This is a genomic window from Ferrimonas futtsuensis DSM 18154 (genome assembly GCF_000422645.1).
Lineage (GTDB): Bacteria > Pseudomonadota > Gammaproteobacteria > Enterobacterales > Shewanellaceae > Ferrimonas > Ferrimonas futtsuensis.
The window spans coordinates 1-57,671 of sequence record NZ_AUGL01000011.1 but is presented as its reverse complement, the minus strand read 5'-3'; the positions used below and the strand labels follow the sequence as shown (position 1 = coordinate 57,671).

51 protein-coding genes and 1 pseudogene (1 of these 52 running past the window's edge) are annotated in these 57,671 nt (G+C 60.3%); 26 read left to right on the top strand and 26 right to left on the bottom strand.

Features of this window, described 5'->3' with window-relative positions:
- From glnA to glnG, 4 genes are all read left to right on the top strand, one after another.
- Positions 1-1,274, top strand: the 3' portion of a protein-coding gene (gene glnA, locus G505_RS0109355; RefSeq protein WP_028109313.1) for a glutamate--ammonia ligase. 136 nt of this gene lie to the left of the window's left edge; only the last 1,274 of its 1,410 coding nucleotides appear in the window; its start codon lies off the left edge, out of view; its stop codon occupies positions 1,272-1,274.
- Between the two features lie 87 nt (positions 1,275-1,361).
- Positions 1,362-1,889, top strand: a complete 528-nt coding sequence (locus tag G505_RS0109350) for a DUF4124 domain-containing protein (RefSeq protein ID WP_028109312.1) — start codon at positions 1,362-1,364, stop codon at positions 1,887-1,889.
- 259 nt (positions 1,890-2,148) lie between these two features.
- A complete protein-coding gene (gene glnL / locus G505_RS0109345) occupies positions 2,149-3,195 on the top strand; it encodes a nitrogen regulation protein NR(II) (protein WP_211219961.1) in 1,047 nt (348 codons plus the stop codon).
- The gene (gene glnG, locus G505_RS0109340) at positions 3,192-4,586 is read left to right on the top strand and encodes a nitrogen regulation protein NR(I) (RefSeq protein WP_028109310.1); all 1,395 of its coding nucleotides are present in this window, start codon (positions 3,192-3,194) and stop codon (positions 4,584-4,586) included. Before glnL ends, glnG begins: the two co-directional genes overlap by 4 nt.
- On the opposite strand, the gene fieF is transcribed toward glnG, so the two are convergent.
- Together fieF and G505_RS0109330 are read right to left on the bottom strand one after the other, a co-directional pair.
- Entirely contained in the window at positions 4,575-5,492 is a 918-nt protein-coding gene (gene fieF, locus G505_RS21165) for a cation efflux pump FieF (protein WP_035385261.1), read from the bottom strand. The two genes, glnG and fieF, sit on opposite strands and share 12 nt — an antisense overlap.
- Positions 5,493-5,603: 111 nt before the next feature.
- On the bottom strand, positions 5,604-6,089 hold the full coding sequence (locus G505_RS0109330) for a Spy/CpxP family protein refolding chaperone (RefSeq protein WP_028109309.1): 486 nt from the start codon (positions 6,087-6,089) through the stop codon (positions 5,604-5,606).
- Between the two features lie 169 nt (positions 6,090-6,258).
- Between G505_RS0109330 and G505_RS0109325 the strand changes: the two genes are divergently transcribed.
- The 4 genes from G505_RS0109325 (at position 6,259) to G505_RS0109310 (ending at position 11,211) form a co-directional block, all read left to right on the top strand.
- Positions 6,259-6,933 carry a response regulator gene (locus G505_RS0109325; protein WP_028109308.1) on the top strand — a complete coding sequence of 225 codons (675 nt, stop codon included), beginning with the start codon at positions 6,259-6,261 and terminating at the stop codon, positions 6,931-6,933.
- A complete protein-coding gene (locus G505_RS0109320; RefSeq protein ID WP_028109307.1) occupies positions 6,921-8,345 on the top strand; it encodes an ATP-binding protein in 1,425 nt (474 codons plus the stop codon). The genes G505_RS0109325 and G505_RS0109320 overlap by 13 nt, the downstream gene beginning before the upstream one ends.
- A 63-nt stretch (positions 8,346-8,408) precedes the next feature.
- Positions 8,409-8,873: a tRNA (uridine(34)/cytosine(34)/5-carboxymethylaminomethyluridine(34)-2'-O)-methyltransferase TrmL gene (trmL, locus tag G505_RS0109315; protein WP_028109306.1), complete on the top strand. Its 465-nt coding sequence runs from the start codon at positions 8,409-8,411 to the stop codon at positions 8,871-8,873.
- A 199-nt stretch (positions 8,874-9,072) separates the two neighbouring features.
- Entirely contained in the window at positions 9,073-11,211 is a 2,139-nt protein-coding gene (locus G505_RS0109310) for a hypothetical protein (RefSeq protein WP_028109305.1), read from the top strand.
- Between the two features lie 46 nt (positions 11,212-11,257).
- On the opposite strand, the gene yjjG is transcribed toward G505_RS0109310, so the two are convergent.
- Complete coding sequence (gene yjjG, locus G505_RS0109305) at positions 11,258-11,932, bottom strand: pyrimidine 5'-nucleotidase (protein WP_028109304.1); 675 nt, start codon at positions 11,930-11,932, stop codon at positions 11,258-11,260.
- A 444-nt stretch (positions 11,933-12,376) separates the two neighbouring features.
- Here yjjG and fusA point away from each other — a divergent pair, with 444 nt between their 5' ends.
- Both fusA and G505_RS0109295 read left to right on the top strand, forming a co-directional pair.
- Positions 12,377-14,401: an elongation factor G gene (gene fusA / locus G505_RS0109300; protein WP_028109303.1), complete on the top strand. Its 2,025-nt coding sequence runs from the start codon at positions 12,377-12,379 to the stop codon at positions 14,399-14,401.
- 141 nt (positions 14,402-14,542) lie between these two features.
- Complete coding sequence (locus G505_RS0109295; protein ID WP_084643932.1) at positions 14,543-15,574, top strand: P1 family peptidase; 1,032 nt, start codon at positions 14,543-14,545, stop codon at positions 15,572-15,574.
- Between the two features lie 77 nt (positions 15,575-15,651).
- On the opposite strand, the gene G505_RS0109290 is transcribed toward G505_RS0109295, so the two are convergent.
- From G505_RS0109290 to G505_RS21155, 8 genes are all read right to left on the bottom strand, one after another.
- Complete coding sequence (locus G505_RS0109290) at positions 15,652-16,650, bottom strand: DUF4382 domain-containing protein (protein ID WP_028109301.1); 999 nt, start codon at positions 16,648-16,650, stop codon at positions 15,652-15,654.
- A 137-nt stretch (positions 16,651-16,787) separates the two neighbouring features.
- Positions 16,788-18,251, bottom strand: coding sequence for a M16 family metallopeptidase (locus tag G505_RS0109285; RefSeq protein WP_028109300.1), 1,464 nt, complete (start codon positions 18,249-18,251; stop codon positions 16,788-16,790).
- Positions 18,251-19,579, bottom strand: a complete 1,329-nt coding sequence (locus G505_RS0109280; protein ID WP_028109299.1) for a M16 family metallopeptidase — start codon at positions 19,577-19,579, stop codon at positions 18,251-18,253. The genes G505_RS0109285 and G505_RS0109280 overlap by 1 nt, the downstream gene beginning before the upstream one ends.
- 233 nt (positions 19,580-19,812) lie before the next feature.
- Positions 19,813-21,246: a DUF4145 domain-containing protein gene (locus tag G505_RS21160; RefSeq protein WP_051216033.1), complete on the bottom strand. Its 1,434-nt coding sequence runs from the start codon at positions 21,244-21,246 to the stop codon at positions 19,813-19,815.
- 8 nt (positions 21,247-21,254) lie between these two features.
- Entirely contained in the window at positions 21,255-22,568 is a 1,314-nt protein-coding gene (locus G505_RS0109270) for an MFS transporter (protein ID WP_028109298.1), read from the bottom strand.
- Positions 22,569-22,635: 67 nt separating this feature from the next.
- Entirely contained in the window at positions 22,636-23,169 is a 534-nt protein-coding gene (gene ftnA / locus G505_RS0109265; protein ID WP_028109297.1) for a non-heme ferritin, read from the bottom strand.
- Positions 23,170-23,230: 61 nt separating this feature from the next.
- Positions 23,231-24,865 carry a diguanylate cyclase gene (locus G505_RS0109260; RefSeq protein WP_028109296.1) on the bottom strand — a complete coding sequence of 545 codons (1,635 nt, stop codon included), beginning with the start codon at positions 24,863-24,865 and terminating at the stop codon, positions 23,231-23,233.
- 172 nt (positions 24,866-25,037) lie between these two features.
- The gene (locus G505_RS21155; protein WP_169628208.1) at positions 25,038-25,451 is read right to left on the bottom strand and encodes a GNAT family N-acetyltransferase; all 414 of its coding nucleotides are present in this window, start codon (positions 25,449-25,451) and stop codon (positions 25,038-25,040) included.
- Between the two features lie 81 nt (positions 25,452-25,532).
- Here G505_RS21155 and G505_RS23045 point away from each other — a divergent pair, with 81 nt between their 5' ends.
- A complete protein-coding gene (locus tag G505_RS23045) occupies positions 25,533-25,682 on the top strand; it encodes a hypothetical protein (protein ID WP_157509149.1) in 150 nt (49 codons plus the stop codon).
- 8 nt (positions 25,683-25,690) lie between these two features.
- Here G505_RS23045 and G505_RS0109245 read toward each other — a convergent pair whose 3' ends face one another.
- Both G505_RS0109245 and G505_RS0109240 read right to left on the bottom strand, forming a co-directional pair.
- A complete protein-coding gene (locus G505_RS0109245) occupies positions 25,691-26,446 on the bottom strand; it encodes a class I SAM-dependent methyltransferase (RefSeq protein WP_028109295.1) in 756 nt (251 codons plus the stop codon).
- A 101-nt stretch (positions 26,447-26,547) separates the two neighbouring features.
- A complete protein-coding gene (locus G505_RS0109240; protein WP_028109294.1) occupies positions 26,548-27,264 on the bottom strand; it encodes a TetR/AcrR family transcriptional regulator in 717 nt (238 codons plus the stop codon).
- Between the two features lie 390 nt (positions 27,265-27,654).
- Here G505_RS0109240 and G505_RS0109235 point away from each other — a divergent pair, with 390 nt between their 5' ends.
- Positions 27,655-28,269 (top strand): hypothetical protein, encoded by a 615-nt coding sequence (locus G505_RS0109235; protein ID WP_028109293.1) that lies wholly within the window; start codon positions 27,655-27,657, stop codon positions 28,267-28,269.
- Between the two features lie 43 nt (positions 28,270-28,312).
- On the opposite strand, the gene prlC is transcribed toward G505_RS0109235, so the two are convergent.
- Positions 28,313-30,352, bottom strand: a complete 2,040-nt coding sequence (gene prlC, locus G505_RS0109230) for an oligopeptidase A (RefSeq protein WP_028109292.1) — start codon at positions 30,350-30,352, stop codon at positions 28,313-28,315.
- Positions 30,353-30,749: 397 nt separating this feature from the next.
- Between prlC and G505_RS21150 the strand changes: the two genes are divergently transcribed.
- The 4 genes from G505_RS21150 (at position 30,750) to gorA (ending at position 34,445) form a co-directional block, all read left to right on the top strand.
- On the top strand, positions 30,750-31,442 hold the full coding sequence (locus tag G505_RS21150; protein ID WP_051216031.1) for a porin family protein: 693 nt from the start codon (positions 30,750-30,752) through the stop codon (positions 31,440-31,442).
- A 121-nt stretch (positions 31,443-31,563) separates the two neighbouring features.
- Complete coding sequence (sigZ, locus tag G505_RS21145) at positions 31,564-32,091, top strand: RNA polymerase sigma factor SigZ (protein ID WP_342662886.1); 528 nt, start codon at positions 31,564-31,566, stop codon at positions 32,089-32,091.
- Between the two features lie 75 nt (positions 32,092-32,166).
- Positions 32,167-32,949 carry a glutathione S-transferase family protein gene (locus G505_RS21140; protein ID WP_051216030.1) on the top strand — a complete coding sequence of 261 codons (783 nt, stop codon included), beginning with the start codon at positions 32,167-32,169 and terminating at the stop codon, positions 32,947-32,949.
- A 140-nt stretch (positions 32,950-33,089) separates the two neighbouring features.
- On the top strand, positions 33,090-34,445 hold the full coding sequence (gene gorA / locus G505_RS0109210; protein ID WP_028109291.1) for a glutathione-disulfide reductase: 1,356 nt from the start codon (positions 33,090-33,092) through the stop codon (positions 34,443-34,445).
- A 62-nt stretch (positions 34,446-34,507) separates the two neighbouring features.
- On the opposite strand, the gene G505_RS21135 is transcribed toward gorA, so the two are convergent.
- The 4 genes from G505_RS21135 to G505_RS0109190 all read right to left on the bottom strand — a co-directional run bounded on the left by G505_RS21135 (position 34,508) and on the right by G505_RS0109190 (position 37,947).
- Positions 34,508-35,449: a helix-turn-helix domain-containing protein gene (locus tag G505_RS21135; RefSeq protein ID WP_051216029.1), complete on the bottom strand. Its 942-nt coding sequence runs from the start codon at positions 35,447-35,449 to the stop codon at positions 34,508-34,510.
- A 63-nt stretch (positions 35,450-35,512) separates the two neighbouring features.
- Positions 35,513-36,403 carry an ABC transporter six-transmembrane domain-containing protein gene (locus G505_RS0109200; RefSeq protein ID WP_028109290.1) on the bottom strand — a complete coding sequence of 297 codons (891 nt, stop codon included), beginning with the start codon at positions 36,401-36,403 and terminating at the stop codon, positions 35,513-35,515.
- 8 nt (positions 36,404-36,411) lie between these two features.
- Positions 36,412-37,656 carry a B12-binding domain-containing radical SAM protein gene (locus G505_RS0109195; RefSeq protein WP_028109289.1) on the bottom strand — a complete coding sequence of 415 codons (1,245 nt, stop codon included), beginning with the start codon at positions 37,654-37,656 and terminating at the stop codon, positions 36,412-36,414.
- A gap of 93 nt (positions 37,657-37,749) precedes the next feature.
- Entirely contained in the window at positions 37,750-37,947 is a 198-nt protein-coding gene (locus G505_RS0109190) for a hypothetical protein (protein WP_028109288.1), read from the bottom strand.
- Between the two features lie 364 nt (positions 37,948-38,311).
- On the opposite strand from G505_RS0109190, the gene G505_RS0109180 reads away from it, so the two are divergent.
- Positions 38,312-39,229, top strand: a complete 918-nt coding sequence (locus tag G505_RS0109180) for a SphA family protein (protein WP_245568355.1) — start codon at positions 38,312-38,314, stop codon at positions 39,227-39,229.
- Positions 39,230-39,405: 176 nt separating this feature from the next.
- On the opposite strand, the pseudogene G505_RS21130 reads toward G505_RS0109180, so the two are convergent.
- From G505_RS21130 to G505_RS0109165, 3 genes and pseudogenes are all read right to left on the bottom strand, one after another.
- Positions 39,406-40,659, bottom strand: a pseudogene (locus G505_RS21130) (MFS transporter); the annotation flags it as partial.
- A 53-nt stretch (positions 40,660-40,712) separates the two neighbouring features.
- On the bottom strand, positions 40,713-41,051 hold the full coding sequence (locus tag G505_RS0109170) for a cytochrome c3 family protein (RefSeq protein WP_028109285.1): 339 nt from the start codon (positions 41,049-41,051) through the stop codon (positions 40,713-40,715).
- A gap of 58 nt (positions 41,052-41,109) precedes the next feature.
- On the bottom strand, positions 41,110-42,639 hold the full coding sequence (locus G505_RS0109165; RefSeq protein ID WP_028109284.1) for an FAD-dependent oxidoreductase: 1,530 nt from the start codon (positions 42,637-42,639) through the stop codon (positions 41,110-41,112).
- A gap of 314 nt (positions 42,640-42,953) precedes the next feature.
- On the opposite strand from G505_RS0109165, the gene G505_RS0109160 reads away from it, so the two are divergent.
- Positions 42,954-44,573, top strand: a complete 1,620-nt coding sequence (locus G505_RS0109160) for a sigma-54-dependent Fis family transcriptional regulator (protein ID WP_028109283.1) — start codon at positions 42,954-42,956, stop codon at positions 44,571-44,573.
- On the opposite strand, the gene G505_RS21125 is transcribed toward G505_RS0109160, so the two are convergent.
- The 3 genes from G505_RS21125 to G505_RS0109145 form a co-directional block, all read right to left on the bottom strand.
- The gene (locus G505_RS21125) at positions 44,566-44,901 is read right to left on the bottom strand and encodes a glutaredoxin family protein (protein WP_051216027.1); all 336 of its coding nucleotides are present in this window, start codon (positions 44,899-44,901) and stop codon (positions 44,566-44,568) included. The two genes, G505_RS0109160 and G505_RS21125, sit on opposite strands and share 8 nt — an antisense overlap.
- Positions 44,902-44,991: 90 nt before the next feature.
- Positions 44,992-47,241: a ferrous iron transport protein B gene (feoB, locus tag G505_RS0109150; RefSeq protein WP_028109282.1), complete on the bottom strand. Its 2,250-nt coding sequence runs from the start codon at positions 47,239-47,241 to the stop codon at positions 44,992-44,994.
- Positions 47,242-47,244: 3 nt separating this feature from the next.
- Complete coding sequence (locus G505_RS0109145) at positions 47,245-47,475, bottom strand: FeoA family protein (RefSeq protein ID WP_028109281.1); 231 nt, start codon at positions 47,473-47,475, stop codon at positions 47,245-47,247.
- A 286-nt stretch (positions 47,476-47,761) separates the two neighbouring features.
- On the opposite strand from G505_RS0109145, the gene G505_RS0109140 reads away from it, so the two are divergent.
- A complete protein-coding gene (locus tag G505_RS0109140; protein ID WP_028109280.1) occupies positions 47,762-47,971 on the top strand; it encodes a dodecin in 210 nt (69 codons plus the stop codon).
- Between the two features lie 43 nt (positions 47,972-48,014).
- On the opposite strand, the gene G505_RS0109135 is transcribed toward G505_RS0109140, so the two are convergent.
- Positions 48,015-48,263: an HP1242/YdcH family protein gene (locus tag G505_RS0109135; RefSeq protein ID WP_028109279.1), complete on the bottom strand. Its 249-nt coding sequence runs from the start codon at positions 48,261-48,263 to the stop codon at positions 48,015-48,017.
- 164 nt (positions 48,264-48,427) lie between these two features.
- Positions 48,428-48,607, bottom strand: a complete 180-nt coding sequence (locus tag G505_RS0109130; RefSeq protein WP_028109278.1) for a DUF3081 family protein — start codon at positions 48,605-48,607, stop codon at positions 48,428-48,430.
- Between the two features lie 150 nt (positions 48,608-48,757).
- Here G505_RS0109130 and glpK point away from each other — a divergent pair, with 150 nt between their 5' ends.
- The 7 genes from glpK (at position 48,758) to menE (ending at position 57,165) form a co-directional block, all read left to right on the top strand.
- Positions 48,758-50,263 carry a glycerol kinase GlpK gene (glpK, locus tag G505_RS0109125; RefSeq protein ID WP_028109277.1) on the top strand — a complete coding sequence of 502 codons (1,506 nt, stop codon included), beginning with the start codon at positions 48,758-48,760 and terminating at the stop codon, positions 50,261-50,263.
- Between the two features lie 179 nt (positions 50,264-50,442).
- The gene (locus tag G505_RS0109115; protein ID WP_028109276.1) at positions 50,443-50,883 is read left to right on the top strand and encodes a hypothetical protein; all 441 of its coding nucleotides are present in this window, start codon (positions 50,443-50,445) and stop codon (positions 50,881-50,883) included.
- 138 nt (positions 50,884-51,021) lie between these two features.
- On the top strand, positions 51,022-52,374 hold the full coding sequence (locus tag G505_RS0109110; RefSeq protein ID WP_028109275.1) for an isochorismate synthase: 1,353 nt from the start codon (positions 51,022-51,024) through the stop codon (positions 52,372-52,374).
- Positions 52,371-54,089, top strand: coding sequence for a 2-succinyl-5-enolpyruvyl-6-hydroxy-3-cyclohexene-1-carboxylic-acid synthase (gene menD, locus G505_RS0109105; protein WP_028109274.1), 1,719 nt, complete (start codon positions 52,371-52,373; stop codon positions 54,087-54,089). Before G505_RS0109110 ends, menD begins: the two co-directional genes overlap by 4 nt.
- On the top strand, positions 54,073-54,822 hold the full coding sequence (gene menH / locus G505_RS0109100) for a 2-succinyl-6-hydroxy-2,4-cyclohexadiene-1-carboxylate synthase (RefSeq protein WP_028109273.1): 750 nt from the start codon (positions 54,073-54,075) through the stop codon (positions 54,820-54,822). Before menD ends, menH begins: the two co-directional genes overlap by 17 nt.
- A gap of 7 nt (positions 54,823-54,829) precedes the next feature.
- Positions 54,830-55,786, top strand: coding sequence for an o-succinylbenzoate synthase (menC, locus tag G505_RS21120; protein ID WP_035385259.1), 957 nt, complete (start codon positions 54,830-54,832; stop codon positions 55,784-55,786).
- Complete coding sequence (gene menE / locus G505_RS21115; protein WP_051216026.1) at positions 55,774-57,165, top strand: o-succinylbenzoate--CoA ligase; 1,392 nt, start codon at positions 55,774-55,776, stop codon at positions 57,163-57,165. The genes menC and menE overlap by 13 nt, the downstream gene beginning before the upstream one ends.
- Positions 57,166-57,671 lie beyond the last annotated feature (506 nt).

The following is a 57,671-nucleotide window of genomic DNA, read 5'->3' as shown; positions in this document are numbered from 1 at the left end:
AGGGTAAAATGTTCGACGGCTCCTCCATCGCCGGTTGGAAAGGGATCAACGAGTCCGACATGGTCCTGATGCCCGACCCGGCCACCGCGATTCTGGACCCCTTCACCGAAGAAGCGACCCTGAACATCCGCTGCGACATCATCGAGCCCACCACCATGCAGGGCTACGACCGCGACCCCCGCTCCATCGCCAAGCGTGCCGAAGGCTACATGCGCAGCGCCGGTTTCGCCGACGAGGTGTTCTTCGGTCCCGAGCCCGAGTTCTTCCTGTTTGACGACGTGAAGTTCCACACCGACATGGCCGGCTCCATGTACCGCATCGACGCCGAAGAGGCCAGCTGGAACTCCGCCAAAGATTACGAAGGCGGCAACATGGGTCACCGTCCCGGCGTTAAGGGCGGCTACTTCCCAGTGGCCCCCGTAGACTCCTCTCAGGACCTGCGCTCCGCCATGTGTCTGGTCATGGAAGAGATGGGCCTGACGGTCGAGGCTCACCACCACGAAGTGGCCACCGCCGGCCAGAACGAGATCGCCACCAAGTTCAACACCATCGTTGAAAAGGCTGACGAAATTCAGATCTACAAGTATGTAGTGCACAACGTGGCCCACGCCTACGGCAAATCCGCTACCTTCATGCCCAAGCCTGTGGTTGGCGACAACGGTTCCGGCATGCACTGCCACCAGTCTCTGCTGAAAGATGGCGTCAACCTGTTCGCTGGCGACAAGTACGGCGGCCTGTCTGAGACCGCCCTGTACTACATCGGCGGCATCATCAAGCACGCCCGTGCCATCAACGCCTTTGCCAACGCGTCCACCAACTCCTACAAGCGTCTGGTTCCCGGCTTCGAAGCCCCGGTCATGCTGGCCTACTCCGCCCGTAACCGCTCCGCGTCCATCCGCATCCCTGTGGTACCCAGCCCGAAAGGCCGTCGTATCGAGGTGCGCTTCCCCGATCCTACCGCCAACCCCTACCTGGCCTTTGCGGCCATGCTGATGGCTGGCCTGGACGGCATCAAGAACAAGATCCACCCCGGCGAAGCCATGGACAAGGATCTGTACGACCTGCCTGCCGAGGAAGCCGCGGAGATCCCAACCGTTGCCGCCTCCTTCGCCCAGGCCCTGGAGTGCCTGGACGCAGACCGCGAATTCCTGACTGCCGGTGGCGTATTCTCCGATGACTACATCGACTCCTACCTGGAGCTGAAGCGCGCCGAAGTCGAGCGCCTGGACATGACCACTCACCCTGTTGAGTTCGAAATGTACTACAGCTGCTAAACCCAGCGGTCTGAGAAAGCCCACCTGTTCAGGTGGGCTTTTTTGTGGCTGCTACACTGAGAAGCAGGCTCTCGAGGAGGAGAAAGGATGCGAACCCTCTTGCTGTTACTGCTGTTGGGCGCCTCTGCCCAGGCTGCCGTCTACCGGTGGGTGGACGCCAATGGGGTGGCCCACTACAGCGACCTCCCCCCCAATGATCAGGCCCGCCCAGTCCCGATCCCCCCTGGCAGCCGCGTCCCTCTGCGCGCCTCCTCCATCCCGGACCAAGGACAACGCTCTGCCGAGGCGGCAGCCCCAAGCTACAGCCTGGCCATTCTCAGCCCGCAGCAAGACGCCACGGTACGCAGCAACGTGGGCAAGCTGACCATCAGGGTGGCCGCCGACCCCAAACCCGCACCGGACCACAACCTGCACCTGCTGGTCGACGGCCAGGCGCACCCGGTCCAGGGCCAGAGCCTCACCCTGAACAACCTGGACAGGGGCACCCACCAATTGCAGGCGGTGGTGGTGGATCACCGGGGGGCAATGTTGGCTCAAAGCCCACCGGTCACCATCCACCTGCACCGCCAGTCCAAACTCTTTGGCAAACCTCGCCATCAACAGCCGCTGCCCTAGAGCGAAATTGTCTCGATTTAGGGCCCCCTCCGCTTCTCGCTGTTGATGTTTGTTAATCTGCCCGGTGCCCTGGACTGAATGGATAATTGGCAGGGCTCTTGCAACACCTCTGACCATCAGTGCAAAGCCACGCCACCCGGGGCCCTGAACAGGCAGGTTCCCCAATTTGGGGCAGACACCACCCCAGGGTTTGCACCAGATTGGTGCAATGGTATCTTAGCCTAAGGATGCCCAAGGAGTTTCACCGAAAATGGCCGATATTCAGGAAGCAAACCTGCTCAATCACCTTAACACCGCCCTGCTGGTGGTGAACCGCACCCTGGGCGTGGAGTACGCCAACCAGGCCAGCGAGCAGCTGTTCGGCCTCAGCCAGCGACGCCTCGGCGAACTGACCCTGGGTGAATGCGTGTCCCACCTGGGGGTGAAAGCCGCTCAGCTCAAAGAGAACCTGGCCGACAATCAGGCTGCCGCCTTCTACGCCATGAGCCTGGCGACCCTGGAGGGGCACCACCATACGGTGGACCTGTTTCTGACGCCCCTCTCACCCGGCAAAGGGTTGCTGGAGATCCGGGTGATCGACCAGCAGCAACGCATCAGCCAGGAGCTGCACCAGTACGCCCAGCACCACGCCGCCCAGTTGCTGGTTCGGGGACTGGCCCATGAAATCAAGAACCCCCTCGGGGGCCTGCGGGGCGCCGCCCAGCTACTGGAACGGCAGCTCGAGGAGGCCAGGCTCAAGGAGTTCACCGGCATCATCATCGAACAGGCGGACCGGCTGCGCGGCCTGGTGGACAAATTGTTGGGCCCGCAGAAGCCCGGTCAGAGAGAGCAGGGCAACATCCATCGAATACTGGAGCAGGTGGCCCGCCTCTGTGCCCTGGAGTTTTCCGACCAGCTGAAGTTTGTCCGGGATTACGATCCCTCAATCCCGGATTTCGACATGGACAGGGACCTGCTGCAGCAGGCGGTATTCAACATCGTCCGCAACGCCGCCCAGGCCCTGGAGGGTCGAGGCACCATCACCCTGAAGACCCGCACCTGCAGTCAGATCACCATCGCTGGCAAGCGCCACCGCATGGCGGTCGCGGTGAGCATCATCGACGACGGCCCGGGTATCGACGAAAAACTGAAAGACACCCTGTTCTACCCCATGGTCACCGGGCGCACAGAGGGCTCGGGGCTGGGACTCTCCATTGCCCAAAATGCCGTGGCCCAGCACCAGGGACGAATTGATCTTGATAGCTGGCCAGGTCACACCGCCTTTACCCTGGTCCTGCCGCTGATTACTGCCAAGGAGGAGAAATGACCGAGCAACTGTGGATTCTGGACGACGACAGCTCCATCCGCTGGGTGGTCGAACAGGCGATGATGGCCGAAGGGATCAGCTGTGCCAGCTTCGCCAGTGCCGACTCCCTGTGGGAGGCGTTGGGCGAGTCTCAGCCCAGCGCCATCATCAGCGATATTCGTATGCCGGGCACCGACGGTCTGACTCTGCTGGAAAAGGTTCAGCGGCAATACCCGGATCTGCCGGTGATCATCATGACCGCCCACTCGGATCTGGACAGTGCCGTCGGCGCCTATCAGGCCGGTGCCTTCGAATACCTGCCCAAACCGTTCGACATCGACGAGGCGGTCACCCTGGTACAGCGTGCCCTGGAGCAGGCCGCAAGCCACAAACCCACGGTGGCCGAAGAGACGGTGCCCGTTCCTGAGATTATTGGCGAAGCGCCGGCGATGCAGGAGGTGTTTCGCGCCATCGGTCGTTTGTCCCGCTCCACCATCAGCGTACTGATCAACGGCCAGTCCGGTACCGGTAAGGAGCTGGTGGCCCATGCCCTGCACAAACACAGCCCCCGGGCCAGCCGTCCCTTCATCGCCCTGAATATGGCCGCCATCCCCAAGGATCTCATCGAGTCTGAGCTGTTCGGCCATGAGAAAGGGGCCTTCACCGGCGCCGCCGGGGTCCGTCAGGGACGGTTCGAGCAGGCGGACGGCGGCACCCTGTTCCTGGATGAGATCGGCGACATGCCGCTGGATGTGCAGACCCGGCTGTTGCGGGTGCTGGCAGACGGTCAGTTCTATCGGGTCGGCGGTCACCAGCCCGTGAAGGTGGATGTGCGCATCATCGCCGCCACCCACCAGGATCTGGAGAGCCGGGTCACCGCCGGCGAGTTTCGGGAGGATCTGTTTCACCGGCTCAACGTCATCCGGGTCCATCTGCCAGCCCTCAGAGACCGACGCGAAGACATTCCGGCCCTGTGTCGTCACTTCCTCGCCCGGGCGGCATCCGAGCTGGGGGTGGAGCCCAAGCGTCTGCACCCGGATACCGTCGAAAGAATGGTGGCGCTGCCCTGGCCCGGCAACGTGCGTCAGCTGGAGAACAGCTGCCGCTGGCTGACGGTGATGGCGTCGGGTCAGGAAGTGTTGCCGGCAGACCTGCCGCCGGAACTCCATCCCGGCGGCGAGGCGGCCCCCATGCCTGTGGGGGCAGACTGGCAGAGTGGCTTGGCCAACTGGGCCCGAGACGCCCTGGCGTCGGGCCAGCGGGAGCTGCTGACCACCGCCTTGCCTCAGTTTGAGAAGGTGATGCTGGAAACCGCCCTGGCGCACAGCGGCGGCCACAAGCAGGAGGCGGCCAAGCTGCTGGGGTGGGGGCGCAACACCCTCACCCGCAAGCTGAAGGAGTTAGGACTCTAGTCCCGACCCGGGCTGAAACCCGGGCACCACCTCCTGGGGATCCTGGTGGACGATGACATCGCTGTCGGGGAAGTGATCGCGAATGCGATCCTCCACCGACTCGGCGATGTCATGGGCCTCCCTCAGGGAGAGGTCGCTGTTCAGTTCGATGTGCAGCTGGACAAACAGCATATGGCCGGAGCGACGGGTACGCATGTCATGCAGCCCCAGCACCCGCTCATCCTCGCGGGCCAGCTCCTCAACCTTCTGACGCACCTCTGGCTCCGCTTCACTGTCCAGCAACAGCTGGACCGCTTCGTACCCCAGGGTCACCGCGCCATAGCCGATATACAGGGCGATCAGCACGGAGAACACCCCGTCCGCCCACAACATCCCCTGACCGGCAAGCATCAGGGCCACCAGTACTGCCAGGTTGAGCAGCAGGTCCGAGCGGTAATGCAGGGCATCGGCGGCAATGGCGGTGGAACCGGTCACCTTCACCGCATGACGCTGCACCGCCAGCAGGGCCAGGGTCAGGACAATGGCAAATACCGACACCCCGATGCCCACATTGCCATGGGTGAGGGCCGCCGGCTTCAGGATGCGATCCACCCCATGGAACACCAGCAGGAAGCTGGATCCCAGAATGAAGCCAGCCTGGGCCAGAGTCGCCAGGGGCTCCGCCTTACCATGACCAAACCTGTGCTTGTCATCGGCGGGCTGAATCGCCAACCTCAGCGCCATCAGGTTGATCAGCGAGGCCGCCGCATCCATCAGGGAGTCGGTCAGAGAGGCCAGCATGCTGGCAGAACCGGAGTAGAACCAGGCGATCAGCTTGGCCAGAATAAGCACCGAGGCGGTCGCCACCGAGGCACGGCTGGCCCAGGTGACCCAAAACTTGTAATTGTCACTGACAGGTTGTGGCATGGTCTGTCCATAAAACGAGGGGTGAACTGTGGCAAGTGTACCAGTTGCCGCGGAGACCCCAATGAAAAAAGGGTGGCAATTGCCACCCTTTTTGTTGATTAACAATGAAAACTAAAAACGGTCTTCGAAGCGCTTCATGCGCTCGGCGCGACGCTCCTCCAGTTTCTGCTTCTGCTCGGCGGTGAGCAGCTGCATGATCTGATGTTTCACCTTCATCTGTTTAAGCTGCACCTCTGCCATCTTAGCCTGGCGAACGGCGATCATCTCCCTGGCGGCCTGCTCGTCAAACTCCGCCGCCAGCATCAGCTGATGGTGACGTTCCATCTGCGCCTTGATGGTGTCGGGGTCGCGCTCTGGGCGGTCTGCCTTGGCTTTGTCCAGGATATCCTTCACCTGCTGCTTCTGTTCATCGGTCAGGTCCAGGCCACGCAGCATCCGCTTCATGTGCTTGCCGCCAGCTCGACCATGGTGGAATTCTCCCCCCTGCTCCTGATGGTAGCCCTGGCCATGGTTCTTGGCTGAGGCAGAAGAGATAGCGGTCATGGAGAGCACCAGACCCGCTACGGCGGCCAGGGTCAATGTCTTAGTCAATTTCATGAGTCTGTCCTTCTGTTCATCTGGGTGTCTGGTCGTCTTGGTACGCTTTCAGTCTATTCCTCCGGAGGTCAGGCAACTGCAGTCGTGAGTAAAACTGTGTAAAGTAGAGTCAAACGGACTCTCAGGCCGCGTTAGGCTTACGGCTTCAAGGGTTTTTTGGAGGGCAAAAATGGGCAAGATTCTTCTTGTAGAAGACGATCTGGATCTGTGTGAACTGCTGACCGAATTGCTGCAGATGGAGGGGTATCAACCCACCTGCTGCCAAAACGGCCGGGAGGGACTGGAACTGGCAATGAGCGGCAATTTTGATCTGCTGTTGCTGGACGTCATGCTGCCAGAGATGAATGGCTTCGAAATCCTGAAGGAGCTGAGGAAACACAGCCGCATGCCGGTGCTGATGCTGACCGCCCGCGGTGACGACATCGATCGGGTTGTGGGGCTGGAGATCGGCGCCGACGACTACCTGCCCAAGCCCTTTAATGATCGGGAGCTGGTGGCCCGCATCCGTGCCATCCTGCGCCGCACCCAGGAGTGGGATCCTTCCGACCACATTACCGACAACGATCTGGTGGTCAGCCCCGGCCGTCAGGAGGTGTGGTACCGTGAAGAGCTGCTTCCCCTGACCTCCACCGAGTTCTCCCTGCTTCAGGCCCTGCTCAACCATACCGGCGAAGTGGTGGCCAAGGAGGATCTCAGTGTCAGCGTGCTGGGCAAGAAACTGATGCCCTTCGACCGCAGCCTGGACATGCACCTGTCCAATTTGAGGCGTAAGCTGCCCGAGCGCCAGGATGGCCGTCCCCGCATCAAGACCGTCAGGGGCAAAGGCTATATATGGCTCGAGTAGAGGTCGCCCTTCCCAACCGACTCTTCCTTAAGCTGCTACTGGCATTCTGGATCACCACCAGCCTGATCGTTGGATCGGTGATCCTGCTGCCCAAAATTCTGCAACCCCAGGAGCTGCAGCCCCTAAAAACCTGGCAGCAGGAGTTTCTACTCAAGTCGGCCCGCCGCATTGAAGCCCTGCCCATTAGAGACCTGAACCGCTTTGCCGACATGATGCGCCACCGCATCCACCCCAAGGAGGGGCGAGAGCGTCGGCCACCCGGGCCCGGGGCTGGTCCCCTGCGCGACGAACGCTTCCGCTTCCACCTGCTGACCCTGGATGGCCGCCCATTGGGCCACGAAGCCAAGCGCCTGCCGAGGGCGGCACGGCGTTTCCTGCTGGAAAACGACACCCTCTCCCCCATGGCGTTCTACAGTGTTCGCTCGGTGATCTTTGGCCCGGAGCCGCTGACCCTGGCCGGGCAACCCACCCTGCTGCTGGTGGAGATGAAAGCCTCCCATCCGCGCAGCTGGATCATCTACCTGCAGGAGAACCCCTTCGTGTTCGTACTGATGGTGGCTCTGGTGTCCGGGGTGATCTTTGGCTTGGTGGCCTGGCACTTCGGCAGACCACTCAACGCCTTGCGGCTGACCGCACTGCAGCTGGGACAGGGCGATCTGGACGCCCGGGTGGAGCCTAAGATCCTCTCCCGACGAGATGAAGTTGGCCAGTTGGCCCGCAGCTTCGACACCATGGCGCACTCGGTGAGTACCCTGGTGCGCGAGCAACAGCGACTGATCTCCGACATCTCCCATGAACTGCGCACCCCGCTGACCCGGATCCAGTTGGCGTTGGCGCTGGCCAAGCGCAAGGGTCAAGAGAGTAATGAGCTGACCCGACTGGAGCAGCAGGCGTCGCAGATGGAGGGGATGATCCAGGAGTTGCTGCAACTCTCCCGGCTCAACAGCCAGGTCACCGACACCAAGAAATGGCTGAACCTGGAAAAGACCCTGGAACGGGTGGTGGATGGCGCCGCCTTCGAAGCGGAGCAGGCAGGCAAATGCCTCGAGGTGGACCTGCCTGAGGGGCTGACGCTCAACGGCAGTGACACCCTGCTGCAGCGCGCGGTAGAGAATCTGCTGCGCAATGCCATCCGCTACGGCAATGAACGGGTCAGGCTGAGCGCCTGGCGCTGGGGAGAGAATGTCTGCCTGCGGGTCGAAGATGATGGCCCCGGCGTGCCCGACGACCAACTGGATGACATCTTCAAGCCCTTCCACCGGGTCTCCAAGGCCAGGGATCGCCAGAGCGGCGGCTGGGGGCTGGGCCTGGCCATCGTTCAGGGGGCGGTTACCGCCCACCAGGGCCTGATCAAGGCAGAGATTGGTCCACTCGGTGGCCTCTGTGTCACCCTGACCCTGCCCACAGAGTGAGACTTGCGGGCCCCTGGGACCGCTGTCATACTGGCCCGCCCTGACCATCAGCCTGTGAAAACCATGTTTGAGATCGCCCTGTATGAACCGGAGATCGCCCCCAATACCGGCAACATCATCCGCCTCTGTGCCAACAATGGCTGCCACCTGCACCTGATTGAACCCCTGGGGTTCGATCTGGAGGAGAAGAAGCTGCGCCGGGCTGGCCTGGATTATGGGGATCTCACCCGGGTCACCCGTCACGCAGACTACCCCAGCTTCCTGAAGGCGATGACCGGCAGGCGCATCTTCGCCCTGACCACCAAGGGCAGCCGCCCCCACATCGAGCCCCAGTACCAGCCCGGTGACGTGCTGCTGTTTGGCCCGGAAACCCGCGGTCTGCCGGAAGCGGTGCGCAATGCCATCCCCGAGTCCCAGCGGATCCGCATCCCCATGCAGGGCACCAGCCGCAGCCTGAATCTCTCCAACGCCGTGGCCGTCGTCAGCTACGAAGCCTGGCGCCAGCAGGGGTTTGCAGGCGCCCTGTGATCTGAAGAGCATTCTTTCGTAATTTCAACGTTGTATCGTTGACGGTATATGGGCTTGCTGATAATTTGACCAACCAGAATCTGACCCATCGTCTGTCGCCCCGTTGTATCCGGCACTGACTCAGAGCAATGTCGGAAGGTTAAGGTCAGCCTCAAACACACCGGAAGATTACGGACAATCTTCAGCAAGGAGCAAAAGGATGCGCTTCAAGACATCCAGCCTGGTCGCCTTCTCTCTATTTGGTCTCATCGCATGTGGTGGCGGCGGGGGCGGCAGTGAGCCCACACCTCCGACGCCCCCCACGCCCGAACCACCTGCCACAGTCAAAGAGCACTTCACCATCGAGGGCGAAACCCTGGGCACTCCCCTGGCCAACGCCCTGGTGACCGCCACCTTAGGCGATGACAGCTTTACCGCCAACACCGATGATAGCGGCCACTTCAGCCTGGCCATGGAATATGACGCCGGAACCCTGGCGGACAGCGACATGGTCCAGCTCACCGCCAAAGGCCAGGGCAGTCAGTCTCACATTGAGTTGGCCGCCATTTTGGGCTCATTCGGTACCATCAAGAATCAGGCTGGCGAGGATCTGGTGCTCAGCACCGATGAATCCCATCGCAGTCAACTGAGCCACCTGGGCACCGCCACCCTTTTGTGGGCCAAGAACAGCGCAACGGACTTGGACAGTGATGCAGCACTGACTCGCGCGGAAGCACACCTGTCCAGTCAACGAGTCTGGGACCTGGCGGCCACCATCAGAACCCTGGCGGAAAACCCGGACTTTACGCCGGCAGAGGGCACCACCCTGTCCCTGTTCAGCGCCGCACCCCAATCACTCAACTCGCAGATAGAACGAAGCCTGGTGAACCTGGGCTGGATGGGCAACGCGGGCAATATCGACCCGGAGTTCAAAAAAGCCCGGGAAACCGCACGCTGGACCCTGCTGGATGACGATGGCATTCAAGCAAGTTTTACCAACGATTCTCTGGTGGGCACCTCCCTGTTCTCCTTTACGCCGGCCGAAGGCTGGGTAGCCAATATGGGCTATGTCGCCCAGCTGTCTGAAGATGGCAAGGCAATGCTCAACTACAACGGTGGCACTCCTCGTTTTATCGAAGAAGATGTCAGTGGTACATGGCGACTTGATGAAAAAGGCACGCTGGAGATCGCAGTGGCCCAAGAGCCTGAGACACTCTTTTCCCGCCTCAACTACGAACAGGTGGTTGAACGTTGGGGCCAAGCCGTCGCCGACGCCCTGCCCGAAGGACAGGCGAGCTATTCACTGACCACCAAAATCACCCAGGAGCCGCTGAGGATCTCCAGGCTGACAGGCAGTGATGAAGTGGCGGTCCTTCGAGGCCGTAAAGTCACCCTGGAGCTGGACACTGAAAGTGTCCCCTGGGAGGGCGAACTGCCCAGCTACGTCGACAGCGAGCAGAGCTTTATGATCTGGCAGACCCTGCCTGAACAGCCCAGCCTATGGACCTCATCCCCCAGCGGCGCCTGGGCCCTGTCCATACCGGACGACGTTCCCATGCTCACCTCCGACCCCAGTGGGTTGGTGGAGCAGGTGGTCACTCGCGTTGTGGCTCTTTCAGCCAACAGCCAACTCCTGGACAGCCAGGGGAAGAGCATCGGCCAGTGGGAGTTCGAGAACGGATCATTGAAGCTTAACCTGGACTCCGGCTGGGAGATGACCTACACGCCGGTGGCAGAGAACTCTGGCCTCTACAGCGTCATGCACATCGCGTCTAAGGCGGGCCATCGTCAGAGTAACCTGAGCTGGATGGCTCAGTTCACTCCCGAGCAAGCAGAGTTGGAAAAGAGCCTTATTCAGACGCTGCCCATGGTTGTGGGCTCCTTCTCGCGCGATTGGTCTCAATACTGGGGTGGACACACCCAGGCTCACATAGAGTCGATCAGCGGCTACTTGCTGGAAGCCGGCGGTCGTACCCATACCATCAAATCCAAAGACCTGGATGACAACCATGACCGCACCAGAGAATGGTACTTCTCTGCTTCCAACTGGTCAGAGGGTTGGCAAAAGCTGGAAGCGCTCGGTGAGCACAGTTATGGTTTTGGTCAATCCACCAACCAGAGCTGGGGAACCCAGCTGCTTCAAGGGCAGTGGACCTCGATTCGCAAACTCGAGGATGGGCGCCAGGTGGTGATTGAACAGGCCATGGTCTATCGCGACTACTCTTACGAGGCGAACCAAGACATCTCTTACCTGAGTATTCCCCCCCGCATGGCGGTCCTGGCACCTTTGGACCTGTCTCAATTCGAGGAAGCCTACAAGCGATCCATGCAGCAGGGCACACTGGACGGCCTGAACTAACCACAACTGCACGTTTCAACGCCCGCCTCTGCGGGCGTTACTATTTTCAGGCCAGCAGCAGTGCCTGCAGCTCTCTCAGGTGGCGCACCTGGTAGTGGGGGGTGATCCCCTCAGGACAGGCATCGTCGTGATGATTGAGCCAGCAGGTATGGAAACCGGCGCGGTTGCCACCGAGGATGTCGGAGTGAGGGTTATCCCCCACCATCAGCACCCGATCGGCATCCGGGTGGGCCATCCGGGCTTTGGCATGATCGAAGATTCTCGGATCCGGCTTGGCGGCTCCCACCTCCTCGGAGATCACCACCAGGGAAAACAGCCCCTCCAGGCCATTTCTTTCCAGCCTCACCTGCTGAAGATCAGTAAAGCCATTGGTGATGATTCCCAGCTTGGCGCGGCTCTCCAGGGCCATCAGCAGTTCTCTCGCGCCAGGCAGGGGGCGACACACCTCCGCCATGGCCCCAAGGAAGGCGGCATTGATCTCGGCGGCGCTCATGGCCAGCCGTGCCTGCCAGGGTTCGAAGCGGACCTGCTGCACTTCCCGGGCGCCAATCTCCCCATTCTGATAGGCCACCCACAGGGGACGGTTGCGCTGCTGATAGGCCAGATACTCCTCCTTCGCGAAGGGCTGGCCTCGCTCGGCAAACAGGCGGGACAACCCGGCAAAGTCGTCGAAATGGAACAGGGTGTCGTCGGCGTCAAACAGGATCCAGTCGTAGTTCAATTCGGTGCTCCGCTATGGCTGATGATGGCCACTCTACACAAGCCAGCCTGACGATAGTAGCGCCGATGACAAAACAGAAGCTCCGGTATGGAACGGACAGGCACAGAGACCAACAACTCTTGGCGGCTCCCCGCCACGACACAGGGCTTAGACCCAGCCCCCTGGATGTTGGGAGAACCCACTTCATTTTTGCCGCTTCCGCAGGAGTCACCGGGTGGGGAGACGCCTGCTGGAGAGCGGGCGTTTCAACCCGAAATCCCAGAAGGATCCTCCTCGTGGTTACAGAATCGCAACAGGTTAATCCTTGGTGATTGCAAAACTCAGACGGGTTATTCCGAACAATTGTCGACCGCAAAAACCGTGACCTTGGTCAATAATTACCACCTATTTGCTACCTATACTCGGAAGGGACTGCCGGATTCAACAAAGATAAAGGAGGCGACTATGCCTGAGTATCGCACCGCGCAGATAAGGAACCTGGCCCTGATGGGCCATACCGGAAGTGGTAAATCCTCGTTGATTGAGGCCCTATTGTTCCGAGCTCATGCCATCGATGATCGTGGCAGGGTCGACAAGGGCACAAATCACGCCGATTTCACTGCCCAAGAACAAGCCCATCACCACAGCCTGGAACCCTCCTTCCTCTCCCTGGACTATCAGAAACACCACATCCACCTTATCGACACCCCCGGACTGGCCGACTTCTTTGGCCGTGCCCTGCTGCCGCTGCCCGCGGTAGAGTCGGTGATGCTGGTGGTTCACGCCGAGCGTGGCATCGAAGCGGTTACCCAACGCGCCTTCGAAGCCGCCCGCCATCAGGGCAAGGCGATCATCATAGTGATCAACCACATCGATGATCATCTGGACAAGCTTGAATCCCTGGTAGACCAGATCCAGACCCGTTTTGGTCATGGCTGCCTGCCCATCAACCTCCCCAACGCCGACGGCAACGGCGTGGTGGATTGCTATTTCGATCCTCAGGACACCCCAACTCTGTTCAACGACGCCGCATCAGTCCACGACGAACTGGTGGACACGGTGCTGGAGGAGGACGAGGCCCTGATGGAGCTCTATCTGGAGCAGGGGGAATCGGTCAACCCCGATCAGCTCCACGAACCACTGGAAACCGCCCTTCGGCAAGGTCACCTGGTGCCCATCTGCTTCACCAGTGCGGAGAAGGACATCGGCCTGTCCGCCCTGCTCAAGGTGCTGTGTGAAGTGATGCCCAACCCTAAGGAAGCCACACCACCGGCCTTCCTCAAGGGCTGGGGCGACGAGGAGCAACCGGTCACCATCACCCAGGATGCCAAGGATCATGTGTTGGCCCATGTGTTCCGGGTAGGCATCGACCCCTTCGTCGGCCGCATGGGCGTTCTGCGCCTGCATCAGGGCACCCTGAAGCCCGGTATGCGCCTGCTCATCGGCGATGGTCGCAAACCGTTCAAGGTAAACCATCTGTTTAAACTGCAGGGTGCCAAGCAACTCGAAGTGGAGGAAGCGGTCCCCGGCGACATCCTGGCCCTGGCCAAGGTGGACGGCCTGGAGGTGGACGCCATTCTCCACGACAGCCACGACGAAGACCTCTACCACATGCCCAAGCTGGATCTGCCTCAGCCCATCTTTGGACTGGCAGTGAAACCCAAGAAGCGCGGGGATGAGCAGAAGCTCGCCGAAGTGCTGCACAAGCTGGTGGCGGAAGACCCCAGCCTGCACATCGATCATCAGGAGAACCAGAACGAGACGGTCCTGCAGGGCCTGGGCGATCTCCACGTACAGATCGCCCTGGAGAAGGCCAATGAGGTGTTCAATGTGGATATGGATACCGCCAAGCCCTCTGTGGCCTACCGGGAAACCATCACCACAGATGCAGAGGGGATGCACAGACACAAGAAACAGACCGGTGGTGCCGGCCAGTTCGGTGAGGTGTCCCTGCGCGTCGAGCCCATGGAGCGTGGTGCCGGCTTCCACTTCGAAAGCCAGGTGGTGGGCGGCGCCATTCCGGGCCAGTTCATCCCGGCCGTAGAGAAGGGAGTGCGTGAGGCGATGAGTCAGGGCTTCCTGGCGGGTTACCCCATGCAGGACATCAAGGTGGTCGTGCTGGACGGCAAACACCACTCGGTGGACTCCAAGGAGATCGCCTTTATCGCCGCCGGCAAGAAGGCCTTCCTCGAAGCGGTCTCCAAGGCGGGGCCGGTGATCCTCGAACCCCTGGTGGACATGCATGTACAGGTTCCCCAGGAAAAAATGGGTGACATCACCGGGGACCTCAGCGCCCTGAGGGCCATGGTGTGCGGCACCGAAGCCCTGGACAACGCCCAGGTGGACATCAACGTAGAGGCGCCCCTGGCGGCGCTGGATGATTACGCCACCCGGCTCAAAGCGATGACCGGAGGCGAAGGCCAATACTCCATGACCTTCAGCCGCTATGAGATCGCCCCGCCCAATGTGCAGCAGTCGCTGACACCTTGATCCCGCTCACACCCCCTAAGGCGCCTGCGGGCGCCTTTTCTTTTGCCCGGCCGCCTCTGCTAAGCTGCACTCAGAGATTCCACAAGCTACCCGGCTGATCTCTAAGACGTTGTGCCGGGACACTTCCACAGAGAGACCATCATGAAACACTGGGCAATTGCGGCGCTGTGGGCGCTGCTGGGAGGCACCGCCATGGCAGGCGAATACCAGACCGACGCCATCTTCGGCATCAAGCAACTGGCCATAGGCCAGGCATCGGACAGCAAGGGACTGACTGGGGTGACCGTCCTGCGCTTTGACCAGGGCGCCACCGCCGGGGTGGATGTCCGCGGCGCCGCACCCGGGACCCGGGAAACCGACCTGCTTCGTCCCGAAAACCTGGTGGATAAGGTGCACGCCATCGTCCTTTCCGGCGGCAGTGCCTTCGGCCTGGACAGCATGAGCGGGGTGGCGCGCTACCTGGAAGAGCAGCAGGTCGGCTTCGACACCGGTGTGGCCCATGTGCCCATCGTCACCGGCGCGGTGCTGTTTGATCTGGCCCTGGGGGACGCCAAGGCCCGTCCCAATGCCGAGATGGGCTACCAGGCGGCCAAGGCCGCCCACCGCAAAGGGTTCGAGGAGGGCAGCGTCGGCGCCGGCACCGGAGCCAGTGTCGGTAAGATTGCCGGCATGCCCCGGGCCACCAAAAGCGGCATCGGCAGCTACAGCATCACCCTGGACAACGGGCTGATCGTCGGTGCCGTGGTGGCGGTGAACGCCTGGGGGGACGTACTGGAGGGCAATCAACTGCTGGCCGCCACCCGAAACCAGGCCGGCGATGCCTTTGTCTCCGGCACAGAACTGATCCTCGCCGGCGCCAACGCCCAAGGGTTTGCCGGACGCAACACCACCATTGGCGCCATCGTCACCAACGCCAGGCTCAGCAAGTCCCAGGCCCTGAAACTGGCACAAATGGGCCATGACGGTTACGCCAGAGCGATTCGTCCGGTGCACTCCATGTACGATGGCGACACCCTGTTCGCCGCCGGCACCGGAGAGATTCAGGTCCAGGACATCAATGCCGTCGGGGTGATTGCCGCCGAAGTGGTCGAAGAGGCGATCCACCGGGCAGTCAAAGCCGCCACCGCCGCCGGAGGCCTGCCCGCCAGTCGAGACCTGCTTCCCAGCCAGTAGCCCCCCCAAAAAAAACGGAGCCTGAGGGCTCCGTTTCTCTGTTACGGCAATTCAATGCCGAAAGCGATCACCAGGCTCTAACCGCGGCCGCCATGCCCATGGCCCGGGCCACCGCCCCCCTCACCGCCACAACGGTGTTCATTGCGGTATCCACCGTTATCGCCCGCTTCGATGGTCACAGTCCCGCCATCGCCATAGAAGGAGAAACCGGACTCGGCGTCCTCGTTGGTCTCAGGCTGGTCCAGGTGACCCAGACAGCTGTAACCTACCCGGTACTCCCCCTCGGGCAGGAAGCCCATACCAAATCCCCAGCTGCCGTCCGGCAGTTGATGAACATAGGCTGTGGCGATGGGCAGCACTTTGCCTGACTCCGCCTCCAGAGCCATATCATCCATCGCCTCAAAGCCGGTGTCAGCCGGGTAGAGATAGGCGGTGTGATAGAACACCCCTCCGTCGGCGGCCTTCGCGGCGTTGTCCGCTTCACAGGCCTCTATCCAGGCCTCGTCCACGCTGCCCATCAGGTGCCCCATGGTCTGGTTGTCCACCCAGCGCCAACCATGATGACCATAGCCATAGCCCTGATCCGGATCATGATAGAGCCCCTGACGCAGATCCATCTCCAGGGTAAAGCCGTGATGCTGGCCAGAGCCCAGCTCCATCTCCCCCAGGTCGATGTGACCCTGCTCCATGTGCAGGGCATGGCGCCCCTGGTGGTCATCCACGTAGGATCCCTGATCGCCACTGCCCGGCAGCATCTCCAACCTCAGGTGGTAGCGTCCCGCTGGCACAGGATGGTCCTCAAACAGCCAGTGCGCCCTGTCCTGCTGGTAGTCGAGCATGTTCACTCTGTGCTGGGACAGATCGATGCTGTGCACCTGCCCACCATTGACCGGAGTCAGCACCATGCGATGAAACGCCATCACTACGGACTCGGCGCCATCCAGAGGGGCATCAGACACCGCCACACTCAAGCTGGCCTGGGGCAACCCGGGATCTTGTGGTGCCGGTGAGGAGTCACTGCCACCGCAGCCATAAAGCAGTGGCAGCACTAAAAAGTATCTCGGATTCATGTTCATTCATCCCTGCTACATTAGGCGACGCTACAATGTACAAAAAAACACCAGAGATTGTTTTGATTCAGTCCGGCTAAACAGGCGAAAAAAGATCAAAAAAAGGGCCCACTAAAGGCCCTTTCTTTGCTAGGGAGTCAGAGTTAGAAACGGAAACCTTCGCCCTGAATGCTCACCTCGGTCACCTGACCATACTGACCGGCCACACCACGGATATCCTCCGCCTTGCCAATCATCACGAATTGCAGGTTCTCCTTGGGGAAGGCCTTGGCCACCAGGGTCTGAGCCTTCTCCAGAGTCAGGCTGTCCACCTGCTGCTGGAAGCCGTCGATGAACTCAGGGCCGAAGCCATAGAGATATATCTGACCCAACAGGGACGCCAACTGACCCGAGGTCTCGTACTTGGGTGGGAACTGCCCCTTCACATAGGCCTTGGCGGAGTCCAGGGTCGCCTGGTCCAGCCCCTGCTCCCACAGGCGGGCATAGGTCTTCAGCGCCAGATCCACCGCCGCCTGGGTGTTCTTGGTGGCGGTAAAAGTACTGATGACAAAGCTGCCGCTTTCTGAGTAGGTGGTAAAACGTGAGCGGGCACCGTAGGTCAGGCCGGCATTGACCCGCAGTTCATCGTTGAGCCAGGAGGTAAAGCGACCACCAAGGATGGTGTTGATCACCTGCAGGGACACGTAGTCAGGATCGTCACGGGAGATGCCTGGGCCACCGATGATGAAGGTGGTCTCGATGGCGTCCGGCTTGTCCACCAGCAGCACCTGCGCCTTGGACGGCTCAGGCAGCGCCTTGGTCAGCGCCGGCATGGTCGGGGTATCGGCACCGCGCCAGTCATCAAACAGGCCTTCCAGGCGCTGCTTCATCTGAGCGGCGTCGAAATCCCCCACCAGGGTGATCGCCATGTTCTGGGGCTGATACCAGCTGCCGTGGAAAATCTTCAGGTCATAGTTGTCCATCCCCTCGATGGCCGCGGCTTCACCGGCGGCGGCATTGGAGTAGGGATGCTCACCATAGAGCAGGCTGTCAAAGTAGGCGCCCACCACCTGGCGGGGGCTCTCTTTGCGCTGCTTCAACTGAGCGGCGTAACGGGCTTTGGCCTTATCCACCTCTTGTGCAGGGAAGCTGGGCTTGCGCAGCAGTTCAGCCAGCAGAGGCAGCATCACTTCGGCGTCCTTGCTCATGAAGCGCATGGAGACCGACGTCCCCTCTTTGCCGGCATAGGCGCCCAGCTCGGCACCCAGGCTGTCCACCAGGGCTTCCAGTTGCTGCTTGGTACGACGCTCGGTACCCAGCAGCAGGCCGTCGGCGGTCATGGTGGCCAGGCCGGGCACACTGTCGTTCACTGCCCCGGCACGGACGGTGACGTCGGCGGTGATCAGCGGGACACTGCGCTTCTCCATCAGCTGCAGAGTCAGGCCGTTCTTCAGGGTGACCGTCTCATAGGCGGGCAGGGTGAAGGGCTTGGTCTCGGCCATCTTGAAGCTGGGCGCGTTCACGGTTTCCACGGGTTTGACTTCCGCCTTGGGGGTGGTCTGGCTGCAACCGGTGGCCATCAGGGCGGCCAGGGACACGGCGAGCAGGGATTGAGTCAGGGTTTTCATCAGTCTTTATCCTCCTCGGCCGCCAGCACGCCCACGGTGCGGTTGGACTTCTTCAGGTAGGTCTGGGCCACCCGCTGCACATCTTCGCGGGTGATCTTGGCGTAGGCCTCGGGGGCGGTGTACATCTTCTTCCAATCTCCCTGGAACAGCTCGTAGGTCCCCAGGGTGTTGGCACGGCCGTTGATGGTCTCCAGGGTGTCGTAGAAGCCCATCAGCTTGCTGTTCTTCACCTTATCCAGCTCCTCCTGGGTCACCCCCTCCTGGGCCACCTTGCTGATCTCGGCGATCAGCGACTGCTCCAGGGTGGCAGCGGCGACACCGGGCTTGGCTACGGCAAACAGGTAGAGCAGGTTGGGATCAAAGCTCTGGGGCACGTAACCGTCCACGCCCAGGGCGATCTGCTGCTCATCCACCAGCGCCTTGTTCAGGCGGGAACTGTTGCCATCGATCAACAGAGACATCAGCACATCCAGGGCGTAGCTGTCCTGATGAGAGGTCTGAGGCACGTGGTAGGCAAACATCAGGTTGGGGCTGGTAACGGACTCCTTGCGTACATAGACCCGGCGTTCACCCTTCTGCTCCGGCTCTACAGTACGCACTTCGGCAGGGGGCGTCTGGGCTGGGATGGCTCCGAAGTAATGCTCGGACATCTGTTTCACCTGGTCGTAATCCACCGCACCGGCGATCACCACCACCGCATTGTTGGGGGCGTAGTAGGTCTTGTGATACTGCTTCAGGTCATCCAGGGTCCAGGCATAGATGTCGGACTCATGACCGATGACGCTCCAGCTGTAGGGGTGGGCACGGAAGGCGGTGGCTTTCACCTCCTCCTGCAAAGCGCGCCAATTAGAGTTCTCCAGGCCGGTAGTGCGCTCGGAGGCCACCACGTTGCGCTCACTTTCCACCATATTGGCATCGATGTTCAGATGGGCGATGCGATCCGATTCCAGCTTGAAGATGGTCTCCAGGGCTTCCGCCGGGAACCAGTCTGTGTACACGGTGACGTTCTCGGTGGTGTAGGCGTTATTGGCGCCACCGGCAGCCTCCATGGTGCGGTCAAACATCTTGGGGCCGTAGTTCTTGGAGCCGTTGAACATCATGTGCTCGAAGAAGTGGGACAGGCCGGTGATACCGGGCACCTCATTGCGGGACCCCACTTTCCAGAACAGGTACATGTTGGCATTGGGAATGGCGTCGTCTTCCAACACCAACACCTTCATGCCGTTATCCAGGGTAAAGCTCTTCACCTCGGACGGATCCGCCGCCTGTGTTACCACAGGGGCCACCGCCAGGGAGAGCGCCAAAGCCGGCGTGAGTAACTGTTTCACCGAACCGCTCCTTGTGACAGAAAAAAGTAGTGATGCATCATGCCAGCCACTGGCCAACAGAGCAAAAAAATTAACGGATTCACAACATCTTAGATAGGGCACACCCGAGAAGTGTTCAGGTATGTCTCTTTGGTTAGGGGGCTGCAGGCCACAAAAGTTCGCCGGCAGACCAACCCAGCCACCACGCTACTGGATGACCTGCGTGGGGACAAGGCTGGATAAGTTACGCTTTGTTAACGGCTTTCAAAGGGCAGAGGCAGCCCATGTTCATCGAAACGGCGCCGGGCCAACTGCAGCCTCTCCTGCCGGTCAGCACTGCCGGCTCCCGATTCCAGGGCGGCCACCAGGGTAGGGCTAAGCTGCTCTATCGCCTCCCGGAGCTCCCGGCTCCCGGCATAGTGATAGGCCGCCTGCAGCAGGGCCGCCCCCTCCACAGGATCGGCATCGGGCACCTCGTTATCGAAGATCGCCAGGCTGAATTCAAACATCGCTTCGGGCAGACCGGCATACCGGATCGCCTTGCGGTACAGGGCGCTGGCGCGAGCGGGGTCCGGGGTCAGCCTCTCACCATCGAGCAGGTGCCTGGCCAGGGCCGCCATGGCATCGGGATAATTCTGCTCCGCCGCCTGCTGCAGCCACTCCATGGCAGCGTCTGGCTCCTTGTGCTGCTCCAGCATCAGTGCCAGGTGGTACTGGGCCACCGGATAACCCGCCTGTGCCGCCTGCCGGGTATAACTGAGCGCCTTGTCCGCATCGCGCAGGTGGTGGTGATAGAGCACCCCAAGGTTGGCCATCGCTTCCGCCTGGTCCTGTTCCGCCGCCAGCAGAAGGTAATGCTGCGCCTTGGACAGGTCGCGATCGAAGGCGGTACTGGAGGAGAGGTAGAAGTAACCCAGCAGCGCCTGAGCCTCCGCCAAGCCAGATTCCGCGGCCTGTTGCACCAGGGTTTCCCCAAGGGCGGGATCGTCTTGGCCGCCATAGCCGTGGATCAGGGCGACCCCATACTCGAAGCGTGCCCCGGCATGATTGTCGCTGGCACGCTCAAACCAGTCTCCCGCCTGAGACAGGCGGCGCTGGGAGGCCTCGGTGTTGATGTCGGCACTGTCATTGGCCATGGCGAAGGAGAGCTCCCGCTCCCGCTGCATCAGCCCCTTGGCCTTGAGGGAGATCCCCACCAGGTACTGAGCCTCGGGGTCCTCCTCCATCACCGCCCGGTAACAGAGTTCGCGCCCCGCCACCTGGTCCAGGGGTTCAAACGCCCAGTCAGGGCAGGGGGCCGCCTTGAGGGTATGGTAGGACTCGGCCAGTACCGCGGCCGTCAGCTCCACCGACCGTTTCGCCAGATCCACCAACTGTTCCTGGGACAGGCGGTACTTCTCAGGGTGGGCGCCCTTGTTGCCCCCCTCTCGCAGCTTGTGCAGCTTGCGCGCCAGGCGCACATCGATGGCCCGGGCACGGTTGAGCACCTCAACCCGGTCGTAGAGATTCTTGCTCTTGAATTTGATCTCCACACAGCTGGCCAGAATCTCCACCAGTTTGTAGGCCACTGAGCGCAGGTGCACCAGGGCGTGGGTCGGCACATCCAGGCAGTAATTTCGCGCCAGCCGATAATCCTCCAGCAGGGCGGGATCCACTCGGCGAACCAGCTCCAGATCGTTTATGGCCACGTTGTCTCCTAACTATTTTGTGCCGTCATTGTAGCGCCCAACGCCGAGTGGGTCTTGCGATCCAGCGGATAACGCCAGGCCAGCACTGCCATGGGAGCCAGCAGCAGGCAGGGCCAACCGGCGAAGGCCAGCTTAAGCCCGGTAACCGCAGAATCACTCAATGCGCCCTGAGCACTGAAGCCAAACCAGGCGGGAATGCTCAGGCCGATGGCGCCCCCCACCCCCTGATTGAGCTTGAACACCAGGGCCTGAAAGGCGAAGAGGATTCCCGCCCTGTCCCGGCCATTGAGCGCCAGATCCGCGTCCACCAGATCCCCCAACATCGAGGGCAATACCAGAGACGCCAGACCCAACATTGAACCGAACAGGATCATCGCCAGGGTCATGGGCATCAAGGCTTGAGGACCGGGCTCAATGTTGACGATCACCAGCAGCAGCACCATCATCCCCGGCGCCGACAACGCCCACAGCCTGTGCTTGTCCATCCGCCTGAGCAGTTGCAGCCACAGCGGCATGGAGAGGGCCATGGTCAGGGAAAAGGGCACCGCAATACGGGAGATGGAATCCCCCAGCTCCAGGTACTGACTGGCGTAGATGACAAACAGCGCGGAGACGGCGCCGGTGGCCAGGCCAAACAGCACCTGGGTCAGCAGGAAGTGGCGCAGCCAGGGCAGAGTTCTGAACACCTGCAGCATGTCACCGGGACGGATTCTGTGCTGACCATGCACCCTGGGCTCAGGCACCCGCCAGCACATCCACACCAGGGTAACCGGCAGTGCCATGGCTACGAAGGCGGCCAGTGCCGCCATCACCTCTGGCGTGAAAGACTTGCCCTGACCCAACAGCATGGGAGACGCCATAAACAGCACGCCGCCGGCGAAGCCAAGGATCTGCCGCCACATGGAGATGCGATTACGCTGCTGATAGTCACGGCTCAGTTCCGCCGCCATGGCCGAATGCGGGATCTCCACCAGGGTCCAGCCCAGAGCCAGCAACAGATACCAGCCCAGCAGGTAGCTCAGGCCCGCCTCCGGAGCCGGCCTGAACAGCTGCCAGACAGCCAGGGCACACACCAGGGCCCCAACTAGCATCAGCGGCTTGCGGGAGCCCAGCCGGTCAGACAACAGTCCGATCACCGGATCGGTGACGCCATCAAACAACCGCGACACCAGGGTTACCGTGGCCATCATGCCCAGGGTCACCGCGGTGTGGTCGATATAGAAGTTCGGCAAGATCGCCGCCGTAGGCGACATCAGCATGGAGAGAGGGAGGTTAACCAGCCCGAACAGAATCAGGGTCCGGGCGGGAAGAGACTGTGGCATGGTGGCTCCATGAGAGTGAACTCAGGGCATTGCACCACAGTCTGGAGGAAATGTCTGTGAATTAGGCTTAGGCACCGCCTTCGGCGTCGTGCATGATGCTGGCGCCCTCTTGTTGGGCCAGCTGTGCCAGCTCCTTGTCGATCATGTACAGGCCCTGGCCGCTGTCACCCACCAGGGTCAGCTTATCCAGAACGGACTTGAACAGCTTCTCCTCTTCATGCTGCTCGGCCACATACCACTGCAGGAAATTGAAGGTGGAGTAATCCTGCGTGGAGAAGGCGGTGTGGGCCAGATCATTGATGCTGCGGGTCACCAGCTGCTCATGCTCGTAGGTTTTGGCAAAGATGTCTGCCAGAGACTCGAAGTTGTGGTCTGGCGCTTCAATTTGACCGATCAGGGGCAGGCCGCCAGCCTCGCTGACGTAGGTGAACAGGCGACGCATGTGCTGCATCTCCTCGTCGGCGTGATCCCTCAGGAACTCAGCGGCTCCCTCAAAACCCTTGTCCTCACACCAGGCACTCATCTGCAGGTAGAGGTTGGAGGAGAAAAACTCCAGGTTAATCTGCTCATTGAGCTTGTCGATCATGGTCTTCGATAGCATGGGTGGGACTCTCCGGTTTCAACTACAACTGGTGACATTGTTCTTAGTTACGCATCAAATATCAACCGGGTTCAGTGGTTTGAGCCGGGAAATTCAGGGAAGCCAGCACTTGGGGCAACACCCCCTCCGCCACCTCCACCCGATTGCGTCCCTTCTGCTTGGCGCTGTAGAGCGCCTCATCCGCCATCTTCATCAACAGCTCCAGGGTAACCGGGTTGCCCGAGGTGCAACTGACGCCGGCGGACAGGGTGACCCGACCCAGCGCCTGACCATTGTGATTCAACTCCAACGCCGCGATCGCCGTGATCAGTTTGTTGGCCAGATCCAGGGCCCCGGTGGCATCGGTGTCTGGGCAGATCACCGCCAGCTCCTCACCGCCATAGCGACACACCAGATCCGACTTGCGCACCTGCTCAGTCAACTCCTTGGCCACCCGCTGTATCACAAAGTCACCGGAGTCATGGCCAAAGGTATCGTTAAACTTCTTGAAGTGGTCTATGTCCAGCATCAGCATCGACAACGGCTCCTGACGCCGCTCGCTGAGAGCCAGTTGCGTCTCAAGAAACTCCATCATATGCCGCCGGTTGAACAGGCCGGAGAGAGGATCTCGAATGGCCTGGTCCTTGAGGTTGTCTCTCAGGCGAATGTTAGCCAGAGCCAAACCCACCTGTTCAGCCATCGATTCCGCCACCGCCCTGCCCGCCAGCATCTGAACTTCATCGGTAAACATCAGGCTAAGCACCCCGAGGGCCTCCCCCTGAGCCAGCAGCGGGATGCAGAGCTGACTGCCCGGCTGAGTCTGATGTTCGCAAAGGATCTCTATCCCCTCATCACAGCTCAGGTGGGTGTTGCCCTTAAGCAGCGCCCAACACTCCTCAGAGCCAAACTCACGGGGCCCGGGCCACCCTCCTCCCCAATGGGTTACCATCTTCAGTCCACGAGCCGACCGGATCAGGGCGATGCTGCCGCGCGCCCCCGGAAGCAACTGCTCGGCGATGGGTTCCATCACCCTGCAGGCGGCATCCACAGTGGTACAGGCGGACATCAGGCTGCCGAGGCGCTGCAACATCGCCAGATCCCGGGTTCGTGCCACCACCTGCACCTCCTGACTGGCGGCCGCATCCCGGCGGCCGTTCTCCAGGGTCAGCCGCAACCAACGCCAAAAGGTCAGCACCACGAACAACCCCAGCATCCAGGTCAGTAGCACCCAGAATCTGAGGGTCATCAGGGCCCCGGTAAGAACGGCGTTGGGTTCAGAGACGCGCACCAGGCGGATCTGATCGCCCTGGCTCAGGGACAGCGCCAGGAAATACACCTCACCCAGGGAGGCTTCGTGGCGCAAAGCTGCGCCGATGCCACTGGCCATGGCCTGCCTCAGCTCAGGAGAAGAGGCCGCAACCCGCCCTCCTCTCTCGCCCCGGGAGTCCACCAGAATACGGCCTGTCTCGTCCAGAATCTGCAGCCGGGCCTGGCTTCCTTCCAGCAACTGGGCCAGCGCACCAGACCGGAGGCCGGTTTCAGAGGATTCAGCATGAAGCACCAGACCGGCCCCAAGCTGAGCCAGTTGCTGCAGCCTCGCCTGGTGCATCTGCCGAATCTGAGACTCGAAAACCAGGGTAAGGAACACCATCAGCAGGCTTAGGAGCACCACCATCAGCACCAGGGGCTGCCAGAGACGAATAGGGGATTTGAGCATGACTCATCCATGTGGGTCGCGACCATCCATGGCCAACTTATTGTAAGTATAGAGAGTTTTCCGAAGAGTGCCGATGTAACACCGTGGCCATTGGACCAGGGTAAACAACATTGGCCCATCCACAGGACAAATCATCAATAAAAACAAAGATTCAGCGGCAACCCCTCGAGGATCAGGGGTGGCACAAGGCCTGAAGTGAAGGGTGGCTGCGTCGATAAGCCGCCAGCATGGCGGCCTGATTCTCTGGAAGGGCCGCAGCCAATTGAAAACCCAGGGACAGGTACCAGGCCACCAGCTCAGGCTGGGCGAAGCACCACACAGGCTCGCCAGCCGCAGCCACCACCTGGCGTACCAGGGCAGCCCCAATGCCGGATCGGCGATGTTGGGGCGCCACCCACACCCCTCTCAGCTGCAGCGCTCCGCCTTGGGGACTGAGGCGGGCTGCCGCCACAGGACGCCCCGCCAGCCGACCAAACCACACCCTGTCATGACGCCGGCAGCGATCCTTCTCACCCTGATCGCGATAGAAGCGGTCCGCCAGGGGCAGTGCCTGTACCGGCAAGGCTTCGATACTCAATGCCGCCAATAGGGTCTCTCCGGGTTGTATGCCAGGTAAAAGCGTCTATATCTATAGATAGGGTACTCAGGCTCGGGTCGTGGAGGAGCCATGAACAGCTATCCGTTTGACCGGCGCCGGGAGGACCGGCGCCAAAGTCAGGATCGCCGCACTCAGCCCAGGGACGGCGAAGAGAGCAGCGACCGCCGTCAGATATTCGGACGCCGAAAGTACGACCGGCTGCCCACCAGTCCTCGCTAGCCCCAGTGTTACGACAAGGCCGCTTTGACGTAAACGTCGAAGCGGTTTTTCTTGGTTTCGATGGCCATGGTGGGCTCGCGGCCATCCAGGTGCTCGGCGTAATCGGGCCGTTTCACTACCACCCGTCTCTGGGCCAGCTTGAGCGCTGGCACCAGCAGGGCATCGGCATCCTCATCGCTGCCCACCAGCTGCTGAAACACCCGCATCTCCTTCTTCACCAGGGCGGACTTGGCTCTGTGAGGGTACATGGGATCCAGATAGACCACCTCCACCTCCTGCTCAATCGCCCCCAGGGAGTCGATGCTGTTCCCCGGGGCCAGGCTGAGCCGTTCAGTGACCCAGCGGCCGATCTCGCTGTCCTCACAGGCTCGGCGCAGACCATCTTCCAACAGGGCCGCCACCACAGGGTGACGCTCCACCATGATCACCCGGCAGCCGAGACTGGCCAGCACGAAGCTGTCCCGCCCCAAACCGGCCGTGCCATCCACCACCAGGGGAGTGACGCCCCCCTTGAGGCCCACCGCCTTGGCGATCGCCTGCCCGCGGCCACCACCAAACTTGCGCCTGTGTGCGGCCGCACCGGACGCCAGATCCACACTGATGGCGCCTGTTTTGGGCTCATCCCTGAGTCTCAGGCTGAGCTGCCCCTGCTCAAAGCCCAGTGAAAACGGGGAAGTCTCGCTATGCTCCAGCTGCCAACGTCGGGCGATGTCGGGCAATCGCTGGGCGTCATCGCCCTGTGAGTCCAGATAAAGGGAGTACATGATCAGTCCGGGGAGTATCGATGGCGGAAGTATACCCATGGCCAGACACAGGCACAAAAAAAGCGCGCCATCTGGGCGCGCTTTGACGACTATGCCGGGGTTCAGGCAGCGACCTGACCCAGCACAGGTTGTGCAATCATTTCACGACCCAGTTCCAGGGCGCTCTGGCACTTACCCAGCCACTCATTGCCATCCAGAACAGGACCATTACCGCAGCGAACGATGTCCGCCAGCACATTGAAGAACTCACCTTCACCGGCCATGACACCGCAGGGCATCAGGGTCTGGCGAGAGGTTTGCAGTTGACTGCCCAGCACCGCAGCACGGCCACGGGCGGTCAGGCGGGCACGCTGCTCTTCGTTGAGGCGATACCCCTCTTTCTCAGCGACCACCAATGCCTCATCCAGCTGGCGGTCAAACTCTTCGGAGGCATCTCTCAGGGCAGCCACACGCTTGTCGGCGGCACGACGCCACAGATCGCTGTAGCAGACCAGCAGTTCCAGTTGGGCCAGGATATCGTCATGGGCCAGACGCTGTTGCTCCAGCACCAGCAGGCTGACGAATCGTTCCATACCGCTCAGTTCCAGCGAGGACAGACGCTTGGCGAATTCGGTACGGCGAGTCAAACCCACCTGCACCAATGCGGCCATCATATCTTCTTTGCTGATGAAGTGACCGTAGAGGGTTCCGACAGAGCACTCGGCGGCGCGAGCAACATCGGCCATACGAAAGTCGAGAGCACCTTTGCTGCTCGCGGTATTCAGGGCAGCCAACAGAATGCGGGTTTCCCTAACCTTGTATAAATCTGATTTACTCATCGTCCTTTTACTCCTGTTTGCCAAGGGCGCGGCACGCTACCGGCACAATGCGGATATATAACCAGATTCCAGATACCCCTTCCGAGATATAGATCGCACTTACAGAAGCATTCCCATTAGAAACAAAGGGTTGCGAAACTTTCTCGGGAAAAACTGACACAGGTCAAAATATCATTCGAACTGCACCTTTCGCCCTGCCAGCAGAAGAAGCAAAAAACAAGCGAGACAGCTTGTGCCATAAGGGTTACATCGACGTTAACCGGAGATAACTTAAATTGGGGTGGCAAAAGTTTGACCAGGATCGAAGATTATTCACCCGGCATCAAACTGTCCTTTTATCTTCGGTCAGGATCAGGTACTCAATGGGTCACACAATCAGAGGAGTCCACTGTGATCCGTGCCACCCCGCTCTTAATTGCACTGCTTCCTGCACCTGGCTTCGCCATGTGCGGCGACCTGTGTCAGTGGCTGGATAACTGGTTTGACGACTACCTCACCCCGGTGGACTACAACTACGCCCATGCGGCACTGGCGAAGATCCACGCCACCGACGACAGCGGCATGCAACTCTCTGCCGGTGCACTGGCCCAGTTGAATCAGCGTTGGTTGCTCGACATCAATGCGGAGATGAACTGGCAGGAGGAGGGGCAACAGTATCAGAGCGCCGCCCTCAACCGATTCCAGGCCCGGCTCGACTACCGGATTGCCGGGGACGAACACTGGGATTTCCTGGTTGGGGTGGGCACCAGCCTGGCCAGTTGGAGCCAGGGGGATCTGAAGGAGTACTCCATCTCTCCGGTGGTGGCCTTCCAGATTCGGGGCAAACTCACCAGCCAGCTGGACCTGGAGATTCGCCACCAGGTGGCCAAGGAGTTCGATAAACAGTGGAACCACTCCAGCGTCGGCCTGGTGTTCTACCCCACGCCTCAAATCGCCCTCAATCTGAGGGCCGAGCACAACGAGGTCGCCAATAGCCTGTTGCTGGAAACCCGCTTCTACTTCTAGGCATTCTCCCAAAAAAAGAGGCCCGAATGGGCCTCGTTTCTGTTTAGGCGGCGATGCCGCTGTGACGCAGCAGGGCGTCAATCTCCGGCTCGCGGCCACGGAATCGCTTGAACAGCTCCATGGGCTCCTCGCTGCCACCACGCTCCAGGATGCAATCCAGGAAATCGGCGCCCACCTGCGGGCTGAAGATCCCCTCCTCCTCGAAACGGCTGAAGGCATCGGCGGACAGCACCTCGGCCCACTTGTAGCTGTAGTAGCCAGCCGCATAGCCCCCGGCGAAGATGTGGCTGAAACCGTGCTGGAAGCGGTTAAACTCAGGCGCCTTGATCACCGAGACCTGGTCGCGTACCTGGTTCAGGGTCTGTTGAATCCGGTCACCGAGCTCAGGCTGGTATTCCAGGTGAAGACGGAAGTCGAACAGGGAAAACTCCAGCTGGCGCACCATCATCATGGCGCTCTGGTAGTTCTTGGCCGCCATCATCTTCTCCAACATCTGATGGGGCAGAGGCTCGCCACTCTCATAGTGGCCGGAGATGAAGGCCAGCGCCTCCTCCTGCCAGCACCAGTTCTCCAGGAACTGGCTGGGCAGCTCCACCGCATCCCAGGGTACCCCATTGATGCCGGCGACACTGCTGGCCTCCACCTTGGTCAGCATATGGTGGATGCCGTGGCCAAACTCGTGGAACAGGGTCACCACCTCATCGTGGGTGAACAGGGCGGGCTTGTCTCCCACCGGGCCGTTGAAGTTGCAGGTCAGGTAGGCCACCGGGCTCTGCAAACCGGCAATGCGCAGACGGCGGCCGCGGCAGTCGTCCATCCAGGCGCCGCCACGCTTGTTCTGACGGGCAAACAGATCCAGGTAGAAGCTGCCGCGCAACTCTCCTTGGGCATCATGGATGTCGAAATAGCGCACATCCTCATGCCAGACATCCACTCCCTGCACTTCGGAGACGGTCACACCGAACAGCTTCTCGACGGTGGAGAACAGGCCGCTGAGCACCTGCTCCTGAGGGAAGTAGGGGCGCAGCTGTTCATCGGAGATGCTGTACAGGTGCTGCTTCTGCTTCTCGGAGAAATAAGCGATGTCCCAGGCGTTCAGCTCCCCGGCACCATGGTGCTCTCTGGCATAGGCCGTCAGCTGTTTCAGCTCCTGCTGGGCCTGAGGACGGGAGCGCAGGGCCAGTTCATTGAGGAAGGAGATCACCTGGGCCGGCTCCTCCGCCATCTTGGTGGCCAGGGACATATCGGCGTAGCTGTCGAATCCCAGCAGCCCCGCCAGCTCATGCTTGAGGGAGAGCATCTCCGCCATCAGGGGGGAGTTATCAAACTCGCCGGCGTTGGGGCCCTGATCCGAGGCGCGGGTGCAGTAGGCGGTGTACACCTCCCGGCGCAGCTCGGCATCATCGGCGTAGGTCATCACCGCGATGTAGGAGGGAAACTCCAGGGTCAGCAGGTAACCCTCGTGGCCGCGCTGTTCGGCGGTCTGACGCGCGGCGGCGATGGCGCTCTCCGGCAGGCCAGCCAGTTGAGCCACGTCCGAGATCTGTTTGGTCCAGGCATTGGTGGCATCCAACACCCGGTTGGCGTACTGGCTGGAGAGTTCGGACAGACGCATGCGAATCTCGCCAAAGCGTTTCTGTTTCGCCTCATCCAGGCCAATGCCGGACAGCTCAAAGTCTCGCAGGGCGTTGTCGATCACCTTCTTCTGCGCCAGGGTCAGAGTCTCATAGTGTCCGGACTCCCTCAGAGATTTGTAGGCCTGATACAACCCCTTATGCTGACCCACCCAGGTGCCGTACTCAGACAGGGCCGGCAGGCAGGCATCGTGGGCTTCCCGCAACTCATCGTTGCTGACCACGGAGTTCATGTGACTGACCGGTGACCAGATTTTGCCCAGATGATCGTCCGCCTCCTCCAACGGCTCCACCAGGCCGTCCCAGGTAAAGGGGGCACCGGCGGCCACCACCTGCTCCACCTTGTCGCGACAGGCCGTCAGGGCCTGTTCCACCGCTTCCTGAACATGTTCCGGTCGAATGGCTGAGAACAGGGGAAGTTGATCCGTGTTCATCAAGGGGTTGGTCATGGGGGCTCCTTGTTGGTCTGTGCTAACCGCATTTAAGGGTAGTGTCTCCACACAACATGGGGCGCAGCCAGGACAAAAACAAGGTGTTACCTGAAACTTTGCCTGAGACAGGGGATGACCTGCCGATTGAGTTCACACTCTATCAACCTCAATTTGTATGAAGATTTTTAAATTGTTATTACTTGGGTGACGGTGAAACATAAACGGGCTTTTACAGGGCGTTACCGAGCAAAATCCTGCATTTTTACCCCGGTAGAAACCACGTTTGTGACACAGAGTGGATTATTCCCTGCTCCTGGCAAGGTTTTCGGGAGACCTCTCACAGAACGCAATAACCAATAAGAATAAAATCCATTCTCACTCGCAATCACAATGTACCAGCGAATAGGTAATTACAATGAAATCCATCCTGACCACCAGCATAATGTTGGCGCTGGCCAGCTTCTCAGCAGCTGCAGCAGATTATGAAGTGGACTTTGGCTACGACTCCAAGTACATCTCCGAAGGACGTGACAACCTCGATAAGGGCGGCATCTACTGGCTGAATGGCGCCGCAGGTTTTGAAAACGGCATCACCCTGTCCGCCGCCTATGGCTACGCCGCCGACTCCAGTGTCGACTACGATGAGCTGAACCTGGGCATCGAGTACGGCTTTGAAGTGGGGGATTTCAGCTTCTACGGCAGTTATACCCGCCTCGAGTTCTTCGAAGACAGTGAGTCCGACAACGAGCTGGGTGCCGGTATTGCCTACGGTGGCCTGGAGTGGTTCGAACCCTTCGTAGACTATGTCTACAGCACCGAAGCCGAAGGTGGCTTCCTGGAGATTGGCATCCAACGGGAGTTCGCCATCAACGAGGCGATCACCTTCACTCCTTACGTGATTGCCGCGTTCGACTACGGCTACGCCAGTCCAGACCACGATGGAGCCAACCACCACACTTTTGGAGCTTCTCTGGGATACCAGTTGAACGACACTTGGGCGGTCAATGCGATCATCGAACACCAGAAAGGTGACAAAGATGTCGAGCTGGATGTGGGCAACGACGATGGTCACACCTGGGTCGGCCTGCATTTCACCGCCGGCTTCTGATCCCCACTTTTCCAGAAAGGGAGCCAATCGGCTCCTTTTTTTGCGTCTTTTTCTTTCCCCGTGCGTCTTACCTCTCTTACAGTGACACTAACCCCCAAGGAGAGACGCCCATGCTGGATCACTGGCAGGCCCACAAGAGCAAACTTCGCGCCTATCTGGCCGCCCGGCCGCCCGGCTGCCGGATCCGGACGCCGTCGACGACACCCTGCAGGAGATCTTCCTCAAGGCCCACAGCAAACAGCATCAACTCAGGGAGCAGCAGAGCCTGGGAGCCTGGCTCTACCGCATCGCCCACAACGCCATCATGGATCATTACCGTCGTCACCCCGACTGGGCCCCCCTGGACCAGGAGCCCCCGGCGCCGGAAGCGGACCAGGCTGAGATCGCCCACCAGGAACTGGCCCAATGTCTGCGGCCACTGATCAACGAGCTGCCGGAGAAATACGGCCTGCCCCTGACCCTGGCGGATCTGGAGGGAAAGAGTCAGCAACAGGTGGCCGAGCAGCTGGGATTGAGCCTCTCCGGCGCCAAGAGCCGCGTCCAGCGGGGACGGGAAAAGCTGAGGCAGAAGATCCTGGCCTGCTGCGCCCTGGAAACCGGTCCGGACGGGGTGCAAGCCTATGCCCCAAAAGGCAACTGCGGCTGCTGAGCAACAATATTTTGCGTCCTTTCATCGGCGCCTGCGTCTGGTAAGGCATCACAGAAAATGTCTTAGGAGACCACCATGCTGAAAGTGATCAGTTTTACCATCTGCCCCTTCGTCCAGCGCATCACCGCCCTGCTGGAGGCCAAGGGGCTGCCTTACCAAGTGGAGTACATCGAGCTGGCCAACAAGCCGGACTGGTTCCTGGAGATCTCCCCCAACGGCCAGGTGCCGCTGCTGCTGACCGAACAGGGCAGCGCCCTGTTCGAGTCCGACGCCATTGCCGAGTACCTGGAGGACAGCTTCGGCCCGCTGCAGCCGGAGCTCACCCCGGAGCAGAAGGCACTCAATCGGGCCTGGAGCACCCTGGGCAGCAAGCAATACCTGGTCCAATGTTCCGCTCAGAGCAGCGCCGACATCGAGACCCTGGTGGAGCGCAGCGCCAAACTGGCCGGTGCCTTCACCAAGGTGGAAAAGGCGCTAGGCACTCACCGCTACTTCAACAGTAATAGCCCCTCCATGGTGGACATCGCCTGGCTGCCGGTGCTGCACCGGGCCTGGATCATCAAGGAGAAAACCGGTTACGACTTCCTGGCCGGTTTCCCTAAGGTGCAAGCCTGGCAGAGCGCCATTCTGGACAGCGGCCTGACCGCCCCCAGTGTCTCCACTGCCTTTATGGAGCGCTTCGAAGAGTACTACCTGTCTGAGCGCACCCTGCTGGGACGCCTGCGCCAGCACTGCCCCAAGTGCGATTGCGATGCTCACACCCTGGAGCAGCAATGCACCGAACTGAAGTGCTGCACTCAACTCCAGGCCTGCGACACCACCGCCAGCCAGTGTGGCGACAGCGGCTGCTGTGGCTGATTCTCACCCACCCAGGCGGAGCTTCCCTCCGCCTAATCCGATTAGACCAATCCCTTGTTTTCGTTTGAGGCCGGCCCCAGATCAGAGTTAACTTAGGCTAGTTCTGCCAATTCACAGCTCACCATCAAAGGATTTTTTCCATGGCTCAGCAATTTGACTATATCGTTCTCGGTGCCGGCAGCGGCGGCATCGCTTCCGCCAACCGGGCCGCCATGCGCGGCGCCAAGGTGCTGCTTATCGAGGCCAAGCACCTGGGCGGAACCTGCGTGAACGTCGGTTGCGTGCCCAAGAAGGTGATGTGGTTCGGCGCCCAGGTGGCGGAGGCGGTCAACCTCTACGGCCCGGATTACGGCTTCGATCTCACCCTCAACAAATTCGACTGGGGCAAGCTGGTGGCAAGCCGCGAAGCCTACATCGAGCGCATTCACGGCGGCTACAACCGTGGCTTGGACGCCAACGGCGTCACCCTGGTCAACGGCTTCGGCAAGTTTGTCGATGAGCGCACCCTCGAGGTGAACGGCGAACACTACACCGCCCCGAACATCCTGATCGCCACCGGCGGTCGCCCCACCATCCCCAACATCCCCGGCGCCGAACACGGCATCGACTCAAACGGCTTCTTCGCCCTCACCGAGCAGCCCAAGCGGGTGGCGGTGGTGGGCGCCGGTTACATCGCCGTAGAACTGGCCGGGGTACTGCACTCCCTGGGCAGCGAAACCCACCTGCTGGTGCGCAAGCACGCACCACTGCGCAACTTCGATCCGCTGATCACCCAGACCCTGGTGGAGCTGATGGAGAAGGAGGGGCCGACCCTGCACACCCACTCCATCCCCAGCGAGGTGGTGAAAGAGTCCGACGGCAGCCTGACCCTGAAGCTGGAGAACGGCAACAGCCTCAATGTGGACAGCCTGATCTGGGCCATCGGCCGTGAACCGGCCACCGACGTGATCAACATCGAGGCATCCGGGGTCAAGACCAACGAGCGCGGCTTCATCCCGGTGGATGAGTACCAGAACACCAATGTGCCCGGCATCTACACCGTGGGCGACATCATGGAGGGCGGCATCGAACTGACGCCGGTGGCGGTCAAGGCGGGTCGTCAACTGTCTGAGCGCCTGTTCGGCAACCAGCCCAATGCCAAGATGGATTACTCACTGGTGCCCACCGTGGTGTTCAGCCACCCGGCCATTGGCACCATTGGCCTCACCGAGCCTCAGGCGGTGGAGCAGTATGGCGAGGAAAACGTCAAGGTGTACACCTCAGGCTTTGCCGCCATGTACACCGCGGTCACCGCCCACCGCCAGCAGACCCAAATGAAACTGGTGTGCGCCGGTCCCGAGGAGAAGATCGTCGGCCTGCACGGCATCGGCTTCGGCATGGATGAGATCCTCCAGGGCTTCGCCGTGGCCATCAAGATGGGCGCCACCAAGGCGGACTTCGACAACACCGTGGCCCTGCACCCCACCAGCGCCGAAGAGTTTGTCACCATGCGCTAAGCGCAGGCACAGAATGCAAAAAGCCGCTCATGGGAGCGGCTTTTTTGTGTTATTCACCCGGGCTATTCCACCCTGTCTACCTGCAGCTGCAGGGTCATCACCCACACATCCCGGGTCATCTCAGCGGGGTTCTCGACAATCTCCACCGCCATCCCCTCTTCCGGCAAATCCAGCCCCTGGCGCACCACTTCATGGAGCAACTTGTCCCACACCGCAAAGTAGGCGGTCTCCGACGCCAGGGCCACCCGACAACAGAGATAATCACCCGCGGGCAGAGTCCGAATAACCCCACTTCCGCCCTGCGTAGACGCTTCGTCCACCCGCACTCCGACATCCATTTTATAATCGAACAGGTTGGCGGTGAGCTGGGCGGTCACGTCAGACACCATCAGCAGTGGCTGCGCCCCCACCGACGCCCCAAGGTCACACAGCTGCTCCAGGCTGGGCGCCGTCAGCCGTCGTCCCTTGAGGGTTCGCCGGGGCTGCGACAGCAACTCACACTCGACCCCGGCCACCAGCTGGCTCTCCAGACTGCCGGCCTCTGGCTTGGGATGCCCCAGCTGCTCCAGCAACTGACCCAGCTCATGCAGCTCCGAGTCCTTGCCCAGCGCCCGAATCGCCCTGGCACTGGTGCCCAGCTCTCTTTTGAGCGCCTTGGCCAGGGCCTGAGAGGAGGAGTAGCCGGTGGCGTGAGCGATCTCGGTGACGCTGCGCTTTGCCGAGGCCAGCAGCAGGTGCACCGCGGTCTGCAACCGCATCCGGCTCAGGTACTGACCCGGGGTCTGGTGGAACACCGAATGAAAGATGCGGTGAAAATGGTGAGGGGAGATGGCGCAATGGGCTGCCACTTCATCCCAGCTTGGGGGGGGCACCTCATCCAGATTGGCCATCATAAAGCCAATGGCTTTCTCGAAGCGCTTGCGCCAGTGCGGCGGCAATGGCTCCACCAGTTGCAGTTCCGGCACCAGATTGTGCGGGGCCGGCAGCGAGGGTTTCTGTGACACCCTAAGACTCTCTCAGCTTGGAAGATGCAGTGATGATGACCCGCCTCGGAGAAAAAGGCCATCTCAGTGTGCGCTCTCAGCGCCAGACCCCACAGCCATCAGCCTGGCGCTGATGGACTGCAGCCGTGAGACACCCTGCAGCGCCACCGGCAACATCACTGCCGCCTCCACAAACTCCCAGCTGTAGGTGACGATGGCGAAGAGGGTGCCGGCGCTGGGTTGAACCACCCAGATTGCCGCCAGCATCAGGTTTGCCAGGATGAAGGCAAACTGCATCAGGTAAAGCAGGCCATACATCAGGGCATCGGTATCGGACAGTTGAATCTCTCGATGGCGCAACCGGACCAGATGAAGCAACAGGCTCTCCCCGGATGACTGTTGCAACACCCTGACCTGGCGCTCCTGCTGGCGGTTAATCAGGTGGTTCAGACGCCGATACCGCGGATGAAACAGGCTGTAGGCCCCCAGCATCACCAAGGCCGTGAGCAGGGCCGCCGCGCCAAGAGCCCAGGCAAAACCCGACAGGATAATCAGGGCAGCCAGCAACTGAATGATGGCCGTCAGCAGCGGCGGCAGCTCGTTCTCCAGAAAGTCCACCAGCTCCCGGCTCATATCCAGCCGGGCGCTGCGTACCGACAGGGGCTGGCTTGCCAGTCGCCTGCCCACTTCACTGCCCAGCTCTACCCGGATGGCACCATAGGCTCGAGTGTCATACAGCCGTCGCACCATCACCGCCAGGGTCACGCTGACCAGCAGGATGGCCAAAGGCCAGATCCCCGAGGCACTGCCCGCCATCACCCCATCAATGCCCCAACCCAGGGCCAGGGGAATCATCACCAGCAGGGCATTTTCCACCATCACCAACAGGACGGTCAGGACAATTTTTCCCGGAAAACGTTGCCACAGGGCCATCAGACTCAGCCGCTGCGGCCAGGGTGAGGATAAAGGGCTCATGTTTTGGTTCAGAGGAACAGAGAGGTGGCCACAGAGAACCCCTGCATGGACACCACCCGGCCGAATCGGCCCAGCGTCCTTTTGGCACTCCACAGCTCGTCGTTCAACCAGGCCACCCCCTGCTCCAGCTCCTGAACGCTCATCTGGGCTGGCTGAAACACCCCCTGGGAGCAGTCGTATCTTTGCCAGTCCCGGGTCAAAAGACGGCCCTGCCTGTCGAGCTGGTTGTAGAGCTTGGTGCCGGGAAAAGGGGTCAGAATATTGGGCTGGGGAACGTCCAGCTTAATCTCGTCCACAAAGGCCAGCGTGCGCTCGAAGATGCCGCCGTCGTGCTGATCGAAGCCGAACAGCAGACAGCTGTCGACAATGACGTTGTAGCTGTGCAGCCTTTCGATCAGCGCTTTAGCCCTGTCCACCTTGATGAAATTCTTGCCAGCCCCCTTCAGGGCCTCCTGGGAAACCGTCTCCAGGCCAATCAGCAGATACCACAGCCCGGATGCCACCGCCGCCGCCAGCAACTCCTCATCTTCGACGAAGTCCAGGGTGGCTTCGCCTACCCAGTGAATATTCAGCGGCGTCAGGGCACGAAACAGCGACAGGGCGTAATCCCGATCGGCACAAAGGTTGTCGCAGTGCAGCTCCAGTGACTGACAGCCGCTGGCCCGTATCTCTGCCACGACCTGATCCACAGGACGAAACGCTTCCCGTTTAAAGAAGGGCCGCACCGTGCAGTAGCTGCAGCTGTGTCGGCAGCCACGGCCCACCAGGACGCCCCAACAGCCGTAGCGCTTGCTGAGCCGGGCATCCATAGGCCAGGGATTCAGGGTAGCCAGATCCAGCGAACCCTGCCCCTGATTTCTGGGCTTGAGGGCCCCCTGAGCCAGGTCCGCCAGCAGCTGCGGCCACGCCTGTTCCGCCTCCCCGACCATCACCGCATCGGCGTGCAACTGCGCCTCCTCCGGCAGGGCGGACACATGCAAACCGGCCAACACCACAGGCACTCCGAGAGCTCGCTGGCTGTCCGCCAATGAATAAGCTCGGCTGATGTCCGGGGTACTGGCGAACAGCACCAACAGGTCGAACTGGTGCTCCTCCGGCAAGGCGTCCCCTATGGTTTCATCCAGAATGGTCACCTGATGAGGCTTTGGAGTGGCCGCTGCCAGGGAGAAGATCCCCTGAGGCGGAGAGGCCTGATACGCCTTGTAGGATTTGAATCCCGACTCCTGACACACTTTGATCGCCGCTATCCGCATAAACACTCCATGAAAAACAACCAGGACCATAGAGCCCCAAAAAAAGTGCCCACCCGCCCTCTGTCTGACAAGACTCAGGCGGTGGGCGACACCTTAAAGGTTCCAGTAGGGGTAGGTAAAACAGGTCAGTGCCAGGGCACTCCAGAGCAGCATGGCCAGCCAGTAGAGGCCGGGCTCTTCGGACCGCTTATGGCGATGCCACAGATAGGCACTGCCGCTCACCAGATCCCAAACCACCCACAGCGTCAGCAGGATGCCGAGACCATAGGAAAACAAGAATTCGCTGCTCATAGATTCCCCCAACTCAATATGCCACCAATGTAAACGAACCTGAGCCTCAGAAAGTGTCCCAAGCTGCGGATATCAGGGTTGCGCCGACCACCACGACAGCAAGCGTACACTGAATAAACACCCAGTAATCAAATCAAGACTCAAGTTTCATCCTGAGAATCCGGACATCAAAAAAACGCCCATTGTGAGACCCTTGAGGATGCTTTTAGCCGTCAAATCAGTGGCATAAACCATGCACTCTCCGGTGTCGGGCCCCCAGCCATCGAGCCCCTCTTGGGGGTATCCCTGAATTGCCGAGTCGATGAGAGGGCCCGATTCCTTACACATTGGGTTGGCTGTCCCCGAGACAGCTCTGGAGAGAAAAATGATGAAATGCCTACACCGTACCGCTGTCCTGGCATTGCCCATGGCGATGATTGGCAGCGCACTGGCCGCCACCTCAGGATCCCACTACTCCCCAGGGGGGGAAGGGGTCGAAGCGGGAACCCCACCGCCACCAGGGATGCACTACCGGCTCTACAACACCTGGTATGACGCCGACACCCTCACCGATGATAACGGCGACGCCCAGCAGATGGACTTCAGCCTGGAGGTGTTTGCCCAGGCCCACCGGTTCGTCAACGTCACCGACACCAAGATTTTCGGCGCCAATTGGGCCTATAACCTGATCGTGCCGGTCATCGACAAGGAGATCGCCATCGGCGGTGCCTTCGATGCTGCCTCCGGCTTGGAAGTGGGCGACATCGTCATCGAGCCGCTGGCGCTATTCTGGTTCAACCCGCGCTTCGACGCCATTCTGGCCATCGCCGCCATTGCGCCCACCGGCGACTACAGCGCCGACAAACCGGAATCCGTGGGTTATGGCTACTGGTCGGGAATGATCACCGCCGGTGGCACCTACTTCTTCGACGATGACCGCAGTTGGAGCTTCAGCACCCTGTCCCGCACCCTGTGGCATGGACACCAGGATGACACCGGCATCAGACCCGGGATGGAGTTCTGCCTGGAGGGGGGCGTGGGCAAAAACATCCTGTTGGATGATCACTGGCTGATCCGCCCTGGCGTCAGCTACTCCGCAGGCTGGCAGATCAGCGACGACAGCAAGGATGGCGCGGGCTCCATTGCGGACCAGCGCAAACGCTCCTTTGGCCTGGGTGCTGAGCTGAATGTGATGTACCTGCCCTGGCTGCTGCAGGCCAACTTGCGCTTCCACAGCGAGTTCGACAGCAATAACACCGCCGAAGGGGAGTCTCTGGTACTGACCTTCACCAAATCCTTCTGACCCAACCTGGTTGGGAGCTCAGGCTCCCAACCACCCCTCCAGTCATCGACTCAAGGAGTCCTGCCGTGAAAACCTGGTCTCAGATGCTGCTCACCGATGCCCAAGGCAACACGGTGCTGATTGCCACCGCCTGCTCAGGGGCAACCGGCCCCAAGATACAACCCACAGAGCCAGAGTCACCGGCCAGGTTGACGCCGGTGTTCAGCCCCGGCGGCCCAGTGTTCTCCCCGCCCAGATGGCGACGCAGAGGAAAAACGAACCAGCAGGAACAGGGAGGCGGTGAGGGTAAGCAGTCCGGTCGCAACGAAGACAGCGCTGAGCCCACAGCTTGCCAGCACGCTCCCCCCAAGCAGGGGACCAAAGATAAACCCCAGGTTGAGCACCAGATGAAACACACTTAAGGCCGCGCCCCGCTCGAAGCGCTCCCCCTGTTGCAGCAGCAACGAGGTGCACGCCGGTTGGGCCAGAGCCGTCAGCCCGCCCAGCCAGGCACCCAGCAACAGCGCCTGAGCATACTCCTGCACCACGGCCATCAGCAGCAGCCCCAGTGCCGTACCGGCAGTGCACCCCACCATCATCAGGTAACGGCAGCATCGGTCACTGAGCCACCCGCCCGTTTGCAGCAGCACCAAGGTCATCAGGCTGTTGGCCGCCAGCACGATGCCGGTTTGGCTGAGGCTGAGTCCAATCTCATCCCTGAGCATCATGGGCCAGAACAGGCCGACCTGGGCAATGCCCAGAGTGCGGGTGAAGATGTAGATCAACAGACTCTGCAAGGCTGGGTCGCGACACAGCCGCACCATCCCCAACAGGCGCCATTGAGAGGGCCTCGGCGTCTCGGGCCGCCTGGCCTCGCCGGACAGCGTCATCGCCAGACCCAGGGAAAAAGACGCCGACAACGCCAGCAGGCAATAGACTCCGGCGCAACCAAAGTGGTCCCCCAAAGCCCCTCCCAGCAGAGGGCCCAACGCCAGGGCAGAGTAGAACGCCAGGTCAATGCGTGCCACCGTTTGCCCCCGGCGACGAGGCTCAGCGAGATCGCTGACCAGGGCCAGCATCAATGGCCTGAACAGGGCCGACAATCCCCCCTGAAGGATACGCAGCAATGCGATGGCGTAGAGGTGATCCAGAGCCAGGAAGCCCAGGGCGATCAGCAGCTGTCCCCACAGGCAGAGCAGCAGGCTGCGCCTGGTCCCCAGACGCGACAGACACCAGCTCGCCATAGGGCTGAACAGACATTTGGAGCCGGCATAGAGGGTCAGCGCCAGGGCCAGAAACCCGCCCCTGGCCCCAAGGTCGGTGAGATAGAGTGAAAAGAAGGCATCGGTGACGCCCAGACCCAGAGTGGTCAGGAAGTTGATGCCAACGAGAGTGGAAAACAGGTTGCGCCCCGCCATGACTTTACTCCGCCAGCCCAAAGGGCTGCGTGTGACCCTCCAGAGGCGTTGCCGAGACCGTCAAAGCGCAACCCGGGCAGGTGTTCCTAGGGAAGCTGTTTGTCGAATGCATGGCACTCGTTGCAGTACATCACCGGCTCCTGGTGAGCCAGGTGACACTTGGTGCAACGTACTTTGCCATGGGGAGACTCGTGGAAGTCGACGCTGCGCTCCTCTGCCTGGAAGATGGGCAACGCCACCTTGTCGCCATGGCAAGCCTTACAGGTCTTGCTCTTGGCACGCTTGGTGGGTTTGTCGGTCTGGTGGCAGTCGGCACATTCGATGCCCAGGCCCCCATGGCGATCCCCCAGATGCTCCTTGGCCACCCCATTGAGAGAGAAGACCAGTCCGGCCACCGCCAGCACAGTCAGTGCAATTTTTTTCATTATTTAACCCCTGAACCAGGAAAGATGGGCCCGGCCAGCGGCCGGGCCCGAAGCGGAATTACTTCTTGCCGAGCTTCTGAGCGATGTGCTGAGAAGCGAAACGGCCAGAGTTGATGGCGAAGGAGGATGCCATCCCTTCCAGGGTCAGGTTGTAGGAGTCACCGTAGACACCTCCCACCTCACAGCCCACCACGTAGAGGCCTTCAACAGGCTTCATGTCTTTCTGACGCAACACCTGCATCTCGGTGTTGGTGGTTGGGCCGCCCAGGGTAATCAGGGTGGCGTTATCGCCCTTAACCGCAAAGTAGGGAGGCTTGCTGATGGGACGTACATACTTGCGATCCTTGGGGAACTCCTCATCCAGACCATTCTGGGCATAACGGTTGTTATCCTCGACGGTCTTCTTGAAGGCAACGGGGTCTACACCCATCTTCTTGGCCAGACCTTCGATGGTGTTGGAGACATAGAGGTAGCCCTCCTTCTGACCGACTTCGATCCCCTCCTCCAGCAGATCCAGCTTGTGGCCTACACGAACCCAATCGGAGTGGGAGATGTCGATCCCCTCATTCATCATGTAGTCCTTGAGGTTGTCATCGAACACCGCAAAGTAGGAGCCGCCGACACGCTCAACCGCCGGGCCGGTGTTGTACCACAGGGGCGCCTGGGACTCGTCGATGAAGCGCTTGCCATCGCTGGCCACCCACATATAGGGCTGGCGCAGCAGCGAGGCCAGCTGAGAGTAGACCGTGGTGTGTTCCGGCATGCTCAGCTGGGTGTTTGGATCTTTACCGGAGAGCCAGGCACCAATGGCCAGGTGGGTGCTCATTCCCTCGTAACGAGCCCCCACTTCGTCAAACCATTTCAGGCTGTCGCCGTCGCGACCGGACTTGGGCCCCACGATGGCGTAATCGGCGCGGATACCATATTTCTCAAGCATTTCAGAGTTGTTGATGAAGCCACCTGAGGCAACCACCACGCCCCCCTTGGTATTGAACTGGTAGGTCTCGCCCTCACCGTCCTCGGCCATGATGCCGGTAACCTTGCCGCCTTTGTAGATGATCTCGGTTCCGGGAGTTTCCGTCAGGATGGTGCCGCCCGCGTCCTTGAAGGACTTGGCCATCTGATTGACGAACTCAACGCCCTTACCATCTTTGAAGATGTGCCAGGTGCGGTAGCCATCGGTAAACAGGGTACGCACATCGTGGAAGGTCACGCCGTGATCTTCCATCCACTCGATGCTGTTGGCGGAGTTGTTGATCCAACGACGGATCAGCGGACCATTGATGAAACCATGGTTGAACTCCATGTGGTTCTTATAAGCCCAGTCTCTGTCCAGACCCACATACATGGATTTCTGATGGTCGGTTTCCACCGCGAAAGTCCCCTCGATATACAGGGCAGAACCGCCGATGCTGGGCATCTTTTCCAGCAACACGGTCTTCAGGCCCGCCTCCTGGGCCTCCACGGCGGCCGCCAGACCACTGGCACCGGACCCCACCACCACGACATCGACGTTTTTCACAATGTCTGCCGCCCAGCTGCCGGCGCTTAAAAGAGACGCAGCCACCAGAACTGAGAGTTTCTTCATATTTTTCACAATGTAATCCTCATCATCTCGGCATAACGATGCTCATCACACCGAAGAGTTTTATTTTTGTTATCCTTTTTTGACGGTATTCATATATCTCTGACCAATATCAGCTTATGACCGACGCAAAAAAGAACTGTGGGTCAGAAAGTGCACTTTCCAACATCAACAATACGATTGCAGCCTTTGTGCCAAACATGTAAGCCACTGATTTACATGAGCGCGAACAGATTCAATGTGATCCAGGTTGGTTCCAGGAAGAAACCAGGGTTTCAAATTGAAACCCTTTGTCAGGAATAAGAAGGGGCGTACTTATGCTAAGTAGTGAAATTAACCCAAGAGAGTTCCTAGATTTTCTTCCAGATGAAGGGTTAATTAAATTTAAAGACCAGAGAATGGTGTTATTTGATGCCGTCGCCCTGGGCTTGTTAAGAAAAGAACTGATCGATCAATTTGGCACCTTTGTTGCCCGCTGCATCCTGACCCGCTTTGGCTACGCCCACGGTTGGCGTACGGGGCAAATTCTCAGCAATGAGTTTCCTGAAGCCTACATGGACCCTCAAAGCGGTTCGAATCTGCACATGCTGTTTGGCATCACCAAAACCTTTGCCTTCAAACCCCGAAGTGGCGGGGACAACGCCTTGTTGGAGGTGCATTGGCACAACTCCTATGAAGCGGAGCAACACCAGCTGAGCATCGGCGAGTCCGACGACCCCGTATGCTGGACCCTGACCGGCTTTGCCAGCGGGTTTGAATCCTGGAAACACAACCGTGAGGTCTACTTCATCGAGGATATGTGCACCGGCAAAGGTGATCCTTACTGCCGAGTCATCGGCAAATTCAAGGAGGATTGGGGCGAGGAGTTGGAACCGCACAAACCCTTCTTTTCCATGGCCTCCTCTGACTCCCTGCTCAAGGAGCTCACCAAGAGGCTGGAACTGACTCAACGGGCCCTCAGGGCCAGGCAAACGGAGCCGAATGACCAGCCGCAGACCGTCGAGGGCTTCATTACCCAGAACCGGGAGATGACCCGGTTGATCCAGCTGGCCGCCCGGGTGGCCAAGGTGGACTCTTCGGTGGTGGTCTCCGGTGAAAGCGGCGTCGGCAAAGAGCGCCTCTCCCGCTTTATCCACGAGCGCTCCAACCGCTCCGCCAAGCCCTTTGTCGCCATCAACTGTGGCGCCCTCACCGAAACCCTGTTGGAAAGCGAGCTGTTTGGCCACAAGCGCGGTGCCTTCACCGGTGCCGATCGGGACCGGGCCGGCCTGTTCGAAGAGGCGCACCTGGGTACCCTGTTTCTCGACGAAATTGGTGAGATCTCCCCGGCCATGCAGCTCAAGCTGCTGCGCACCCTGCAGGAGCAGGAGGTACGCCGGGTCGGCGAAAATCACAGCCGCAAAGTGGATGTGCGCATCATCGCCGCCACCAACAGGAATCTGGAGCAGGAGGTGGCCGAAGGACGTTTTCGTGCCGACCTCTACTACCGCCTCTGTGTCGTAGAGCTCAAGATCCCCAGCCTGAGGGAACGCCACGAGGACATCCTGCCCCTGGCGCGCTCCATCTTGGAAAACAAGAATCGACAGATGGGGCGAAGCATACGGGGCTTCTCCAAGAAGGTGACCCGTATCCTGGAGAACCACTCATGGCCAGGCAATATCCGTGAGATGCAGAATGTGGTGGAGTACTGTACCGCCCTGTGCCACGGCAGGGAGATCACCACCGAGGACCTGCCACCCTCCCTGAACGCCCCCATGGGCCTGCCCCAGAGGATCGCCGCCCACGCGCTGAGCCTGGAGGAGATGGAGCGGGAATACATTCTGTCGGTGGTGAGGGCCTGCAAAGGCAACAAGGCCCAGGCGATGAAAATTCTCAGTATTGGTAAAGCCACCCTCTACCGAAAACTGAAAGAGTATGGCTGGGACGGCGCTAGTTAAGGGCCTGAACCAGCAGCCGGGGCTGGTGACCACGAATGGCCCGCCCCTTGACCAGCACCAGAGGGATGCCATGACCACCGAACTGGGCAAACTCCCGGGACCCCTGAGGATCCTGCTCCATGTCCAGTTCCACGAAAGGGATGCGGTTGTCGGTCAGAAACTGGCGGGTGGCCGCACAGGCACTGCACCAGGAGGCACTGTAGAGCACCACATCACTGTTGTGGTAATGATTCAGCTGTGCCGCCAGCCGACCGCCGGCACCTAACTGAAACAGGGCGTACCCCAACAACGCCAACACCATCGCGGTGGCAGATACCCATTTGATCATAATCTCTCCCGAATCGAAGACCCCTTATACACCGAATCCGATACAAAAAGAAAAAGCAGCCCTGAGGCTGCCTTCAATCGATGTGAGATTTTACTCTTGGATGGCCACCGGAATGTCACCGACCCCCATCTGGCTGCGCTTACCCACTCTGCGCAGGTAGGCAATGCCCGCCACCAACAGTACCACTATGATACCGATGTGGAACAAGGCATGAGCTGGCTCCACCGCCAGACGGGAAGCCTGGTAGAACAGGGTCGCCGAGGCATAGGCGATGGCGAAGGTGTAAACGGCACTGAAGGCGGTCCAACGGCTTCCGAACTCACCGGCCATGGCACCCAGCACCGCGGCACAGGGAGTGTACATCAGGATGAACAGCAGGTAAGCAAAGGCCGCCGCGCCGGTTTCAAACTGAGCTTCCAGGTTCTTCAGGGTCACCGCTTCGAAACCAAACTCTTCACCCATGGCGTCGGTGTCCTGAACGTCGCCAATGTTCATCCCAAGAGGATCTTCCCAGGCGATGCCAAACATATTCTCGGGAATGGTCGCCAGGCCTTCGTTGACGGCACCAAACAGGCTGAACTCCCCCGCTTCCTCTTCAGCACCCTGGCTGTAGAGGCTGTTCAGGGTGCCCACAACCGCTTCCTTGGCGAAGATACCGGTGATCACACCAACGGTGGCTGGCCAGTTTTCCTCTTTGACGCCCATGGGGTCAAACACCGGAGTCACCACCTGCGCAGCGGCAGACAGAACGGAGTTTTCAGAATCCTGGTTACCAAAGCTGCCGTCTGTACCCATGGAGTTAAAGAAGCTCAGAATGGTGACCACGATAACGATGGTCTTGCCGGCACCCAGCACAAACTGCTTGGTGCGCTGCCAGGTGCGGCGACCGATGGCGGCCAGAGTCGGCATCTCGTAATCGGGCAGTTCCATGAAGCCTTGGCTGGCTTCACCAGGCAGCAGGGTGTGGCGCAGCAGCAAGCCGGTGAGGATGGCCGCCACAATGCCAATCAGGTACAGGGCGAACACCAGGTTCTGGCCGTTCTCTGGGAAGAAGGCCGCCACAAACAGAGCGTATACCGGCAGGCGTGCACCGCAGGACATAAAGGGGGCCATCATAGCGGTGACGATACGCTCCCGCTTGGTATCCAGTGACCGGGTAGCGGTCACGGCTGGCACGTTACAGCCAAAGCCCACAATCAGGGGAACGAAGGCTTTGCCAGGTAGGCCGATCTTCTGCATCACACCTTCGATAACGAAGCCCGCACGAGCCAGATAACCGGAAACCTCCAGAATGCTCAACGCGATGTAAAGGAAGGCCACTACAGGAATAAAGGTCGCCACGGTCTGGATACCTGCCCCTACGCCGTCAGAGACGATGGCGCCAACCCAGCCGGGCAAGCCTGCACTCTCCAGCAGCAGGGCAGAACCGTCCACAAACAGGGCTCCGGCAACAATATCGAAGAAGTCGATAAAGGAGGCGCCGATGTTAATGGCAAACATAAAGGTCAGGTACATCATACCCAGGAAGATGGGCACCCCGGTCATTGGGCTCAGGGCATAATGATCCAGCTTCTCTGTCATAGACTTGATCACAGAAGGCTTGGACAGCACAGACTGAATCAGCTCACCGATGAACTGGTAACGGCAGTCGGCGATATGCTCGGCAGGGGAGATATCCTGTGCCACCAGCCTGTTGGACGCCTGCTGGGCTGCGTCATCAGCCTGAGACAGAAGGCGGGTAATGGCACTGGCCCGGCCGCCGCCCAACTCTTGCAGAGACTGCTCAACGGCGGCACCCATATCGATGGCCAGAGGTTCACAGGCGGTCTTGGCTTTAGCCATGGCCGACATCGCCTCTTTCACCAGTTTGGGACCGGATTCAGTCTTGGCACTGATCTGCACCACCTTGCAGCCCAGACGCTTTTCCAGGGCCGCGGTGTCAACCTGGATGCCGCGACGCTCGGTCACATCACACTTATTCAGTACCAACAGCATGGGAACATTCAGTTCTCGCAGTTGGGTAGTCAGGTAGAGGTTTCGCTCCAGTTGGGACACGTCCACGACGTTCACCAACAGATCAATGTCCTGGCCCAGCAGGAATTCACGACTGATCTTTTCATCGATGAAAGAATCACCGTCAGCCGCCTCCAGATCGTAAAGACCCGGCAGGTCGGTAATCTCAGTGGCCCTACCTTCCAGGCTCAGCTTACCCATCTTCTTATCGACGGTGACGCCAGCCCAGTTACCCACGGACACATTGTTGCCGGTCAGGGCGTTAAACAGGGTGGATTTACCAGAGTTGGGATTACCAACGGTTGCGCAACGCAGTACTTTAGACACTTGTTAAACCTCTACGTGAATCTGTGCAGCAAGGCGGTTGTTCAGGCAAAGGCTTGCTCCCCGCACGTTCAACTGAACGGCACCGCCCAGGGGTGCGGAGCGAACCATGCGAACCTCACTGCCTTTGGTGAAACCCAACGCCATGAGGCGACGCTTGAGAGCAAGCGACATGGTTTGGTCGCCCAAGCTTACGACGCTGCCTACTTGCCCAAGATCTAACTCTGATAAAACCATTGCGGCACCCAACTACAAACAAGAATTGATATCATTTTCAGTTGAGTATACAGGCTGACCTTGAAAATTCTTTGACCTAGCTCCCCGTTTTCACCTCAAATAGAAATGATTCACGTTTGAATTACCTTTCTCTGAGACAACGCACAAATTTAAGTAACTTAATGACTTCCACCGCCATGTATGGCACCCCACAAGCAACCTGAGTGCCCCATTCAGGCCAGGCGACGAAAAAGAATCAACACAAATCCGTCACCTATACTGAAACTTTGTTCAGAGGAAAGTGACTATGGGCAATCACACATACAAGAAGCTGGAGTTGGTGGGCTCCTCGCGGACCAGCATGGAAGACGCCATCAGCAGTGCCATCGACCGGGCTCATCAGACAGTGGCCAATCTGCGCTGGTTTGAAGTGGTGGAGACACGGGGTCAGATAGAGAATGGCAAGGTGGCCTACTGGCAGGTCACACTGAAGGTTGGATTTACCCTGGAAGAGTAGAGCAGGCCGGGACCACCCCAGCCTGCGACGTGGCACAGCAGTCTCAGGCGCTTTGGGCCTGTTTTAACCGGCTGTAGAGATCGTCTTTCAGGGTGAGGCGCTTAAGCTTCAAGCTCTCAAGGTACTCGTCTGTGGTGTTTTCTAGGCCCTCCTCAATGCGGCGGACTTCGCGGTCCAACTCGTGATATTCGTTGTACATCTTATGGAAGGTGTCGTCGGAGAGGTTCAGTTCCTGAATCAGTTCCACCTGGTTGGGAAACTCGTTAACCAAGCTGTGGTCTTGAATTATCATCACGCATTCCTCCTTGGGGGTCTGATTCCATAATGCTCCCCTCACTTACGCATTTGTTTGATGCAGATCAGTAAATTATTCGTTATGAAATTGATTCAATTTTTGGTCACATTGACCTGAAAAATGAGTAAGAGGTTGAACGAAAAACGTTCGACACTGTGCTGTCAGGGCTTCATGGGCGAGGAGGAGACTGCCACGGCATCGATACCCAGCAGAAACGGCTCCAGGGCGGTACCATTCGGATCTTCCAGCGGGTGTTTGTTGTGAAAAAACAGGGTCAGGGTCACAACCGGGTCCGGCAGAGACAGGGGGTAGCCATCACAGCCCCTCCAGACTCCCCCCATTGAACATGGGCTTCCTCTAATGAATGGGCGGTACTCTGTCTGCGGAATCTTTCACCGTCAGGCTCAATTCTGCCGGGTGCCTGCGCAAAGATGTACAGCAAAGGCCAAGATGCCCTAGTATGAGATAAAACCCTATCAAGCCATTGAGTTATGTCTGAATCCACTCAGTTCATTGTTGCCCTTGACCAGGGCACCACCTCCAGCCGTGCCCTGCTGTTTGACCGTCAGGGCCAGGTGATCGGCACCGCTCAACGAGAGTTTACCCAGCACTACCCCAATCCGGGCTGGGTGGAACATGACCCCATAGAGATCTGGGCCAGCCAGAGGGCGACCCTGACCGAGTTGCTGGCCAAATGCCGGGTAGGTCATCAGCAGGTGGCGGCCATCGGCATCACCAATCAGCGGGAAACCACGGTGGTGTGGGACAGGGAAACCGGCCAACCCATCCACAACGCCATTGTCTGGCAGTGCCGCCGGACGTCCGAGATCTGCAGCGAACTGAAAAGCCAGGGGCTCGAAGCGCAGGTGAAGGAGAAAACCGGCCTGGTGCTGGACCCCTACTTCTCCGCCACCAAGATCCGCTGGATTCTGGACCAGGTGCCCGGCGCCAGAGAAAGGGCAGAGCAGGGCAAACTGGCGTTTGGCACCATCGACAGCTGGCTTATCTGGAACCTGACCGAGGGAAGGGTACACGCCACCGACGTCACCAATGCCAGCCGCACCATGCTGTTCAACATCCACACCCTGGAGTGGGATCAGGAGCTGCTGAACGCGTTCCAGATCCCCGGGTCCATGCTGCCCCAGGTCAAAGCCAGTGGCGAGCTCTACGGTCAGGCGCAACTGGGCAACGCTCAGGTCCCCATCAGTGGCGTGGCCGGAGATCAGCAGGCTGCCCTGTTTGGCCAGTTGTGCCACAGCTCCGGGATGGCCAAAAACACCTATGGCACCGGCTGCTTCCTGCTGATGCACACCGGACAAAAGCCGGTGGCCTCCAATCATGGCCTGCTCACCACCCTGGCCTGCAACCTGCCGGGAGAGGTGAACTATGCCCTGGAGGGAGCAGTGTTTATGGGAGGCGCCAGCGTGCAATGGCTTCGGGATGAACTGGGGCTGATTCGCCACGCCTCGGAAACCGAGGCCCTGGCCCAGTCGGTACCGGACACCCAGGGCGCCTACCTGGTGCCCTCCTTTACCGGGCTGGGCGCTCCCCACTGGGATCCCTTTGCCCGAGGCACCCTGGTCGGGATGACCCGAGGCACCAACCGCCAGCACCTGATTCGGGCCACTCTGGAGTCCATCGCCTACCAGTCCATGGACATTCTCAGAGCCATGGAGCAGGACGCCGGCCAGCCCCTCAACCAGCTCAGGGTCGATGGCGGAGCCACCGCCAATCAGTTCCTGATGCAGTTCCAGTCCGACATTCTGGATACCCGTGTGGTTCGTCCCGCCAATGTGGAAACCACCGCCGCTGGGGCCGCCTACCTGGCGGGGCTGACCTGTGGGTACTGGCCCGATCTCACCACCCTGGCCAGAGAGGTGACCGAGCCACAACAATTCCAGCCACAGATGACCGCTCCAACCCGGGAAACTCTGATCAAAGGCTGGAAGCGGGCCCTGGCCGCCAGCCGCCACTGGTCCTCCCTGGGTGAGGGATAAGGTTAATGAGGCAGTGCCATTGCTGCTTTTTTCTGCAACCTTGAAATTACCTCGTTGGAATACCTGCGCTACATCATCGGGTTAGCGCACAGTTTTACCGACCAATCGGAGGCAATTGCGGATCTCGCCACCAATCCGGAGTACAAAAAGGGGGAGACTGAAGACCTGTAACGGCGGACATGATCACACTCGCTCATCACTCACACCGCAGGGGGCTGACCCTAAGACCCCTGCTGCTGACCCTCGCCTGTGTCGGTGCCTACATGCAACAGCTGCCCTGGATGCTGGCCTCCCTGCTGGCGTTCCTCAGCTACCTGGTCTGGCATCAGCCTCGGCGCTATCACCAGGGGGACCTTCCAGAGGTACTTCAGGAAGAGTGCAGGGCGATGATCTCCCTCCCCACCTGGGGCCGGACACTGGTGGCGCTGGGCCTGACGACCCTCATCGGTGTGTTGTTGCTGGTGTTCTGGCAGCAGCAGTGCCGCTCAGGGCTGGTGTTGATTGCCGTGGTCTCTCTGGGCAAGACGGTTTGGAACTTCCTATTTATCGGTAAGTTAGGCAGCGAGGAACTCCTTGCTACCTTGGCATCGATCATCGGAGCTGCAATACTGATGGACTGACCCCTGTACCCTCAGCGGTGAATGAGTATACTAGGGCGCCAACCGGATCACGCATTGCTGAACGGCACTTGACAGCAAACTGCTTCGAATCTTACTTTCAGCAGCTTAACGTTTCCAAACCACCTTCGGAGTCATGCGATGGATAAGCCATCTATCTCGACCGCCATCAGTCGCATGCAGTCGAGGCTTGCCCAGTTAGCCCACAGGCAACCGGAAAACTCCAAGGTCCAACTCTCCGAATCGATTCAGCCCACCCTGCTGCTTCCCTGGCTGGCTGCCCAGCAGCAATGGCCCCAGATCTACTGGCGAGGGCGCAATCAGGGGGAACAGGTAGCCGCAGTCGGAGCCTGCCAGGTGCGCCGCATCGACCAGCAACCCGCCCTGCAACTCAGTGAATTCTATGAGGAGTGCTGTCGTCTCAATCACGCCGGCCTTCGCTGGTATGGCGGCATCGCCTTCGACACCAAGCAACCCGCCTGGGAGACATTCGGACAGGCCCAGTTCATCTTGCCCAGGCTGGAGATACGTCAGGGAGAGAAGGAAGCACAACTGCTGCTCAACCTGAACGGCCACCCGGACACCTGGCTGCAAGAGCTGACCGCCGCAGCCGCGTTTCTGGAGCTGGTTCAGGGGATCAAGCCCCTGCCGCCGCTGGCCCCGGGTCACATCCTCTCCCGTCAGGACACCCCATCGGAGTCCCACTGGCACAAGCTGGTCAAACAGGTCACCAAACCTGAGTTTAATCAGGACACCCCCAAGGTGGTGCTGGCCCGTCAGAGTCAGTTGCAGCTGAGCCATCAGCCCCACCCCTGGACCGTGCTGCACGCCTGGCAACTGCTTAATCCCAACAGCTATCAGTATGGCTTCCAGCTGAATCCCGACGACAGTTTCATCAGCTGCTCTCCCGAGCGGCTGTTCCAGCGACGTCAGCAGGAGCTCAGTACCGAGGCTCTGGCGGGCACCACAGTCCGAGGCTTCACCCGGGAAGAGGATGATGCCCTGGCCCAGGCGCTGCTGGACGATGACAAGAACCAGCACGAAAATCAGCTGGTGCGTCTCCTCATTGAACAGAAGCTTCAGCCCCTGTGCGACTACGTCGGCACCGAGGAGAGCCCCTCCATCCTGAAACTGAACCACATCCAGCACCTGCACCGTACCATCAAGGCAGAGGTGAAACATGGCGTCAACGACCTGCAATTGCTGCAGGCCCTGCACCCCACCCCGGCGGTGGGTGGCTTCCCAAGGGAAAGCGCCATGACCTTCATCCGTCAACGGGAAGGGTTCAGTCGCGGCTGGTACGCCGGCGCCTGCGGCTATTTCAATTGTCTGGGCAGCGAGTTTTCCGTGGCTCTGCGAAGCGCCCGCTTCAGCGGCGACACCATCACCCTGTTCGCCGGAGCCGGCATTGTCGCCGGTTCCGACCCCGACGCAGAGTGGCAGGAGCTGGAAAACAAGTTGGCCACCATTATGGGAATTCTCAACGGCCTATGAACACGACACCAATCGCCGATCTTAACCTTCTGTGGTCGAAACTGATGCTGGAGGAGCTGTGGCGACTGGGCGTGAAACACATCTGCCTGGCCCCCGGCTCCCGCTCCACCCCTCTGACTCTGGCCGCAGCCGAGCACCCGGGGCTGACCCGTCATACCCACTTTGACGAGCGCGGACTGGCTTTTATGGCCTTGGGGCTGGCCAAATCCAGCCGCTGCCCGGTGGCCCTGATCACCACCTCAGGCACCGCCCTGGCCAACCTCTACCCGGCCATCGTCGAAGCGTTCCTGACCCGGGTGCCGCTGATCCTGCTCACCGGAGATCGACCGCCAGAACTGATTGATTGTGGCGCCAACCAGGCGATCATTCAGCCGGGAATCTTCGCCGACTACTGCACCAGGGTGGACCTGCCGACACCGGATCTGAATGTTCCCCCTCAGGCCCTGCTGACCCAGCTGGACCATGCCCTGGGCAGCAGCACAGGTCCGATTCACGTCAACTGCATGTTCCGTGAGCCCCTCTACCCCAAGCCAGACCGCACCGACTTCAGCGACTACCTCTCCCCTGTGGGCGAATGGCTCAGTGGCGATACTCCATGGAGCCCGCTGGCCGACCTCAGCAGCAAGGCGCTGCCCACACAGGCGCAGTGCCGAACCTTCGCTGATGCCAAAGGAGTGATCGTTGCCGGCACCCTGCCTCCGGAACAGGACCCGCAACAACTGGTCGAGCTGGCCGAGCGCCTGGGGTGGCCCCTGCTGGTCGACTGTCAGTCCCAGCTTCGCCAGGTGGACGGCGTGGTACACCACATCGATCAATTGCTGCACCGGGACGATTGTCAGACACTCCTGGGAGAAGCGGAACATCTGCTTGTTGTGGGCGCCCGCACCCTCTCCAAACGGGTGCTGAGCTTCATCGACGGCCAGCCGTGGCAACAGCAGTGGCAGTGGCTGCAGCATCCCCAGAGGCTGGACCCCAACCACAAACCCAAGCTGGTGTGCGTCGGCGACCTTCAGGACCTGATGGCCCTGCCCTGGCCCCAGGCAGCCACACCCGCCTGGGCCCCCCAGCTGAACCAGGCCAGTCGGGCTCTGGATCGCCTGATTGAACGCCTCCATGGCCACGGCGAACTCACCGAGCTCTCCGCCATTCGCCACCTGAGTCAGGCCCTGCCGGACTCTGCCCAGCTGTTTATCGGCAACAGCCTGCCGGTCAGGCTGTTCGACACCCTGGCCGCACCGACAACAACGCCGGCCGCCATCTACACCAACCGGGGCGCCTCCGGCATCGATGGATTGCTGGCCACCGCCACCGGGGTAGGGCGGGGCAATCGCCGCCCCACAGTATTGGCCATTGGCGACCTGTCGCTGCTGCACGATCTCAATTCCCTGGCGCTGATCAGGGATTGCGACTTCCCCATGGTGATTGTGGCCATCAACAACGACGGCGGCAGCATCTTCAACCTGTTGCCGGTCCCCAATGAACCACTGCGTCAAGATTACTACCGACTGGGGCACGGCCTGCAGTTCAAAGGTGCCGCAGAGCAGTTTCAGCTGCCCTACCTCAATCCCCAGAGCCTGGATGAATTCAGGGAGAGTCTGGATGAGGCTATGACCACCAATGGCGCCACTCTCATAGAATTGAGCCTGCCACCCAAGCAGTCTTCCGAGTTGCTGGTGGCACTGGCCAAAGCGGTCAAAGATGTCCCCCTCGGCTGATCGCCCCACCCTGGTACTGCTCCACGGCTTTCTGGGCAGCGCCGGGGATTGGCAGCCTGTGCTGCCGGCGCTGGAGCAGCACTTCCACTGCCTGGCACTGGATCTGCCCGGTCATGGTGACAACCGTTGTCCCCTGACCCAGGGACCGGGCTTCGACGAGGTGTGCATTCACCTGGAATCCCAATTGCCACAAGCGCCCTTTCATCTGTTGGGTTACTCCCTCGGTGGCCGCATCGCCCTGCATCTGGCCCGGCGCCATCCGGAGCGTCTGCTCAGCCTGACCCTGGAATCCGCCCACCCAGGGCTTACCCAGGAGTCGGACAGGGCGCAGCGACGTCAGGCCGATGGCCAGTGGCAGCAACTGCTGCAGCAGCACCCCCTCAGCGATTTTCTCGAGCGCTGGTATCGCCAGCCGGTGTTTGCCAGCCTCAGCCACCAGGCCAGAAAAAAGATGATTGAGGCGAGGCTCGGCAATGACGCGTCAGCGCTGTCGTCCCTGTACACCAACACCGGCCTCGGTTGGCAACAGGATCTGAGACCCGCAGTGGCCGAACTGACTGTGCCTGTGCATTACCTCTGTGGCCGCGAAGACAGCAAGTTTGTCGCCCTGGGACGGGAGATGGACTCCCTGGGACTGCTCACCAGCCTGCACAGCTTCCCGTGCGGCCACAACGTTCACCGTGCCTGCCCGGCTGCTTTTGCTGATACACTGATTCAAACCCTGATCCCCTGAGGCCCCAATGAACGCCCTTGCCCTCTACCGCTATGCCGTTCCCTTCCACAGCGCCATCGACTTCAATGGTCACAGGCTGAGCCAACGGGAGGGGTTGCTGGTCAAGCTGGAGCGCGACGGGGCTGTCGCCTGGGGAGAGGCGGCGCCACTGCCCGGATTCTCCCGGGAGAGCCTGGCAGAGGCTCAGGAACAATTGCTCTCCCTGATGCCCACCCTCAAGGAGCGTGACCTGTTACCCAAAGCGGCAACCCTGCCCTCGGTGCGTTTTGCCCTCTCCAGCGCCCTGTGGCAGCTGCACAAAACCCATAGGCTCCCCCACCTTGATCCCGTCCCGCTACTTACCGGCAGTTCACAGCAGATCATCGAAAAAGCCGCCAATATCGACGCCAAGTGCTTAAAGTTGAAGGTGGGGAGGGTGTCGGTAGAGGAGGAGATCCGCCTGATCTACAGCCTGTTGGAGCAGGACGCCAAGCGCCGCTTCCGTCTGGACGCCAATCAGCGCTGGAATGAACAACAGGCCACCGAGTTTGCCGCCTCCATCCCCCTGAAGCAGGTGGACTACATCGAAGAGCCCACCGCGAGCCTGGAGACCAACCTGGCCCTGGCCGCCTCCCTGGGGTTGCCCCTGGCCCTGGATGAAACCACCCAGGCCGATGGCTACCGCTATCAGCCCCTGCCCGGCGTCAAAGCCCTGGTGCTTAAGCCCCAGCTGATTGGCGATCTGGATACTCTGGCCAGGATGGTGGACCAGGCGGATCACAATGGGGTCAGGGTGGTACTCTCCAGCGCCTTCGAATCCAACCTGGGCCTGAGCACATTGGCGGATCTGGCGGCAGAACTGACCCCGGATCAATCCCCGGGTCTGGATACCCTGGATGCCTTCAAGGCCGATCTCATTACGCCGGTACGCCAGGACGTGCCCTGCTATAGCGAAGATCAGCTGGAGTGCTTATGGCAAGGCTAGTCTGCCTCGCCCGCCAGGGGGCTGAGAACTTTGCCGACGCCATCGCCATCGAGGGACCTCAGGGCCCGTTGAGCTATGTACAGCTGGACAGCCTGGTGGGTGAACTGACTGCCCACCTGGCCCGGCAAGGGGTGGAGCCGGGCAGTCACCTGGCCGCTGTCGGCCCCACCAGCCTGGAGCTGGTATTGCTGCAACTGGCCTGCATCCGGCTCGGCGCCGTCTTCGCGCCACTCTCACCCCGCTTCCCCGAGTCTCAACTGATCCAACTGCTTGACCAGATCGACGCCCGGTTCCTGTGGCACCATCAGGGAGTCAACCTTGGCGGGCTTGCCAGCCTTAGCTTGGAAAACGGGTTGCCCCCCAGTGATGGCAAGCCCCTGACCCGGTCACAGCCGGTCAGTTTGATCCTCACCTCCGGCTCTTCGGGTCACCCCAAGGCGGCCATGCACAGCCTGGGCAACCACCTTGCCTCGGCGTCCGGTTCCCTGGCGCAGATCCCCCTGGCGCCGGGAGATCGTTGGCTGGCGTCGCTGCCCATGTACCACATCGGTGGCCTGGCCCTGATGTTCCGCTGTCTGGATGCAGGCGCCACCCTGGTGCTGCCCAGGCACAGAGAGCTGCTGCACAACCTCAGGGAGACCCGGGTCAGCCACCTCTCTCTGGTGGCCACTCAGCTGGGCTGGCTGCTGGATGCCCGCGACAGTGAAGCACTGATGGCCCCGCTGAAGCTGGTGCTGCTGGGGGGCGGTCCCATTCCCCAGGCCCTGCTGACGCGACTGAGCCATTACCCGATACGGGCCCTGACCAGCTACGGCATGACCGAGATGGCCTCACAGATCACCACGGGAGCGGCCAACGACCAGGGGCTCTCCGGCACCCTCCTCCCCGGGAGAGAGCTCAGGATTCATCAGGGGATCATCGAAGTCCGCGGCGAAACCCGCTTTATGGGCTATTACCAAGACGGCAGCCTGAACCAGCCTTTCGACGACCAGGGCTGGTTCCACACCAAGGACAGGGGGGAGTGGCACGGAGAGAAACTCAAGGTACTGGGTCGGGCCGACAACATGTTCATCAGCGGCGGCGAAAATGTTCAGCCGGAAGAGATCGAGGCCGCCCTCAAGCAGCACCCACAGATCGATGAAGCCGTGGTACTGCCGGTGTCCGACGACACCTTCGGCCTGCTGCCTGTGGCCGTGATTCGCGCCAGCACCCCTCAGCCAGGCCAGCAGGAACTGGATCAGTTTCTCGCCCCCAGGCTGGCCAGATTCAAGCGACCTCGGCGCTACCTTGCCTGGCCGGAGAACTACGCCCAGCAGGGACTGAAAGTCAGCCGTGAAGGGCTGTCAGCCGCTCTGAGAGAGCAGCTTAAGCCAGATTAGCGTCAACACAAATGACCAAAGAAGGAAGCCCATAGCGCCAGCTATGGGCTTTATTTTTATGACGTTTATACATCGAAGTGTGGTCATGCTCTGCAACCAACCGTCGCGGTTCTCACCGAATGATCGCCATCAGTACGACGATGAGGGAACACTTTGCTGCCCTTTGGGAGCAACGAGAAACAGAAACGAAACAAGCCCAACCATGCGGTTGGGCTTCTCTCTGAATCAGTGCCTGACCATGACCAAGTCTCACATGGGCGAGCGAGGACCGATGCGCATCATCGCAGCCGAGTAAGGTGGAGCCATGGGTGAAAGCCCCAGGCTTGATCGCGCAGGCAGGGATGCCGTAGCCGGACTTTTGGCAAAGCAGGGACTGTGCCGCCAAAAGCGACAGGACAGCTTCACCAGGGATGGTCGCTAACATCAGGCTACAAACGAAAAAAGCCCGTAGCGTTAGCTACGGGCTTTCTCGTATTTGGTGCCTGACGATGACCTACTCTCACATG

Bases quoted from the DNA above. Each gene is read 5' to 3' on its own strand.
- G505_RS0109350 (WP_028109312.1), top strand. From the start codon at position 1,362: ATGCGAACCCTCTTGCTGTTACTGCTGTTGGGCGCCTCTGCCCAGGCT.
- glnG (WP_028109310.1), top strand. From the start codon at position 3,192: ATGACCGAGCAACTGTGGATTCTGGACGACGACAGCTCCATCCGCTGG.
- fieF (WP_035385261.1), bottom strand. From the start codon at position 5,492: ATGCCACAACCTGTCAGTGACAATTACAAGTTTTGGGTCACCTGGGCC.
- G505_RS0109330 (WP_028109309.1), bottom strand. From the start codon at position 6,089: ATGAAATTGACTAAGACATTGACCCTGGCCGCCGTAGCGGGTCTGGTG.
- G505_RS0109325 (WP_028109308.1), top strand. From the start codon at position 6,259: ATGGGCAAGATTCTTCTTGTAGAAGACGATCTGGATCTGTGTGAACTG.
- G505_RS0109320 (WP_028109307.1), top strand. From the start codon at position 6,921: ATGGCTCGAGTAGAGGTCGCCCTTCCCAACCGACTCTTCCTTAAGCTG.
- trmL (WP_028109306.1), top strand. From the start codon at position 8,409: ATGTTTGAGATCGCCCTGTATGAACCGGAGATCGCCCCCAATACCGGC.
- G505_RS0109310 (WP_028109305.1), top strand. From the start codon at position 9,073: ATGCGCTTCAAGACATCCAGCCTGGTCGCCTTCTCTCTATTTGGTCTC.
- fusA (WP_028109303.1), top strand. From the start codon at position 12,377: ATGCCTGAGTATCGCACCGCGCAGATAAGGAACCTGGCCCTGATGGGC.
- G505_RS0109295 (WP_084643932.1), top strand. From the start codon at position 14,543: ATGAAACACTGGGCAATTGCGGCGCTGTGGGCGCTGCTGGGAGGCACC.
- G505_RS0109290 (WP_028109301.1), bottom strand. From the start codon at position 16,650: ATGAACATGAATCCGAGATACTTTTTAGTGCTGCCACTGCTTTATGGC.
- G505_RS0109285 (WP_028109300.1), bottom strand. From the start codon at position 18,251: ATGAAAACCCTGACTCAATCCCTGCTCGCCGTGTCCCTGGCCGCCCTG.
- G505_RS0109270 (WP_028109298.1), bottom strand. From the start codon at position 22,568: ATGCCACAGTCTCTTCCCGCCCGGACCCTGATTCTGTTCGGGCTGGTT.
- ftnA (WP_028109297.1), bottom strand. From the start codon at position 23,169: ATGCTATCGAAGACCATGATCGACAAGCTCAATGAGCAGATTAACCTG.
- G505_RS0109260 (WP_028109296.1), bottom strand. From the start codon at position 24,865: ATGCTCAAATCCCCTATTCGTCTCTGGCAGCCCCTGGTGCTGATGGTG.
- G505_RS23045 (WP_157509149.1), top strand. From the start codon at position 25,533: ATGAACAGCTATCCGTTTGACCGGCGCCGGGAGGACCGGCGCCAAAGT.
- G505_RS0109245 (WP_028109295.1), bottom strand. From the start codon at position 26,446: ATGTACTCCCTTTATCTGGACTCACAGGGCGATGACGCCCAGCGATTG.
- G505_RS0109240 (WP_028109294.1), bottom strand. From the start codon at position 27,264: ATGAGTAAATCAGATTTATACAAGGTTAGGGAAACCCGCATTCTGTTG.
- prlC (WP_028109292.1), bottom strand. From the start codon at position 30,352: ATGACCAACCCCTTGATGAACACGGATCAACTTCCCCTGTTCTCAGCC.
- G505_RS21150 (WP_051216031.1), top strand. From the start codon at position 30,750: ATGAAATCCATCCTGACCACCAGCATAATGTTGGCGCTGGCCAGCTTC.
- G505_RS21140 (WP_051216030.1), top strand. From the start codon at position 32,167: ATGCTGAAAGTGATCAGTTTTACCATCTGCCCCTTCGTCCAGCGCATC.
- gorA (WP_028109291.1), top strand. From the start codon at position 33,090: ATGGCTCAGCAATTTGACTATATCGTTCTCGGTGCCGGCAGCGGCGGC.
- G505_RS0109200 (WP_028109290.1), bottom strand. From the start codon at position 36,403: ATGAGCCCTTTATCCTCACCCTGGCCGCAGCGGCTGAGTCTGATGGCC.
- G505_RS0109195 (WP_028109289.1), bottom strand. From the start codon at position 37,656: ATGCGGATAGCGGCGATCAAAGTGTGTCAGGAGTCGGGATTCAAATCC.
- G505_RS0109190 (WP_028109288.1), bottom strand. From the start codon at position 37,947: ATGAGCAGCGAATTCTTGTTTTCCTATGGTCTCGGCATCCTGCTGACG.
- G505_RS0109180 (WP_245568355.1), top strand. From the start codon at position 38,312: ATGATGAAATGCCTACACCGTACCGCTGTCCTGGCATTGCCCATGGCG.
- G505_RS0109170 (WP_028109285.1), bottom strand. From the start codon at position 41,051: ATGAAAAAAATTGCACTGACTGTGCTGGCGGTGGCCGGACTGGTCTTC.
- G505_RS0109165 (WP_028109284.1), bottom strand. From the start codon at position 42,639: ATGAAGAAACTCTCAGTTCTGGTGGCTGCGTCTCTTTTAAGCGCCGGC.
- G505_RS0109160 (WP_028109283.1), top strand. From the start codon at position 42,954: ATGCTAAGTAGTGAAATTAACCCAAGAGAGTTCCTAGATTTTCTTCCA.
- G505_RS21125 (WP_051216027.1), bottom strand. From the start codon at position 44,901: ATGATCAAATGGGTATCTGCCACCGCGATGGTGTTGGCGTTGTTGGGG.
- G505_RS0109145 (WP_028109281.1), bottom strand. From the start codon at position 47,475: ATGGTTTTATCAGAGTTAGATCTTGGGCAAGTAGGCAGCGTCGTAAGC.
- G505_RS0109140 (WP_028109280.1), top strand. From the start codon at position 47,762: ATGGGCAATCACACATACAAGAAGCTGGAGTTGGTGGGCTCCTCGCGG.
- G505_RS0109135 (WP_028109279.1), bottom strand. From the start codon at position 48,263: ATGATAATTCAAGACCACAGCTTGGTTAACGAGTTTCCCAACCAGGTG.
- G505_RS0109130 (WP_028109278.1), bottom strand. From the start codon at position 48,607: ATGGGGGGAGTCTGGAGGGGCTGTGATGGCTACCCCCTGTCTCTGCCG.
- glpK (WP_028109277.1), top strand. From the start codon at position 48,758: ATGTCTGAATCCACTCAGTTCATTGTTGCCCTTGACCAGGGCACCACC.
- G505_RS0109115 (WP_028109276.1), top strand. From the start codon at position 50,443: ATGATCACACTCGCTCATCACTCACACCGCAGGGGGCTGACCCTAAGA.
- G505_RS0109110 (WP_028109275.1), top strand. From the start codon at position 51,022: ATGGATAAGCCATCTATCTCGACCGCCATCAGTCGCATGCAGTCGAGG.
- menD (WP_028109274.1), top strand. From the start codon at position 52,371: ATGAACACGACACCAATCGCCGATCTTAACCTTCTGTGGTCGAAACTG.
- menH (WP_028109273.1), top strand. From the start codon at position 54,073: ATGTCCCCCTCGGCTGATCGCCCCACCCTGGTACTGCTCCACGGCTTT.
- menC (WP_035385259.1), top strand. From the start codon at position 54,830: ATGAACGCCCTTGCCCTCTACCGCTATGCCGTTCCCTTCCACAGCGCC.
- menE (WP_051216026.1), top strand. From the start codon at position 55,774: ATGGCAAGGCTAGTCTGCCTCGCCCGCCAGGGGGCTGAGAACTTTGCC.